Here is a 57,671-nt window from a genome sequence, read left to right as displayed (position 1 = left end):
TCAACTTGACCTTGGATTTGATCTTCTAGTGTATGTGCGTATTCTATTGTTTGATTTAAATTAATATAATCTTGAACTTCATCCTCTGGTAAATAATCCAATGTTGATGAAGGTATTGAATGTTTAACATCCAAAATACCCTTTTGTTCTTGGTTGTCATCAAAAATCCATAGTAAAGGATTTGTAAATCCAGAAATAAGAATACCTTTATTCTTTAAAACCCTTGAAATCTCATTCCATACAAGATGAACATCTTTTACAAACAAATTAGAAACAGGATTTACGACAATATCAAAATATTCATCTTCAAAATCACTAAGGTCTGACATATCTCCTTGTACTGTTTTTAAAGTTAATCCATCCCGTTCCGCTACCATTTCATCTTGTTCCAATTGCTTCTTCGATATATCAGTAACTGTTACATCTGCTCCAGCAGCAGCCAGTACTGGTGCTTGTTGCCCTCCACCTGATGCTAAACAAAGTATCTTTAATCCCTCTAATGACTTTGGAAACCAATCTCTAGGAACTGATTTTTCTGTGGTGACTGTGATTTCCCATTCACCTGATTTACTTTTTTCAATAACCTCACTACTTACAGGCTCAGTGTATCTAGAACCTTCTTCAACCTTCTTATCCCATGCATTACTGTTTTGTTGTGTAGTATCCATTATAATCATTCCTCCTAACTATCTAGTTGCATTTTAATTGTGACATTATTAACTATTTACACCCTTTTTCTATTAACCTGCCGATAGTTAATACATGGTTTTCTATATTTATTTTAACACATAAACATCCTATTTTTCTAAATATTTAAATTAATTAATTATATTGTAAAAAACGAGAATTGTTTCAGTTATAATAAAATATGAAAACAAAATAAAGGAAAAGAGGAATGATTATGCAACGAATACCTTTTGAACGCCCTACTGATCATTATGATGAACGCTTATCTTCTATTGATGAAAAAATTTGCTCTTTATTAAAAGAACGGAAAGAACTTTCGAATGGGAATCCGGGTTTCCCACCAGATGAAGCCATTTCTAATTGGGCAAAGCAGAACGGGTTATATCCCGATTATTTAAATTCATTATTCTCATCTATGATGGACGAAGATGAGTTTAAACCTCGCGTCGAACCGACTAAGTTTAAAAAACATATACCCGTTTTAAAAACTTATGCACATAAAGAAACTGTGTATACTGTAACCTTTATTCGTCAATATTCTAACGCTAGTGTAATTAATTTATATAAGGAATGGGATCCAAAAAACAATACACTTAATGAGAATAATACACATAGCCTTGTTGAATTATCGATAAATGATACATACGATTGCTGGGCAGAAGGATGGACTGGAACAGATGGACATACAAGTTACCAATTCGTCATTTCCCCTGCTCTTCCTGATAACCCGTCTGGTATTAGCTTTTTATTTACAGAACGTAGTATGCCTTTTTCGGACAAGCATGAACGGCTTGAATTTGAAATTAAGTTAGATTAGATTAAAATAACGGACATATTATACGGTTAATATGTCCGTTATTTTTTGTTCTCTAGATTCACTAAAACCCACTCAATCACGATAATTGCCGAATGAATACGTTCCTTCGTATCCCCTAAGAACACTTTATTAAGCAAATCATCAAAATTAGTCGGTCTACTAGGTAATGCTTGAATATACCTTAAAACAGATCCAGCTGAAGGTGTTGGTTTGTTATTAATAGCCCATATTCCTTCTACAATGGTCCAAGTTGATGTGTGAACTATGTATGAAGCTTTTAACTCATCATTAGCTTTCAAAGCAGACTTAATTTTAATTAGCGAACTATTTAACCAATGAGAAATGCCTTTTACTTTATCACTAGAAACAGAATAATTTTCATATGTATGTTGAGCTATTTCCTTTAACCTTTTTAACTCACTGTAACTATCAAATAAAATTTTACCTTCTAAAAAAGAATATAGTTCCATCGGATTCTTTTTAAAGTTTACTTGTATTTGATTAAAATCATCATACTTGTATTCAACTAGAATACCTTTTCTAGTTTCTGAATGAAATTTCTTCTTTTGTCCGCCCTCTAAAAGAATATAAAAGTCCAAATCGGATTCAGGATATGCATCACCTCTTGCGACAGATCCGATAAGCATTAATCCACTTATTTCATTTCTAGCTATATGTTCATTTAGAATTTTATGTACTAACTCTTTATGGTTTTCATATGTAATAAATGAAAGATTTTCTATCATTTCTATCCTCCAAGTTATCGATCTATTCTTATAAGAATAGATCGATATTTCTCAGTTTCTAAAATAAGCAAACACCTTTTAAACGATATTGAATTATATTTTTTCTCATACATTTCCATTATATACACTGCTAATTGTTACATGCCGAGCTCTATTTTATTTTCACATACTTGTAAAATGCCTAGTCAAATTGCTTACTATTAATTCTTTGTGCAATTGGGTGATCATCCTTTAGTTGCAGTAAATCCCATAAATTCCCGTATAAGTCCTTAAATACTGCAACAATTCCGTATGATTGCTCTTTCGGCTCTCTCACAAATTCTATTCCTCTTGAAATCATTTCATTATAATCTCTCCAAAAATCGTCAGTATTTAAGAAAAGAAATACTCTACCGCCTGATTGGTTACCAATAAAGGGCTCTTGCTCAGGTTTAGATGCCCTGGCTAGTAATATTGTTGTGCCGACTGAACCTGGAGGAGATACCACTACCCACCGTTTGTTTTCTTCTGGCTGATAAATATCTTCAACTAATGTGAAATTTAGTTTCTTTGTATAAAATTCTATTGCCTCATCATAGTCTTTTACTACTAATGCGATATGAACTATCGATTGAACCATTATTGTTCCTCCTAATCTTACTCACTGATCGAGTTTATATTATAACATTTCTAGTTTTAACCTGTCCGTTAATTCTTCTTACATCACAGGCGAATCATTCTCTTTATTCAATATAAATAACCATCTATCAGTAAGCAGATAGATGGTTATTTATTCGAAAGAATATAATTAAACAAATGTATTTTTACGACTGTTGATAAGCCGATTTCGATGATTTCACATAATAAACTCCGTGCTCAACCTTAATGATATGATCTGGTTTTGGCTTACCGCGGCCCGCTCTATGTCCAGCTAAGTGCTCTTCACTCGTTTCCCAGTTCTTCCATGCTTCTTCCGATTCCCAGCGAATCATAACTACAACTTCTTCGTCTCCGCGTCTTACTTTTTTAACGAGAACACTTAAGTCGATGAATCCTTCAAATTTTTCAATAATGCCTTCTCCTGTGAAACGCTCTACAACTATATTAGATGTACCTTCTTTTACTGTAAATGTCTTCGTTTCGATAAACATATATTCCACTCCCTCTTTGTAATACAAATACTAGTATTCTTCTATTATAATTGATTATGATAATTGTTTTCAATTATAAAGTTTCAAATCTTTAGAATTATGCCGACTTCTCCTCAATCGCCTCATCTAAAAATTTGAAATACGGAAGCAATATTCCTACTAAAGAAGTGACACATATAATCGAGCCAATGATAAAGTATAGTACTCTCACTCCCCACATTTCACTCAGTATTCCCCCTAATAACACACCTAATGGCATTGCCGATCGTATGAAAAATAATCGCACTGAAAATACTTTTCCTATCATATTACTTGGGACAGTTTGTTGGCATATCGTCGTGTTATGAACATTGAAAAATGCAATACATATACCAGCAATTACCTCGATTACAATCGCAATAATAATACTATTATTTAAACCTAGTGAAATGTAAGTAAGGCCCCCTACGAATAATCCTCCAAGCATAAGTAATCTACGGCTTCTATACTTCACTTTCCCAACTAATATGGAACCAACTACATAGCCAAGTGGGAATCCTGCCATAAAATAACCGTATTCAGCATACCCTGCCGATAGTTCATCTTTAATATAAGGAAGATTCGTAACCATCGTTACTCCTACTCCAAATTGAACGAATGTTAGAAAGATACCAAGCCAAACGATAACTGGTTTTGTGAAAAAATATGTAAAGCCGTGAAGAAACTCTTCTAGCCACGTTTTTCGAAGTTCTTGCTTTATCCTCTTTTCTGTAATGAAAAGTAATAATCCTCCACTTATAAATAGACAAACGCACACAAAAAAGAATGTAAGCTTCATTCCAATAAAATGAATGACGATACCACCTAATACTGGCGCTAGAAACATCATAAAACGATTCATTCCATCTATATATGCATTTGCATCTTGAAGCTGCTCTTTACTTACAATGCTCGGTGTAATCGCTTGACTGGCGGGTGTATACAGCGGCGTAATGAGCCCTACTATAATTTGAACAACGTAAATGTGCCATACTTCTACACTGTTAGTAACTAGCATTACTAAAGGCAGTAAGAAAACAGAGGCCCGCATCCATTGCGAAAAAATCATAATCCACTTTCTGCTCCATTTATCAATATATGGCCCGCTTATAAGTTGCAGTATGAGTGACGGGATAAAATATAGTAACCACATGCTACTTAATGCTGTTTTTGATCCTGTTAATTCATAAACAAGAATTGAATTACATAACGTCCCGAAAGCCCCGCCTAATTCTGAAATTGCACTGCCAATCCACATAAAAAAGAATGAACGATTTTTCAATACACTATTCACTATAGCTCACCAACTTTTCTATTAAATTCCTCCCTTTATGTACATTCCCGTTGTATATTATCTATTCAAAAATGCATCTAATTCTTTCGCTAACGACTGTACTGCTTTCTTTCTCAATACATATTTTCCGTCATGAATATCTACTAACTTTGCTGAACGTAACAATTTCAAATGATGATGTACTGTCGATTTTCCTAGTTGTAATCTTTCCGTTATTTCTTGCAATGTACGTTCTTTTTCAAACAACATTTTTACAATTCGTAATCTCGCTTCATCCCCGAGCGCCTTATGTTTATGAACTAAAAAATAACTCGGTTCATACGGATCTTCCGGATGTATACTTTCATTTGCGACCGGATAATGAAACACTTTCGTATCTTCAATATCAGCTTCTATGTTCCACGGTCTGTACGTAATTTGCGGGATAAGAAGTACGTGATGCACACTTGGCTCTGGCATATATATAACACCACCTGTAGCCCACTCGACAAACTCTTCCGGTTTCATCTTTTTATTCATTTCATTTTTCGCTTCATAATCTCGCTTTAATATAGAGAGCAGTTGCTCCTCTTCTTTCTTAATAACACCCTCATACCATCCTGTCATAACCGCGATTAAATGACCCTTTAGTTCTTGTACATCTGCATCACATATAAAGCCAATATAAGTAGAGAAAAACTGGTGATCATGTGTCAGTTCCTTTAATTCATGTATTGCAGTTACGTCTCCATTTGCTGCTAAACGTCTTTTTCCTTGATGCATTTCTCCTAAAAACGGTAAGCACACATATTTAAAATCTACTTCCGATAACGAATTGATATTGTGAACAAACTGAGATAAATCCGTAAAATCTCCATCATACAGTAACTGTAGCAACGCTTTCCACGTATTATGCTTCTCAACAAATTGTAAATGTTCTATCATTTCATGTGATAAAGATTGTCTTATTTCTTCCCATTCGCTTTGAGATTTTTCAAGCGTGTCGATTAACCTCTTATGAGTAATTGCCGCAATGCCAAGTGCGCATTCGAAAAGTATCGAATACTTCATTTGAACGTTGTATGTTTCCCTTTTTCTACTCGTCACGTGAAAGACTTCCATTTTATCCCCTCCTTATTTGCTATGCATTAAATTCTATATTCATCGAATTATACCTTCTAACTTTTTAGAATTTTAAAACTCTCTGAAACTTTATATTGCTACAAGTTTTTAAATTTAAGCTGCAGTTAATTTTCTTGTTCAACTATGAGGCAGGTTTATTGAAGAGAAAGGAGAATTTATTACGTTTATAAAAATGATTTGGAAAGCATAAGTTTATTTCTGCAATTACTACAACGGCGCCGTATTGTTCTTTTAAAAACTTCCAAACATCAATCAGATGATAAGTAGGTACGTTTCTAATTTCTCTAACACTTGTTGTTGGTCTATCTCATAGTTAAGGAGGCTATACGAATGAGTAAAAAAGAAATATTACAAAATGGAGTCAAGCAAGTTTTTTACGAAGAAGAATGGTACCCACCGATATCAGAAGCGTTAAAGAATCTTACTGCTGCACAAGCATGTTGGCACCCAGAAGGAACGGCCAGTAATACGATTTGGGAAAATGCAAACCATTTACTAATCTTTAAAGAGCGCTTACTTTCCCGCTTACATCAGGATGACACATTTGTTGCTCCACAAAATAATGATGACACTTTTGTCCAAGGTGGACCTAATGATGATGGTGCTTGGCAACAAACAGTGAAGCGAACGCTCCAAGTACATGATGCCTTACAATCTTCATTAACATCCCTTCAAGAAGCAGAACTGGATCAACCAAGTCCGTCTCTACCAGTTTGGCAACAATATATGAATATCCTATTGCACGATGCATATCATACAGGTCAAATTATACAACTTCGTAAACTCCAAGGTTCATGGCCATCTCATCGTTCATATTTATAAGCAACGATTAAAGATGATAGATAAGCATATGATTCTTCATTTAGCAAAATAAGTACAAAAAAAGCAAATGAGATTCTAACTCTCATTTGCCTTTTTGCGTGCTGGAGAAACATCCTGCAATGAATTATTAAGCTTAATTAATATTCAACAAAGAATGTTCAATGGATAAAGTAAAACTTTAATTAGGCATTTCCGGGCCATTATCTCCCGCCTAACTTCCTCGCATTCGCCGCTTATCAATTCATCTGCGCATCGTTCAATATCCCAATTATTTCACTTAACATTTCTTCTGTAAAAGCACCTGCGCTAAAGTTCACTAATGCTCGTAATGGCATATAGTTCAGCATAGCGTCCATCATTTCAGATGCATCACTATCCCCTTCAGTCATACTACCAAACGGACTGTCTTTTAATGCTTTTTCCATAAGCCCTTTTGCGATTGGTGCTAAGATTGGGTCCGTAAATATGTCCCCAAGTAACGTATTACGATGCACTGGTTTTTGAGTTATAGTCGTTGATTGAACATACATGCTATCATGTAAAACGATCTCTTTTGAAGACTTTCCTACTAAAATCTCAAATTCACCTGCTTCAACATGCCAGTCCTTTAATTCAACATTATAATAAGCAAATGATCTTTTATTTAAAGTAAAGCTAACCGTTTTTTCTTCTCCCGGTTGCAATTCTACTTTTTCAAATCCTTTTAGCTCTTTTTCAGGACGAGTCATACTGCTTTCAACATCTTTTATATAAAGCTGAACAATTTCTTTCCCTGCTCTACTACCAGTATTTTTCACGTTCATACTGATAGAAACAGTGTCCGTATCCGTTATCTCTTTCTTATTTATTGAAAGATTACTATACTCAAAATTTGTATAGCTTAATCCAAAACCAAATGGGAACAACGGTTCAATATTTTTCGCATCGTAGTAACGGTATCCGACGAACACACCTTCTTTGTATTCCACTTTGTCCCCTTCACCAGGGAAGTTTAAGTAAGAAGGATTATCGCTTAACACTTTCGGGAATGTTTCCGCTAATTTCCCGCTTGGATTCGCATCACCAAATAATATATCGGCAATCGCCCCGCCTAATGCTTGGCCACCTAAATAGCCTTCAAGTATTCCTTTTACTTTACCTATCCATGGCATTTCAATTGGAGCACCGTTACTTAAAACTACAACGATATTACTTTGAACTTCAGCGATAGCCTCAATTAATTGCACATGATTTTCTGGCATCTGTAAATGCTTTCGATCAAAGCCTTCAGATTCATAACGATCTGGAAGTCCAACGAAAAGGACCGCTGTATCTGCTCGCTCTGCTATTTTTTTTGCTTCATTAACCATGCTTTCATTTACATCATCACTGGCAATGTCATAGCCTTGGGCAAATAATATGTTCGTTTTTTCACCTGATACCGTTTCAATTTCTTCGAGAATACTTTCAAGATTTGTTGGATTAATATGGGAGCTTCCGCCACCTTGAAAACGTGGTTGCTTTGCAAATCCTCCAATTACTGCTACCGTTCCCTCTTTTTTCAGCGGAAGAATGGAAGCTTCATTTTGTAACATAACCATACTTTCACTTGCAACTTCTCTTGCAAGCTGATGATGCGCGTCCTTACTATACACAGCGTTTTCTAATTGGTTATCATAAGCTTTAAAAATAATGTAAAGAAGACGCCCTGCTGCTTGATCAAGCTTTTCTACAGCTAGCTCACCACAGTTAACTGCATCGACAATTTTCTTCTCACCAATTCCAAAGCTTGAAGGCATTTCTAACTCCAAACCGTTCGCTAAACTTGCAACACGCTCATTTACTGCACCCCAATCAGAAACGACAAAACCTTCAAATCCCCATTCATCTTTTAAAATATCATTTAACAAATAGTTATTTTCCGAAGCGTATTCACCATTCACTTTGTTGTAAGCGCTCATTACTGTCCAAGGCTGTGCTTCCTTAATAACATCTTCAAAGCTAGCAAGATAGATTTCACGCAATGTTCTTTCATCAACAATTGCATCTACAGACATTCTGCGATGCTCCTGATTATTAGCAGCGAAATGTTTTAATGACGTTCCAACCCCTTGACTTTGTACGCCTTTAACATGGTTTGCAGCCATTTGTGATGATAAATACGGGTCCTCTGAAAAATATTCAAAGTTTCTTCCGCATAGCGGCGAACGTTTTATATTTGCACCTGGTCCAAGGAGAACTCCTACATTTTCAGCCTGACATTCTTCTCCTAATGCAACTCCTACTTGTTTTATTAATTCTTTATTCCATGTACTTGCTAATCCTACTGCTGATGGGAAACAAGTCGCTGGAATACTGTTATAAATCCCTAAGTGATCTGCTCCCTCTGCCTGTTTTCTAAGGCCGTGTGGTCCATCAGTTACCATAATTGAAGGAATTCCTAATCGCTCAATCCCTTTTGTATTCCAAAAGTCTAATCCAGAACATAGACTTGCCTTTTCTTCTAATGTCATTTGTGAAATGATTTTCTTAATATCCCTTTTCATGATAGCCCTCCTAAAAAATAATTAAGTAAACGCTTTCTTAATGTCATTATAGTTATTATTTTTTAGATGTTATGGTATATTTTTTAGAATACTGGTAAAAAATTCAGCTGATTTTTAAAGAATAGAGGTTAAAATAATGAGTTTCTCCAAACTAGAGGATTTATATTATATTTGTAAACTAGTCTTTGACGTACATAAAACACCTGTCTATTTTCTTAATAACAATGGAGATTTAGTATTTGAAATCTCGTCCAATATTCAGCATAACCCTATGTATTCTTCAAAAGAGGCGATACTTAATGAAATATTTAAAGAACAGCCTCCCTTTACTTTTCCGTCATTAGAAGAGACAGCCTTTCTTGAAAATTTTTTCGCAATTAATCTGCGTTTGAACGACCGAATTAGTGGGAACATCATTGTTGGACCCGTCCTTTATTCCAGGCTATCAGAAACATCAATTAAAGGTATCGTTAATGATCTTCAACTAAAAATAGACAAAGAAGAAATGATTCGATATTATCGTTCTCTACCCGTATTAAATAATTTGAGTTTTTTAAATATAAGTTTAGTGCTTTATTACATGCTATATCAGAAACAATTGAACATAGCAGATGTTCTGCAAAAAAACATGCTTGTAAAAAAGGTGGAATTTAAAATTGAACAGCCCGAAATACATCTATCGGAGCAACGACAAAGTACATTAACTCATATCGATCCACTAGCTGAGAGGAAAATATTTGAGTGTATTAAGCAAGGGAAAAAGGATGATTTAATTAAAAATCTAAGGAGATTACCTGAATCAGGAGAGCTTGGGGTGTTATCAAAGACGAGTCACCTGCGAAGCCAAAAAAATTCTGCCATTGCAGCTATTACACTTGCAACTAGATCTGCGATAGAAGGAGGACTTTTCCCTGAAATCGCATATACTCTTAGCGATTTATTTATACAAAAACTCGAAGAAATACATAAAAATGAAGCCATTGCCCCTTTTTTGGAGAATGCTTTACTTGAGTTTGCAGAACGTGTCAAAAATGGTACAATGCAGCAACATTCCAAACCTATAAACGAATGCCAAAATTATATATTTACTCATCTTTATGGTGATATTACACTAACTATCCTTGCAGAAATAGTCACATTAAACCCTAGTTATCTATCTTCCCTTTTCAAAAAAGAAGTTGGAATTTCTCTAAATGAATATATTCAGCGTGCCAAAGTAGATGAGTCAAAGAAGTTAATGACTTATACGAGACATTCTATATCCGAAATTTCTACATTATTAAATTTTCACGACCAAAGTCATTTTACAAAGATTTTTAAAAAACATACTGGTATTTCACCTAAACAGTTTAAAAATGGATACGGTTATTAGTTTAGAAAATTTTATCATACTTCCAATAATTGTTGTCCTTCGTTCTACCAATAGATTTATTTTGTTGCTTTACATTATTAATACATATCCTTTATAAAGCGAAAAAACATTAATTTTTAGTACATAAATTGAAATAGATTAATCCCAAACATAATTTACATTCTTCATAACTTCTGATCATAATCCAAATTTGGAAGAATAGGGGCTTTTTTATATACAAATAATAAGCCTCAAGGAGTTGTTGACATGCATTTCATATTAAATATGTTAGGGATTTTCGTTGTAATATTAATCGTTTTCCTATGTTCGCCTAATAAAAGAAAAATAAAATGGAGACCAATCGTTATTCTAATAATATTGGAGCTTTTTATTACGTGGTTTATGTTAGGCACGAAATTGGGCAGTATTATCATTAATAAAATTGCGTCATTTTTCAGTTGGCTACTATCATGTGCGAATGAAGGAATTCGATTTGCATTTCCTTCAGCTATGGAAAATCAAACAGTTGATTTCTTCTTTAGCGCCTTACTTCCTATCATTTTTGTTATCACTTTCTTTGATATTCTTTCGTATTTTGGAATCTTAACTTGGATTATTGATAAAGTTGGTGCAATTATTTCAAAGATTTCTCGTTTACCAAAGTTAGAAAGCTTCTTTTCCATTCAAATGATGTTTTTAGGAAATACGGAAGCACTTGCAGTTGTTCGTGATCAATTATCTGTGTTAAAAGAAAATCGTTTGTTGACTTTTGGAATTATGAGTATGAGTAGCGTCAGCGGATCCATTCTTGGTGCTTATCTATCAATGGTTCCAGCAACATATATTTTCAGCGCTATTCCTTTAAACTGTATTAATGCATTAATCTTGGCTAATGTTTTAAATCCTGTAGAAGTTACTAAAGAAGAGGATGTTATTTATTCACCTTCAAAAAATGAAAAAAAAGATTTCTTTTCTACTATTTCAAACAGTATGTTAGTTGGGATGAATATGGTTATTGTTATTTTAGCGATGGTAATTGGGTATGTAGCATTAACAGCATGTTTAAATGGTATTTTAAGCTTTTTTGTAACAGGTTTAACAATTCAAAAAATCTTCTCTATTATCTTTAGCCCCTTTGCTTTTTTACTCGGTTTATCAGGAAAAGATGCTATGTATGTAGCTGAATTGATGGGGATAAAAATAACAACGAATGAATTTGTTGCAATGATGGATTTAAAATCAAATCTAAAATCTTTACAGCCACATACAATTGCAGTTGCAACTACATTTCTAGCTTCTTTTGCAAACTTTAGTACAGTAGGTATGATTTATGGAACTTACAATTCATTATTTGGCGGGGAAAAATCATCAATAATCGGTAAAAATGTTTGGAAGCTTCTTGTTAGCGGCATGGCTGTTTCCTTATTAAGCGCTATGCTCGTTGGGCTATTTGTATGGTAAATAATCTTTAAAATAAAAGACACTCACTATATGTTAAAGATATATAACTACAATTAAGTATTATAATTAAAAGCCTCTATCAAAAATTACTAAGTAACTTTTGATAGAGGCTCCTTTTATTTAGGTCGCTCTATATTCATCCGAAAAATTGAATACTACTTTATAGGGTTCCTTCTTTTTCCTCTCTACCGATAATGATGCGTTAACTGAATATGTATGAAATATACATGATTCCTCGTTAAACAAAAGAGACAGGTTATTTAATAAAAAATAATAGTTTGGAAATACTACCTGTCAGAAAATCAAATTAGAATCGAGGTAATAAATTGATAGCTTCATTTCGTTTATTCATTACCTTAATACTTTTAATTAGTTACCCAATGACAATCATTGCTAAAGAAATTAAGTATAATCACAACAGCACTACTATTCCAGAAATACAGAAAAAAGTTAATTTCACTATTTTATCTCCAAAAAAGATTCCAGATGATTGGACATTAGATACAAAAACATCTCCTTGGATAAGCCTACATTATATGGATAGCAAGGATACAAAGCTAATGGTTGCTATTCACTTGAGTAGGAGAATTCCATTATCTGATAAAGACTTCACCCATGCTGAACAAATTGTGATTAACGGAAATAAAGGTTATTTTTCAGCATGGGGAAATAGTGGAACACTGGACAAGAATGGAGAACTTATTACAGGTGGTTTACTCTGTTGGACACAAGCTGGAACATATGTAGAAATGCAAAGTACAAGATTACCAAAGGAAAAAATGCTAGAAATCGCAAGGTCAATGAATTAACGTTATTTACTTGTAGAGCAATAATAAGTATTGAATAAATTAAATACAATAACTTCCTATATCGAAAATTATGTAAATAAGCTGTCCATATGGGCAGCTTATTGTATTTTTGTCTTAGCTTGTTTTTTCAAAATGCGCCGATCCTCCTTTACTACGTCTACAATTTTGACAATTTACCAAGTAAAATGGCATTGTCTTTTTTAGTTTTTTGTTTTCTTCATCCACGACCTTTTACTAAGCTAAGCATTCATTTTTTAGGTAAGTTCCTTAAACTACCTTTTATTACCAATCTAAAATTATGCATAAAAAAAGGACATTAGGAACATCGTCCCTTACTGTCCTTACTCATATATAAAACTAATTGCGTGTCTTTTATCTTCGAATCTGACCATTTCCACGAATCACATATTTTGTAGAAGTTAATGCAGGTAGCCCCATTGGTCCCCTTACGTGTAGCTTTTGTGTACTAATGCCAATTTCTGCACCGAATCCGAATTCAGATCCATCTGTAAAACGAGTCGATGCATTATGGTAGAGTGCTGCGGCATCAACAGATGTGAAAAACTTACTGACGTTTTCCTCGTTCTCTGTAATAATCGCTTCGGAATGCATGGATCCATACGTATTTATATGATGAATCGCTTCTTCTGTAGTGGAAACCACTTTAACTGCCAGTGTGAGAGATAAAAACTCTGTTTCCCAATCTTCTTCTGAAGCTAATGCAATAGAAGAATCAATTGCCAATGATTTACTATCTCCACGTAGCTCCACGCCTCTTTCCTTCAAAGAAGAAAACAGCTCGCTACCAAATTGCTGCGCCCACTTCTCATGAAGTACAATCGTTTCTATTGCATTACATACAGATGGACGCTGCGTTTTTGCGTTTATAATAATATCAAATGCCATTTGTTTATCCGCTGTTTCATCAATGAAAATATGACAATTTCCCGCACCTGTTTCAAGTACTGGAACAGATGCTTCTCTCACTACAGTATCTATTAACTGCTTGCCGCCTCTTGGGATAAGAACATCTAAGTACTCATTCAATGTAAACAACTGCTTTGCACTATCTCGCGTTGTATCTTCTATGAGCTGTACACTTTCTGGAGGCAAGCTTGTTTGTTTGAGCGCTCGGTGAATAACGCTAACGATGGCTTTGTTAGAATTGATAGCAGAAGAACTACCACGTAATATGACTGCGTTTCCTGTTTTCAAACAAATTGTAGCAGCATCTACCGTTACATTCGGTCTTGCCTCGTAAATCATTCCGACAACACCAAGTGGTACACGCATTTCCTGAATAGATAATCCATTTGGTCGCTCCCATGCACTTACACATTCTCCAACAGGATCGCGTAATTCAATTAACTGCTTAATCCCCTCTGCCATATCAATAATACGCTGTTCATTGAGCATAAGACGATCAAGAAGAGAATCGGAAAATCCTTTTGCCTTCCCTTCTTCAATATCCCGTTTGTTTTCCTCTAAAATATAAGCTGTTTCTACTATCATCTGATCAGCAATCGCAGCAAGTGCTTCGTTTTTTTGATTTGTAGATTTAAGTACAAGTTCTCTAGCAATTTCTTTCGCCTTTTTCCCCTTTGCCACCACTTCATTCATTTTTATTTCCTCCTTTTAAAAAGTTAATAAGTAAAAATTCAAGACCCGTTTATCTCCACCAACTAATTGTTTCCCGCCTATGGAATTAAAGAATTTGAGCAGTGGACTCTGCCCTCGCTATTCTTAAAATGAAACCCAATGATCCCTATGGATGACTTCATAATTATGCCTTTCGCCTCTTGCTTGAATATCTTGGCTTTGCATACCTTTTAAATTCCTTAGTTCCTCTGCGCTATATGTGCATTGTCCTTTTCCTATTACGCGCCCTTGTTGCGTAATTACTTCCACAACTTCATCCACTTGGAAAAATCCAGACACACTAGTAACACCAGCAGGAAGTAAACTCTTTCCATGTTGAATGATGGCAGTGGCTGCCCCCGCATCTACTTCAATTTGTCCGCTAACAAGCGAATGCAAGGCGATCCATTGCTTGTTCATCTTAATCACTTTTTGAGGAGCATTCCCGATATATGTTCCATCACCTTTGCCCTTCATAACATCTAAAAACTTCTCCTGTCCACATCCCGTTCCGATAAATACACTCACTCCAAGAGATAGTGCCGTCTTTGCAGCATCGATTTTTGATTTCATACCGCCAGTCCCAAGTTTTGAGCCAGCATCTCCTGCAAGAGAAGCAATTTCTTCCGTTACCTCAGGAAGGAAATGATATTTTTTCGCATCCGCATTTTTCTGAGGATTTTGGTCATATAAACCGTTCACATCTGTAAAAATCATGAGCATATCTGCCGAAACAAGTCCGCTTACTAAAGCTGACAGCATATCATTATCACCGAACGTTAGCTCTTCTAAAGAAATGGAATCATTTTCATTGATTATAGGAAGAGCAGAACGGTTTAGTAGCTCTCCTAAAGTAGCGTAAGCGTTACTGTATTGTTCTTTTCTAGAAAAATCACTTCTCGTTAGTAAAAGTTGTGCAGTAACGATACCATATTTACGGAATTCCTCCGTGTATGCCTGCATTAATAAACTTTGCCCGACAGCCGCAGCAGCCTGTTTCCCTTTAATTGTCACAGGTCTGCTAGGATACCCTAGAGCAGAAAAACCTGCAGCGACTGCCCCGGATGTAATTAGTAAAACTTCATGCCCTTCCTCTTTCAATCGTGCCAATGCAGCAACGTGATCTGAAAGTTGTTCTTTAGAGATGCCTCCGTGACTATCTGCCAAGGAACTACTCCCAATCTTTACAGCAATTCGTTGTTTTTTCACTTTTGTATCCCCCAAGTCTAAAATCAAAGTTTTTTATAAATTTCACTTCTATTCATACAGCTTACAGCGGCTTCTATTCTTATCAGTGCTGCACCTAGCCTATTAAAGAGCAAAATAAAAATGACCGCTTCGCCCTTAATAAAATAAAAAGGACGAAACGGTCATTGTTCCGCGGTACCACCTTAATTGATATACATAGATATCCACTTGGCGCCTATAACGCAGGCGTACGCCTAAACTTTCATTTAAGACTCGGGGATAGGTTCGATACATTCTATACGAGGAATCTTTCAGCCGGTGAATTCCACTCTCTTTCGTAAGAAGACATATGTACTATTTCCCTTCAACGATTTTCCATTTGATTTTTTATATTATGCTATATATTTCGTTTTTGTGTCAAGAGGTATTTTGCAAAATGAATAGAGCGACAAGCTTTAAGTATGAAATTATGTACACACTTATGAATATCACCATATCTAGAAAAAGTTGATATAACTATACCTATTCTCCAACATGCTTTTAAACGTTACCAAATAGTAAATAACATAAAATATTAAATAATTGAGAATGCACTTGTTTAGTACAGAATAAAATTGATTTCTTTATTTTTTGTATTGCAAAAAAGAACGTATTCTCTTAGAATGTTTCTTTATATTGCACTTGGATGTTATTGTTATTTTAGAATAATAATTTGAAACCGATATAATTTATGATAAAAGGAGCCAGATTGAGTTATTATGAACAAACAAATTGGATTCATCGGATGCGGAAATATGGGAATGGCTATGATTGGCGGGATGATAAACAAAAATATAGTGTCTTCAAATAAAATCATTTGTTCAGATTTAAACACTACGAATTTAAAAAATGCTAGTGAAAAATATGGACTAACTATAACAACTGACAACAATGAAGTAGCTAAAAATGCTGATATTTTAATTTTATCAATTAAACCAGACCTATACGCATCAATAATTAACGAAATAAAAGAAGTGATAAAAAACGATGTTATCATCGTAACGATCGCTGCAGGGAAAAGCATTAAAAGTACTGAAGATGCTTTTGATAAAAAGTTGAAGGTTGTACGAGTAATGCCTAATACACCTGCTCTTGTTGGAGAAGGAATGTCTGCGCTATGTCCTAATGAAATGGTGACAGAAAAAGATTTAGAAGATGTATTAATCCTTTTCAATAGTTTTGGTCAAACGGAGATCGTAAGTGAAAAATTAATGGATGTTGTAACATCTGTAAGTGGTTCTTCGCCAGCATATGTATATATGATTATAGAAGCAATGGCAGATGCAGCTGTATTAGATGGTATGCCAAGAAATCAAGCATATAAATTCGCAGCTCAAGCTGTGTTAGGCTCTGCAAAAATGGTACTAGAAACAGGAATGCATCCAGGTGCATTGAAAGATATGGTTTGTTCCCCTGGCGGAACAACTATAGAAGCTGTAGCAACATTAGAGGAAAAAGGCTTACGAACAGCCATCATTTCAGCTATGCAGCGTTGTACGCAAAAGTCTGTTGAACTATCCGGTCAAACTAAAAAGTAACAACTGCAAAAAAGACCAGATTAGCTGAATACACAAATCTTTAAACAGCTTTACACTTTATGCACATGTGGTTTACATACTCCCCTGTTTCCACTATAAGATAAACGGACAAATTCATGAATAATTGAGTTTGTCCGTTTTGCATTTTATTATCTCAAAATAACTTCATAACTCTTATTGTTATTTGTTTTGCAGATTAAGATACTTTGGTATTACGTTTACATCATTTCCTGTCTATTGAAATATTCTCAGAGACGAAGCATGATATTCATTAAAAAAGTTGTGGTATCAAACGCTTCACATTGTTAACATAACATATTTACTGTCTCCTTTATTAATGCCTGTTTCCTAATCCACCTCCATTACAATTACAATTTAAATCATTTAAGTTTTCTCCATATCGTACATCTACTAGTTAAACAAAAACTCCCCTTAAATCGAAAATGATTAAGGGGAGTCAGTCATATTTGATGAAGTTATAGTTCTGATTTCACTGGAATAGAAACATTATTTTTCACTAAATTTTTAACTTCTTTAAAGCTAACAAAATTGTTGTTTTGCTCATCCCAAAGACGGAAACGGAGTGACCGCAAACTTGTAGCAAGAGTAATCGTTGGTACATTCTTTAAAGGAAGCGTATTATTGTGTGCCTCTTCTAATTTATAATTAGGTACTCTTGGACTTAAATGGTGAACATGATGAAATCCAATATTACCAGTTAAAAATTGCAAGATTTTAGGTAGTTTATAAAAAGAACTTCCTTCCACTGCCGCTTTCACATATTCCCACTCTTTATCTTCTTCAAAATAAGAATCCTCGAATGTGTGCTGTACGTAAAACAGCCAAATACCTATTGAACCTGCTATTAAGAATATGGAACCATGTACTAAAAGAAACGATTGCCATCCGAGTGTCCAGCAAAGTAACCCTACTAACGCAACGATTAAAACATTCGTCAAATAGGTATTCATGCGTTCCTTCTTTCTAGCACCTTTTCTGTTAAATCTATTTTTAAGCAGGAAAACATAAATCGGACCTAACCCAAACATAACCAATGGATTGCGATATAAACGATATGCTAAACGGAGTCTAAATGGCGCTGCCAAATATTCATTCACTGTAAGTGTCCAAATATCTCCTGTACCTCGCTTATCCAAATTACCACTTGTAGCGTGATGAACGGAATGCTCATGCCCCCATTGATCAAACGGGAATAAAGTTAAAACACCCATACATGTCCCTACTATTCTATTTACACGACGGCTTTTAAAGAAAGAATGATGGGTACAATCATGAAAAATAATGAAAACCCGTGTCATAAATCCCGCGGCTAACACAGCTGGAACTAATGCTAACCAATAAGAAACGGACAAACTTTTATAAGCAAGGTACCATAAGATAATAAATGGCACTACCGTATTGATGATTTGCCAAACACTTTTTTTTGCCGTTGGTTTTTCAAAAGGAGCAACTTGTTTTTTTAAATTTTTAGTATTTTGTAAGGTCATTTTTTCTAATTCCTTTCCTTTATGTTGCTAATTTGTATTATAACAGAAATGAATCAAAATTGTTAGTAGTAGGTATTATGTTCAGGGTATAAATTTTTTAGGGTGATAGCAAATGCACTTATTTAGTTTGGTGAAGTTCAAGCTGAGGACGGTTATATGTCATCACCTATTATGTATGCACCATCCTTTACAATGAGAGTAAGCTCATATAATGGAAGGCTTACATTTACGATCGGTTATCATACGCCGGATACATCAAAAGAAAAAGTAGACAAATTTTTAGAAAGTATGGTTAATCAACTATCGTAACTGTAATAATCATTATCAAAAATAAAAGCTCCTAACATATTAGTCATATACAATATGTTAGGAGCTTGATATTTTAAGCGTTTTTTGAATTTATGTCTTGATAACGTGCACTAAGCGATCTTGTATATAAAAAGCTGATTTCCCGTAATCTAAAGGATAATCGGGCGTTTTACTATTCAATTACTTGTAGCAGTTGAATAAATTCTAAAGGCGGGATAAGAAAGACTTAATCGTTACTTTTAACATAACATCATTTACAGAAAGAAGGAACGATTATCTTCACTATATTTCGTCAAAGGAACAATGATATATCACCATATTCACCCTACTTTTTTATTACAGGAAGTCTATTTGTTCGGCACCCTTTTTTATAAAGAGTAGTACTTTTTATTTTCATCTAAAATTTAAATTTGCTTAACAATAAAAACAAGATTATAATAAATAAAAATTTATTGTTAAACGATAAATTTCATGTTAGATTAAATAGATAATTAATAAATGAGGTGCTTTATATGAAACAAAGATCAACACTCTTTTTAAAGACAGCTATTATTCTGATTGGAATCCCTGTTCTTGCTTTGTGTATATTTTTAGTTCCTAACATAGGGAATTATGCAGCGGAATTGTATCCCGATATTGCATATATAAAATATCTTATTTTAATCAATCTGTATGCAACGGTGGTACCTTTTTATTTCGCTCTGTATCAAGCTTTTAAACTTGTAAGCTTCATTGATAAGGGTAACGCTTTCTCGAAATTATCTGTTAGAGCTTTAAAGAAGATAAAACAATGTGCAGTAACAATCAGTATTTTATATGTGGTAGGTATGCCACTCTTCTATCTTGTGGCGGAAAGAGATGATGCACCAGGTATTATTATACTTGGCATGCTCCTAATCTTTGCTTCAATGGTTATCGCAGTCTTTGCTGCCGTTCTCCAAAGACTTTTAAAAGATGCGATAGATATAAAATCAGAAAATGATTTAACGGTCTGAGGTGAATAACATGGCAATAATAATTAATATTGATGTAATGCTAGCGAAAAGAAAAATGAGCGTAACTGAACTTTCAGAGAAGGTTGGAATTACAATGGCTAACCTTTCTATATTAAAAAATGGAAAAGCAAAAGCAATTAGAATTACAACTTTAGATGCTATTTGTAAAGCATTAGAATGCCAGCCTGGGGATCTTTTAGAGTATAAACCTGAAATCTCTGATGTAGATCATGAATAAAAAGAGTACCCGCCATTAGGTACTCTTCAACAAATAAGTATGGCGCTCCAAGTTCCACCTCATATGATAACTCGTCCCACGAATTCATCATATGTTTGTCTTATTAGAATGTTCACTGGTTTAATGTGTAATTTCTATATAACAAAGAAAACATACTAAACTAAGAATAGTAGTGCAGACCAAGGCATTGGTTGCACTACTATTTTTTATATAGTAGAAGTGAAGAAAAGATCGTGGGTGCTTTTGGATTCTGAATCCGTAAAAAGCTGATCTTCTTCACTTACCTTATTTGAATCAGTTTTTAGCATGTTGGTCCTCGAGATCGTGTATAAGAAAGGGGTATCGATAAGTGTAAGGTGAAGACTTCAACTATACGTCAGGAAGAACTTTATGAGACACGTAATTGCATTTGATATCAATAACAAGCAATTGAATGCGTATGCCGATATTGCTATACGTAGCTTTCAATCAGGTAAAACTTTTTTAAAGATAAAATTAATAAACGTGGAAATAAACATTTACGAAAACTACTTTTCCTGATTATCCAAAACATGATTAACTAACGACGTTACGGGCGAAATCACATTATAGAGTACTACGATAAATTAAAAACGCAACCATATAACAAATGTCATATAGTTGCGTCCATTGCGTGTGTAAATAAGTTACTAAAGCTTCTTTTTCATCTTATTACACACGATATACACTATGATTATCGGTTAACGGCCTAACATCATAGTTTCATTCATCATATCTCCCCCTAGTAAAAAAACGAATCCATATTAGGGGTATTTAGTATGCGTTATACGTAGATACATGTGCGATATAGATTTTTGCTCAATCCATCAAAAATCTATAAATACAGGTTGACTAATCGTAAGAAAAGCACCTGTTATAGATGTTATTGCATTTAATCTTTCTTCTCTTTTACCACTAAAGAGAACACATTGTCCAAATTAATCATACGGTCTCCAAATCTGAAGAATCTAGCTTCTCTTGCTTGTATAGAGTTCTCTATAGCAGTAACGGTTACTGTCTTTTTATACTCAACTTCAAATTCGTGTTGTTTACCATCGATTGCTTCTAAGCTTATTATAAATTTTTTAATTTTCTCCACCTCCCACTATCTATCTATTCGACAAAAAAACATCATCATCCTTTTATCTAAATAAGCAAAAGCCATCACCGTAAGGTGACAGCTCAAAATGGGATGGGAGAAATATTATCGAAAGGGGGTTTCGAAATAAATCAATTTAAGGTCACTGGTATTCTAGATACGCTCAATCTTCTCCAAACCACCACATCAATAGTATGTCTACACGCCCTGTATCGGTGACTGGGAAAAGAGCAAGAATCTTTAATTCAGACTTCCACTGCCTAATCAGGTTTCTTTCTCTTGTCTTCTCTTTTATACTCCATGGAGTTTGCACTCAATTGTGCAAAGAACAAGTCCCAAAACACTTCGGCTACTTAATGTTATTTTCACCTATCTTTTACAAAACGTTTAAAGGATTTATATCAAGACGCGTATATTTCTTCTGGCACCTTGTTTGAACCAATACAAAAGACTGAGGGGAAGGTTCAGCTGTATTGGCTCAAACAATTCGCTTCATCAGCATACCTGCATAAGATATCATGTATTCTTTTACAATAAGAGTCTTAATCCAAAGAATACCTTTTGAAAAGTGCGCTTTTAGGTTTGAAAGAATAAAAATCTGAATCCCGTATATACTTTGAATACGCCAATCTGTAACAATTGATTTTCCCTCCAAAACGGAGCAGTTAGCTTTTGCTATCTGCTCTTTTGTATTGATCTAATAATAAAATTTTGTTCTTATTTCTTTTTCACACCATATACTTCTAACCTAGACGTTTCGCTCATAGAGTTACCTCCTATCTTAAAGAGCACCGTGAGTAAGTGCTCTTTTTTAGTTTCCCCTTTTCTAAAAAATGAAATTTCCATACCGTTTCTCGAAAAAAAAATTCAAATATCCAAACTTCTAAACATTACGTATAAATAGTATATTAGTATTAATACGAAGATATTTACCAACTAATTTTTATGTCCTAGTCTTATACCATACTAGGGCATATTTATTTTTAAGAATTTAATACTCTCTTCTTTTAAAATAACGTTTTTTTCAAATGATGACCCTATTTTTTGGACAAATTTACCAGTATTTTTACCAAAAAATTCATGATATTGTTAATTAGTCGAGTACGTCATTACTTGACGATTACCCTTAGGAGCCCCGCAGACATACGGGGTTTCTTTTATTTAAATAAGAATTTTGTTTTAAATGTCTTCCCCTTCAACATCCCAGCTACCCACAATCCATTTACCAACTTAAATTGATTCCTTTTATTCTTAAGCTTTGTTTTCTTTCATAAAAAAAAAAGCTTGTCTCTTTACTCCAAGTAAGCTGTTAATAAACGCTTGTCTCAATCTTTTATATATTTTTTTCATATCTTATATCATGTAAATTAATAACTGCCCCTGTAAAGTAGGTGAAATATTTGAGTAGATATAAAAAAGAACCACATATACCTTTTCAATGTTTAATCCCATTACCTGAAAGTGGACCAACTGGAAATACTGGTCTTGAATCGGCATTTAGGGCCATTAAAACTACTGATCAGTCCATATCCGCAAATGCCCTTTCGATAATTACATTTGAAACCATAGAATTTGATTTAAATAACGAATATGATAGGACGTCAACTTTCTCACCACAACAAGATGGTGTATATTTAATTATTGCTGCTGTAACTTTTGAACCAACAGATATATCAGTAAATTATGTAACTCAAGCATTAATATCCGTTAATAATAGTTTTATAGCTGGTAGCGATAATTTTATGGGTGGAAATTCTGGTTTTCTAAATGCTGTAAACCCCTCTACTATCGTCCAATTGCAAGCAGGAGATGTAGTCAGAATCTCTGCTAGTAGCAGTGTAGCTGGTCAATTCCTTGCCGTTTTATCTCATTTTGAAGCGACTAGATTACCATCTCCAGCATCAAATCCTAGTTCTCCAATTACTATTTCATCCTCAAAAATAAATAAACAAACTTTTGATAAAAAACTCTAGATTTATATGTGAACATTATTACCTTAATAAAATATTGTGAGTATAGATACCAAACTAAGATTGGTATCTTCCAAAACACATCTTGTTTCTCACAGAAAACCTCAAAGTAATTCACACATATAATCACATAAGAAAACGCTGTTATTAATTCATGATTTATATGGCAAATAGAAGATATAAAAGGTTCTTATTAGGTTGAATGAATTTCTGGTTCTGCACATACGTTTCCCTTGAAAGAATTAATCCACTATAGTTTTTTGATAAGACATAGAATAAAACCTCTACTTTTCGAGTAAAAAGTAGAGGTTTTATTCAAACTAATTATAATGAAAGCTCTCTATCAATAACCACTTTAAAAAATTTGGAGTAATGCGACAAAGACTACGCCGCTATTACATTGTTACATATTATGTATTATTAAATTCGCCCTCTCCTTCGGCGATTCCTTTTCCAAATAATAATCCTCAGCCTTCCAATACCTATTTTGAAACTTTGAAAGGTTCCTCTGCGTTTCTACACTTTCACGTAAAAACCTTGTTTGTCTTGAACAATCCAAATACACCATATAATGAAAGAACTCTCTCCATTCTATTCGCTGAAGAAAGACTCCTTCAACAACAATTACACCTACTAAAGGAATCTGTATTTCTTTCAGTTCACATGAGTTTGTTTCATCATGATAGAAAGGTAATTCTAATTTAATATCGTTTTGTAACTTTTGAAAAAGGTTTCGCTGCAACCAATCGATATCCCATTGAAGGTTATAGTACTCATACCACTCTGCAAATCCAGTATGATATCGCTTATTACACTCGGTAATGTGATCATCAATATGAAAAATATGAAACGGGATTCCACTTTCCTTCATATCTTCTTCCAACTCTTTAACTAATGTTGTTTTACCCGAACGACTTAGGCCATCTATACCTAAAACAAATCGCTCATCTTTATGTTCTTTAATCACTTTCATTATTTCACTTGTGCTCATTACTTTTGCCAATCTTCTTTTAATAATGAATAAACGACCGTGTCATGAGCAACATCATTTTGAATCATATATTTCCGAAGTAATCCTTCTTCTTGAAACCCTGCTTTTTTTAATAAATTACGGGAAGCTTCATTTTCTATATATACGACAGCTGCAATTCTTATTAAGTGCAACGTTTCAAATCCGTAAGCTAACATTGCTTGCAGTGCTTCGGTTGCGTATCCTTGTCCCCAATGTGTATCATCTAGCTCATAACCAATTTCAGCTCGTTTATGATGCTTGTTGATTAAATGAAATCCACACGTACCAATTAATTGATCCGTTCCTTTCTTCTCTATTCCCCAGCGAAATACGCTTCCCTCTTCATTACGCTTTCTAAACGTTTGAATTGTCGTTTTCGCTTGCTCAATATTCTCGAAAGCATCCATCCCAAAATAACGAATAACGGATTCTTTTGAAAAATAATGGAACATCGCTTCTGCATCTAATAGTGTAAGTTCTCTTAATAGTAAACGTTCTGTTTCTAATTTTGGAAACCCCATCCTCTTTTTCTCCTTCTATTCTAATGAACTACAAATTTCAATATAATTACCGTCTGGATCGGCAATGTAAGCAATTGTTTGTCCCCACGGTTTTACGATTGGCTCAACTAGAACTTTCACCCCTTGTTCTTTTAATTTCTCAATCGTTTCCTTTACATCCTCTACAACAAACCCTAACTCAAAATGAGAAGATTGTAGTACACCTTCTGTAAGAGGTAGTCCCGTTAACTCCTTAACATCCTCTCGTGTATTCATCGCTAAAATTGTTGCTCCTGTTTCAAATTCAATATATGTACCGTGCTCTGCTCTTATTGGCAATCTTAAAATTTCTTTATAAAACTGAAGACATTGCTCAAACTTTTCTACATATAAAATAATGTATTTCATTTTTAAGTTCATAATTATTCCCCCTTAACCTTCACCTCTAAAAATTCGACAAATGTTTTTAAAAACCTTGCACCTTATTGAGATGGGCACAAAAAAATGAGGCCGATTTCTCGGCCCCCCAGCTTATTGGCATAAAACAGGAGATTTGGTTTGGACATAACCAGTTCTTACATTTATTATATTTTATTTTTTCTGAATTTTAAATATAATAAACACCTATTTATATTGAGAAAGTTTTTTTACTTGCATAAAATCATACCGCTTAAGAAATGCTACAAATGGAGGTGTATACATATGGAACCAATGCTATGTCCAAGCTGTAAAACGAACCGAACGCGCTTTAATATTCTTGAGCAACAAGTAAAACCAGTAAAATTAAATCCGCAAACTGGTCAAGTAGAAGAAGAATACACAAATGAAACGATGAACGCTTTTCATATGGCTTATCAAGGACCTACTTACCGCGTTCAATGTGCTGTATGCGGGCTTGTTGAAAATCCAGAACAATTTATTAAACCTGCGCAAAATCAGTCTTTCTCTTAAACATTTTCCCTACCCCCTATCAATTTTCTATAGGGGGTTTTTCCGTTTTACGTAGGCAAGGTCGACAATTGCTGTTTAATCAAAGGTTCCTAATTCATCTACATGTCTACTATTCATACACCGTCATATATTTTTCTTTTCCACACAAATATAGCGGCCCAATAGAATCAAAGAACAGCTAAGCCTTGCGACCCAAAGTAAGGAAAATTTGATGAAGCAACAACCTGCAACCTTACTAGACTACCATCACTTTGAATATTAAATACTGACACTGTGCCCTGATTTCCATTAAGGGTGTAAAAATGTCGTCCATCTTTACTCACTCCAACATCCATCGGAAGACCCGGTGCTGTCCCCGGCGGTGTACTAGTAATATGCCTTACTACTGACAGTACTCCATTGGGGGCGATTTGGTAGGTGGAGATGGTGCCACTTAAAGTGTTCGTAGTGTAGGCAAAACGTTCATCCTTCGTTGTTATAACCCAACAGGCAGTTTTATATCCGTTTTGTACAGAGCCGCTGATTACGTGAAGAGTACCGTCATTGCTCAATGAATAAGATGACAACGCATTTGAAACTGCTTCTGTAACTAAGAGAATTCCGGACGCTAGAAAGTAAGCACCCAATGGGCCTTTACCGTAAGAATCATTAACAATTGGTCCTGTAACCGTACCATCTTTATTTACATGGAAGACACTGAGATGGTTTGATGTAAGCTCGGAGACAACAATTTTACTACCATCCAGGGTGAAGAAAACTTGTGCGGGCTGAGCATTAAAGGTACTGAGAGCATGAGTGGATCCTGGAATAGGTGTAAGGTTTCCCTTATCATCTATGTGAAATCCAGTAATATTTGATGCAAAATTGTTTGCAGCATTACCTACATTGGAGACATAGAGAAGATTATCATACACACCAATGCTATTGGGCTGAGCACCTCCTGATGGCTTTACATCCACGAAAATCGGTACCCCGTTATCTGCTATGATAAAACTACTGATACTATGACTGCCTGCGTTAACTGCAAATAGGAAACGACCATCACGGGACAAAGTCAGAGAACCTTGTGATGCTAGAGGATCTATACCATCGTTTGCCGTTTCTGTAGAAACTTCCTTTATGCCAGTACCTCTTCCGTAAGTTCGGTAAGAACCCACAAAGGTGAGCATTCCATTCGTATCCATATGAAAAGCAACAATGTGATTCATTACTTCATTATTAGTCATCATGTATACCATACTCGCACGAGCACGAAAATAATTGTTCCTTCTCTGCATTTTATGACTCTCCTCCCTTCATAATTTTATATGGTTCTTTTTCCATTTAAATTCCCATGCAAATGGAAATTGATTTAGAAATATCTCTTACTCATCTCGTAGTTTCTTTAAGTGAAAACCTTATTCACTTCCATATTATATTTTCAACTCCACACTCTTTTAGTAATATTTACATAAGAGAGGTGAAATAAATGATTTTAAATAAAAAGTTAATGATTCCATCTACATTTCTACTATTAACTTGTCACATAGGTATTTTTTACTTTTGGATTTTCGATTGGAAGAAGATAACAACTCCTTACGGTCTAGCTATATGGATTGTTTCTACTGTTTGCGGCTTTTTACTTTATTACCACTTTAAACATCAAAACTCTAATAAAATAGTATTAATCAGTAGTTCATTATTATTAATCGTTTCTTCATCATTTATGATTTTTTTAGGTATTATTACTAGTATTATCTTTGTAACTGTTAGTTCTATGCCTTAAATATACAGTCTTTTATTATGTAAAAAAGAGTGAACAAAATAAAATTACATAGAAATGAAAGAAGATGATTCCCGTATAATATCTACGAAATCATCTTCTTTTAAAATCCACTCTTTATTATAATATTTCGCTTTTCAATTTCTTAATTTTCCAAGAGATCCTTATAAAGAAATAAACATACATACAACTAACAAGCCCCATCATAACTTTCGCCCACATTGGCACTATTGATTCTGTTGAATTTAAAAACGTGTTAAACATTAACGGTAACATAGCTATTGAAATAAATGCAAAAAATTGTAATAACTCCTTCATTTTTTGCACCTTCGTGTCCTTCTCTGAATATATGTCAGGTAACTCATTTTCCTCTTCTACTTCTTTACAAAAATAATTCCATCTTGTAAAACTCGTTACGCGTTTCCAACCAGACATTTCATATATTTCGAAGTACTCTTGTTGTTTTTCTTTTGAATCTCTATAAACCAATCTAAAATCCGCTTTATATATTACATCTTTCGGCTCGGTTTTCTTAAACGTATACATCATATTATATTTTTGTAACGCCCAGCCTTGCTGATGCATCTTTCGTAAAAAAACTTCTTCTTTTTCTAAATTCCATGCCGTAAAAAATTTAAATACCTTCTTTGTCTCCATCTTCCATTCACTCCCCTAATATACTGTTTCCATTTCTTACAGATCTCTGCAACCTGTTATACTCTAGCTCTAACACTTCTCTACCAAATGGTGTTAACTCGTAGCACTTCTTTCTGTCTGTAGAGGCAACTTCAACAATTAACTTTTCTTTTAGTAATTTCGTCGTATTCCCGTATAAAGTACCAGGACCGAGCTTTACTTCCCCATTTGTCATCTCTTCTACCATTTGCATAATTCCATAACCATGCATTGGCTTTACAAGTGACAACAATATGTAATATGTCGCCTCAGTTAATGGAATGTATTTTTGCGCTTTCGCATTCATTATAACTACCTCCGATACATCGCTTACTGATATATCGACTAGCGATACATCGTATAACGATATTGTATAATCATATTCCAAAATATGCAAGTGTAATATTAAAATTAAATATCTATTTCTTCGGATTAAAAAATCATACCAATTTTCTGAATAATTTGTTAAAATATAGAAATATCCACTTTTATTTTGAAAGGAATGATACATATGATAAATAAATTAAAAGAAAACATAGGATCTGTTTTTGTCGGTAAGGAAAATGTAATTGATTTACTCCTCGTTTCACTGCTTGCTGATGGACATGTACTGCTTGAAGACGTACCTGGTACCGGAAAAACATTACTAGCAAAAACAATTTCTAAAAGCATTGGTGGTAATTTTTCTCGCGTTCAATTTACCCCTGATGTACTTCCGAGTGATGTAACAGGTATTGAATATTTCAATCCAAAAACTAGTGAATTCGAATTAAGACTTGGACCAGTTATGACAAATATACTACTTGCAGATGAAATTAACCGCGCGATGCCGAGAACACAATCTAGTTTGTTAGAAGCGATGGAAGAACGACAAGTAACGCTTGAAAAGCAGTCTACTCCTCTTCCGAAACCGTTCTTTGTTATTGCGACGCAAAACCCGATTGAATCACAAGGAACTTTCCCTCTTCCAGATGCACAACTTGATCGCTTTTTAATGACGATTTCAATTGGTTATCCGTCTCCTGAAGATGAATTAAAAATGATGCGCCGTTTTCGTAACAATGCACCGTTAGAAAGCGTCACATCTGTCATTTCTTTAGAAGACATTTTAGAAGCACAGAAACAAGTGAAAGAAATTTTCGTATCAGAACCGTTAGAACATTACATTATTAAGCTTGCTCACGCTACAAGAAATCATGATTACATTGCTAACGGTGTAAGCCCGCGTGCTACATTAGCTTTAGTACGTGCGGTTCAAGCACTAGCCTTTTTACGCGGCAGAGAATACTGCACACCTGAAGATATACAATTTTTAGTTCCTTCCGTTTGGAATCACCGTATCGTCTTATCGATGGAAGGAGCTTTACGTACGACAAAAAATGAATTAATGCAAAGGATTTTAAAAGAAGTTGACGTACCTGTGGAGATTGAACAAGCGTGAATGGACAGCGCGTTGTAACTGTACCTTTATTTTTCCAACTCCATATTATTCAATTAACTGTGCCAGGCGCTATACTATTTACGTTTTTTCTGCCGCAACGAATTATTATGTTTCTCTTTTTCTTCTACTATTTATTTGCGATTTTCATTTATAAATATGTCGCTTACATAGAGAAAAGATTTCAAGTTATAAATGAAAAACAAACAACTCGGCTTTTCCCTGATGAATCTGGACAGTTTTTTATTCATTTAAAAAATGGTGCAAATATACCACTCGTTAACGGCATTTGTTATTTTCATTTAAATTCATCTCTTATACCGCATAAAGATCAAGGGATTGAACAAATATCGAAAACGTTATTTTCTTTCCCATTTTCACAACCTGCTCATTCAGCACAAAAATGGGATTTAACATTAACCGCAACGAAGCGTGGTGTGTTTCAAATTGAACAGCTCGAATGTGTTTTAAAAGATCCTTTTCATCTTTTAACTGTACATTTACCTGTTTTCGATAAGTTAAAGACTGAAATTATTGTGTACCCTTCTCCTAAAGAGGTGGCCGGTTTACAAGAACTTCAGCAACTATTAACAGGTTCGTATCGAACGAATTTCTCTTTTTACAATGATGAAACATCCATTATCGGTGTTAAACGATATGAACGTGAATCTTTCCGCTCTATTCATTGGAAAGCATCTGCTAAAATGCAGGCGTTACAAGCGAAGCAATATGAACCTGTAAAAAATTATAGTTGGACGATTTGTCTTTCTTTAGCTGCTGATCGTGGGTTTGGTTGGAAAGAAAATGTAGAAGACCTTATTTCATTTACAACGTACATTTGTCAATTCGCAACGAAGCATCAAATTCCGTTTGAGTTATTTATTAGTGTTTTAGCAGAAGGTGGCCCTTTGCTTTTACCATTAAACGAAGGACAAACACATTACGCCAAAGCGTTAGAAGAATTAGCACGTATTTCAGATGATAGTACGCTACTTCCGAAACAAGGATTTCTTCACTATGTAACGAGAAAAAGGGAACGCTCATCTACAATGATATACATTGGTTTGCAGAAAAAGGAGCTCCCTCTTCTATCTCAGCCTACGTTCCTCATTAATAATGAAGGGATGGTGGAAAAGCTTGAAAACTTGGCTCTATCACGTTAATGACTTTATTCTGCTCCTCCTTCTTTCATTATTAACGGAAAGAGATGAACTCATTGGTATTGCTATATTTTTAGTGACCGGTTATGTAGGAGTATTTCTTATTCATAAATTTATGAAGAAAAAAACAACAGGTTTTGTACTACTGTTAGTTATTCAAATAATCGGTTGTTCTTTATTTCTACCTTTCTCTATTTTAGGCACAATATTATTACCACTGTTTTTCTTTATCGTACACTCTGTTGGACCGGGATATCCAGTACAAAAATCGTTAGGCGGTATTGTATGGTTTGTCGTTTCAGCTATATTTTATGCCCCCTTTCCGCCATTGTGGAAATTGTTACTATTAACTTTACACATTATGATTACATTTTGGTTAACAGGTTCCAATCGTAATCAACAGCTATTACGTTTCACTTCTATTATTACGATTGGAATAATTAGCGCTTTACTTATTCCGGTATTTCCTTATATTCGGCTTCTTTTTTCCTATATCATACAAGTAGTTGCCTTAGGATTTGGTTATGCTTTAAATCCATTGTTCTCGGCAGCTGCATTAAAAGATACAGACGACTTTTGGTCGAATAAAGGAAATTTAAAAGATCCTCAAATTAAAGAGGAACTGGGGCAGCGTCCTTTTGATCCAACTCTCATAAATAGCATTACAATATTGGTCTGTACAGCCATCGCTATTTACGTCGTTTGGAAAATAGTAAAAAAACGAAAACATTTAAGTTTACCAAATATGCCTGTCTTTGAATCTACAATCATTACTGATAAAAAAGGCATTAGCCAAAAACGCTTCAAACGAAATAAACCACCACATAACGAAATTCGAAAAGAAATTTTCAAACTCGAGAGTAAGCTATCTCCTCCTTTAAACCGAGAACGAGGAGAAACTGTTGAAGCTTGGCTAGAGAGAATTAATGATGAAGAAGAGGTAAATATTCAGAGTCATATTATTATAGACGCGTATAATGCAGTGCGTTATTCAAATGGTGAAAACACTGTACTTCTGCATGAATTTAAGGAAGAGGTTTATAAGCTTTATGCGTATCAGAAGAGTTTGGAGAAGAAGAGAAAATGATGTATACAAAAAGACTCCTATTAAACTAGGAGTCTTTTTGTGTAAAAGTCCACGTTGCTTTTCACAAATTATGCTTTTTTTCCTGCTTCAATTTCTAAAGATTCTTCATGCCACCAAAGTGTTTCTTCAGGATCCTCTTTAGCAATTTGATGTGCTTCTTTTTTCGATTCTACAGTAGGGTAAGAACCTTTTAGTGCACGTCCTGATGTTGTGACAAACAGTACACTAAACACAATTAATCCAATTACACTTACACCAGTTAAATAAAATGCTGGTGCCAGTGGATTACCAGTAGCATGAACTAAGTATGAACATACAAGCGGCGTTGTACCACCGAATATAGATACAGAAATATTAAAGGAGATAGAAAGCGCACGATAACGTACATCGGTGAAAAAGAGTGCTGGTAATAACGAAGGCAATGTTCCTTCATAAACACTAAGGAAGAAACCTAAAATGAAAATACCCGCAAACATGGCTACAATATGTCCGTTACCAATTAATAAAAATGCTGGAATTGAACATAATGCTAAACCAAGTAAACCAATTTGCACTACGCGTTTATTACCTACTTTATCACTTAATTTACCGAAATAAAGTGCCAGTGGAATCATAAGTGCCATCGTAATTGAAATAATTAATAAGCCAGTTGTTTCTTTGACTTTTAGTACTTGTGTTAAATAAGAAGGAATATACGAAAGGATCATATAGTTTGTAATGTTAAAGAAGGCAACAATTACTGTGCTTAATAAGAAGTCTTTTTTGTGATATTTTAATATATCCATAAATGAAAATTGTTCGTTGTCTTCAGATTCCTCTTGTGCTTTTTCCATCTCTTGAAAGATTGGAGATTCATCTAAATGACGTCGTAAATATAAACCGACCAAACCAATTGGTGCAGCAATTAAGAAAGGAATACGCCATCCCCAGCTGAGCATTTGCTCATCTGTTAATAATAACGTTAAAATGGTAACAATTACCGAGGCAGCAATGTAACCTGAGAGTGTTCCAATTTCAAGACCACTACCGAGTATACCACGCTTTTTATCTGGAGAAGATTCTGCGATATAAACCATTGCACCTGAATATTCGCCGCCTGTAGAGAAGCCTTGAATCATTCGAGCAATTAAAAGTAGTATTGGTGCCCATACACCAATTTGTTCATAGGTTGGTAGTAATGCGATGAATAATGTAGAAAGTGCCATTAAAATAATAGTTGTACTTAAAACAATCTTTCGGCCGTATTTATCTCCTATTCTACCAAAGAAAATACCTCCGATTGGTCGAACGAGAAAGGCCGCCGCAAATGTACCAAATGTTAGTACAAGTTGCAAACCACTATTATCCACACCTGAGAAGAATAATTGACTTAAAATTACCGCTAAATACGCGTATAATCCAAAGTCAAACCACTCCATTGCATTCCCAATGCCAGTAGCAATAACTGCTTTTTTCGCTTGTTTAGAATTGACAATATTAACGTCTTGAGGTTCAAAATTTAAATCATTATTTTGTTGCATATAGTAAAACAGCTCCTTATTTAATTTAACTTCTTTAAGCACACCTTCTCTTACTAGAATAAATTCAATACGAAGCACTTAAGGAAAAGCAACGTCTCCTTATCTGTTATTATTGTTTCACATAATTAATTATTTGTCCAATGAGATGCTTCCTATGTTAAGTAATTTACTATTTTAAAAAGCTGAATAAGGCGCTATACGAGTACCTTTTTCAGCTTTTTATTTTAATACGTAAATTTATTTTTTTCACCCCTATTTTCTTCTTATTTGAATTAAAAATAAGGTACTTTTTTATAAAGTTTTTTAAACACTCGCTATAGCTGATAAGCTATGAATACAGGAGATAAACTCATAAATAAATGCATCAATTTCTTCTTTAGTAATTATATATGGAGGAAGTAAACGGATGATGTTCCCTTGTGTAACATCAACTAACATTCCTTTCTCCATTAGCTCCACCTGTAATTTCTTAACATTTTCATTCTTATCATTCAAACTAATTCCAAACATCATTCCAGCATGACGTACTTCCTGAATATAATAAGAATTTTCTTTCTGAATTTCTTGCAATTTATCATTTAGATAGTGTGATGTTTCATACGCTTCTTGCATTAAACCATCGTCAATCAATGTATTTAAAACCGTTAACCCTAAAGCCGTTCCCATTGAAGAATGAGCAAACGTTGTGCCGTGATCTCCTGGTGCAAATACATCACATAACTTTTCACCTACAATGATTCCGCCAAGCGGTATCCCGCCTCCTGCTCCCTTACCAATTTGAATAATATCCGGTGTAATATTGAAATTTTGATAAGCAAATAGTTTACCAGTTCTCCCCATACCACTTTGAACTTCATCAACGATAAGAATAACATTATATTTATCACATAAGTTTTGAACACCATGTAAATATTCACCCGATAAAGGGTATATCCCCCCGCTACCTAATACAGGCTCTAGCATAATCGCAATTGGATTTTCTTTAACAATTGTTTCTTCTAATTGCTCTATATTCTCGCGCTCTACTTCATATACAGGAATCGATGTTTTAGGGAAATTTTGATATACACTTTCTTGTCTCGTAAAATGAAGTGCCCCTAACGTACGCCCGTGGAAGCTATTCTTCAGCACTACGATTCCTTCACGTTCCTCATGCGTATTCGCTCTATATTTATCAATTAATTTCAACGTTGTTTCTGTCGCTTCCGTACCAGAGTTTGTAAAAAAGACTTTTCCATTTTTTAAAGAGCAATCAACTAATTTCTTTGCATACTCAATCGCAACTGGGTTTAAAAAATGAAATGGGAGATGCAGAGATTTCGTAACTTGTTCCATTGTCGTTTGCACGATTTTCGGGTGATTATACCCTAATACGTTCACTCCGACACCAGAAAATAAATCTACATACTCTTTACCATCCACATCATAAAGCTTGCACCCTTCTCCTCTTTCTATTGCAACCTTCGTACGACAATACGTAGGCATCATATATTCTTTATCTAATTGAAACCAATCCGACATTTTAAATTCCTCCTAGTTATTTTCCCTGTTTATTTATGTTCATTCTCTATAAAGTCATATATAAATTCATTTTTAAGATTGTAATTTTAATAGTAATTTTCTTCCCGATATTCATTTTTCCATAATTTCTTCTATTTCAACAGGTCCACTACATACACGTTTTTTTCATCTAGCGGTCTGTTACTATTTTGAACTTTGCGTGTCATACATAATCAAGGCTATAAAATCATATTTAGTAACAATGGAAAAAAAGATTTGGAGGCTATATCGATGGATGAAAACTATGATAAACAGGGACAATCTTTACTAGGAAAAGGCTTTAATGAAAATGGAGAACGTAATGAACAAGCTAAACTTCACTCTCAAACAGTTGGTTCACGTGGACCTATTTTAAAGCAAGATAATGTACTGCACGAGGCGTTACAAGAATTTATTCACGAAAAAATTTTAGAAAGACCTGTTCATGCAAAAGGATTTGGTGCATTCGGTTATTTTCAAACGATATATCCGATGTCTGAACATACAAAACTAAGCTTTTTACAAAATTCAAATGAGAAAGTTCCTGTTATGGTTCGATTTTCATTAGCTGTTAGTACGAAAGGAACACCTGATACTTCTAGAAATGTACGGGGTTTTGCTACAAAATTTTATACAAAAGAAGGCGTATTTGATCTTTTATGTAATCACCTTCCTGTCTTTTCTGTTCGTGATCCGATGCGTTTCCCTGAAACTATTAATGCGTTATTGCCTTCACCTAAAAATAACTTAATAGACCCTGATAGATTTTGGGATTTTGTTGCTAGAGCACCCGAATCCATTCATTTTGTTGTCCGTTTATACTCTGATGCTGGTACGGTAAAAAGTCTTCGCCACATCCCAGGACATAGTGTAAATACATATGTTTGGAGAAATGCTCAAGGTTATCGAAAGTATGTAAAGTATCATTGGTATCCATTTGAAGGTGTACAATTCATTACTAGTGAGGAAGCAAATAAACTGGCCGCCGAAAATCCTGATTATAGCGGGAAAGATTTATACGATACAATTGAGGCTGGTAAAGCAGTGGAATATGGTTTATATGTCCAGCTCATGGATCCTAAAGATGAAACACACCTTTCTTATGACCCTTTAGATGATACAAAAGTATGGGATGAAAAGGAGTATCCTCTTATACCAGTAGGCAAAATGATATTAAATAAAAATCCTGAAAACTATAAAGAACAAGTAGAAAAGGTCGCTTTCTCCCCTTCTAATTTACTAGACGGTGCAGAACTATCAGATGATAAAATGCTACAAGGTCGTGCTAACATTTATAGTGATTCTCAAAGAAGAAGAATTGGACCTGAATTTCGTAAAATAGCGATCAACCAACAGCAAAATTGGACACCTGCTAATCAAGCAACTAGCGGTGACGGAAGATACGTTGAAGGAAAGCTTGAAAGAACTTCTATAACTAAGCAAGACGATTTTGTGCAGCCTGGTGAATTTTATGAAAAGTTAACACAAATAGAGAAAGAACACCTTGCTGAAAATTTAGCTAGTGATTTGAACGTTATATCCGATGATATTAGGAAGATAGTTTTGGGGTATTTCGATCAAGTATCAACTGATTTGAAAACAAGCATTGGGACAAAAATGAAAGAGCATTAAGAAGATTAAAACATGCTTTACGAATGAGAATTCAAATCTATATTAATTATTTTCTTGTCAAAATCCAATGAGGTTATATAATTTAAAAATATAAAACCAATATACCCCTGTTCTAATTATAGAACAGGGGTATATTGAAGTAGTTTAATGTTTAACATTAAATACTTTATTTAACTAAAAAATGCGATAAGTAGCCTTTCAAAACAAACTATAGTAAATTATTTTACTTGCACTGTATAATTCCCTGTTCCACCGCCATACTTATATACACTTAAGTAATATTTCCCTGGCTTCGCATTATAATTTCCAAGCAATTTGTTTCCATCACGTTTAGTTGCATAAGCTACATAATTATTTAGATCTGATTCAGAATATAATACCCAGTTCATTCCAAGGTTTTGTTCGTTCGTAACAGAAATCTGTAAATCTTTTTGATCCTTTACATCGATAACAAATTTATCCCCCTGATCTTGATCGCTTAAGTTTCCTCTTAATAAAGTGTTCAAAGATAGTGGATTCGCTGTATCAAATGAATTATTCGGTTCTTTTTCTACAGCCGTACCTTCTTCCGTATTCACTCCGCTAAATACAATATCATATTCAAATTGTCCAGCATTATTAACACGGTAATTTACAAAATAAGCAGTCAATGTTTTATATCCAGTCCACTCTTTTCCTGAAAGACGTTTCAACATATCATTTGTTGCTTGATTCATCACTTTCCAGTCCTCAATTTCTCCTTTTGCCGCACTTCCTGTATATGTCCCCTGTAGTGTAAATGTATTAAAGAATTGTGATTTATTTTTTGTTACCTTCACATCTTTTAACTTTGCTTCATTTGTGATATCTGATGTAACATCCGAAATCGATTTTGGATCATGCTGCGCTAAGTACTCATCTGATACTTGTGGAATTGTATACTTATCGCGATTATCAATAAGCATTTGCATATAAGATTGATAGTCTTCATTTAATTTATTATCTTTGCTTAATGTAGAACGATATGCGTCGTAACTTGAAACATCATTTGCACGAATTAAATCATGCACTTTATCGAACATTTCAGGACGGTTATTATACATATATGATTGCAATGCAAACGAATAGTTATAAAAATCCCACGTTCCATATTTCGCATTTAATGTTTGTGCTGCTGTATAACGTTTTGCAGGATCATAAGATAATCCACCAATTATACTTTTTCGTGGTACTACACTATCTAATCGCGTTGAACCTGCAAAAAACTCTGCATTCCCTTCTTCAAACCATGTTAAACGTTCATTTTGATACATTTCCCCTTGGCCCCATAATCCCTGAACCTCGTATCTTCCCTGTAAGTAGTGTGTAAATTCATGGCGGAACAATTCTTCCAAACTATAAATACTTTGCTCTGGTGTACGTTCATATGTAAAGAAAGTTCCCGTTCCTTCAATGTACATTCCACCATTATTCGTTTCATATCCATACAATTGACGGTTAAATTGATATTCATCTGGACTATTATAAATAACCATCGTTAACACATCATCAACATGTCCACTTTCAAGTGGTTTATCACTACCAACTGTACGATAAAATTGAGAGCGTACTTCTTTTGCCGCCCAGTATAGACGTTTAATTTTCTCTTCGCTAACTTTATCCCCTGTTTTAAAGACAATAGCTCCATCATCAAACGTATACGTTTTCGGTAAATATTTCTTTTTACCCTCTTCTCGAATTTGATCTAAACTTATTGTTTTTCCGTTCGCATCTACTCCTCCGTAATTTGTAGTAATTTGTTCTGCTGCAACAAAATATTGCTCCCCTAAATGTGGATAAATCCGCATCGCTTCTGTAACAACTTGCTGGCCTTTTGTTGGTGTACTATAAAGCTTGCCTAATCGACCAGCATAGTAAATTCCATTATTAATTAACCATCCGTTTTTATTTGTTACAGTACCAATTAGTGCAAAACGATTTACTTCATTAATAAAGTTATCAATATTGCGATACCACATCGTATCTTTTGGCTCTTTTCCAGTCGTGTACATATCCGTCTGAATATCAAAGTCAATTCCCTTCATCAACTCATAAATAGCGTCTCCTTTCGTTCGGTCTTCAATGAAAGTTGCAAGATTATCGTTATATTGTTTAAAAATTTCACCTGCATATAAAACCGTTTCAACATCAGCCGATGCATTTCCAATTAATTTCCCATATGATGAAATAACTTTATTTTGTTCTGATGTACCAAGTTTGAAATTCGGATTTTTTGCAATTGTTTTTAAAGCCGGTAAACATTTATCATGGTAGCTACGCTCATTTAGTTTGCTTAATTCATCATGGTAAAAACCTAAATAAAATGCTGCACGTAGAGCTTCTACTAACGTTTCAATCCCTTTTGAATCATCTTTCGTATAAGTTTGACCTTGTTCTGCTAGTTTATTAATGATTGCTTGCATTCGGCTATCATCTTGATAGAACTTGAGACTATCACTATTAAACTGAAATAACTCCGGGATTTGATACCATTTAATCGTCACAAGAAGATCAGTTAATTGTTTGTTACTTAATTGATTTAACTCAGCCATCGAATACTTTTTTTCTTCAGCTAACGGTTTAACATCCTCGTTTGGTGCTAGCGGACGCTGCGATAAATCCGATAACTTTAACCGTTTTGTAAAAGATGCATTTTCTTGTACTGTTGAAGAGTGCGCCAACTCATCAACAGATTTCTGTATTCCTACCGGCTCCATTTGTAATACGCTCTTCACATTTTTCTCTTTTGTCTCTGCTTGAATTTGCAAACCATTACATGATATTGTCACTAGTCCCACACCAAGAATCAGCTTAGAAATTTTCGAATATTTAACCATACCATTGCCCCCTAATAACTTTAAAGAAAATTCAGAATATTAAAACCAGAAAATACTTATTTGTATGTATTTACAGTTCCGCTATAAATACAAGTATGATCAATGATGCAATAGTAGCTTGTTTTATACTATTACGAATACAGATTCCTTACATACAATTCCCCTTCCTTACATTTAATACAAGCAAAAACTGTGCCAATGCTATTTCTTATGAATAGCCAACATTCTTTTATTAATACTGTAGAATAAAATATACATAGATGTTTCAGCAATGTATAAATATTTTGACACAAACTCCTCTTTTTACGATGAAGGATTCGTTGGAAATTATTTTTGCATTAGCCAGCAAATAGTTTTCAACTAACCCCATTCAAAAAGGTAAATAAACATATTACAAAAGGATAATATGTTTACTTACCTTTTTCTATTTTATATAGATAACAGGCTATCGGTTGATAAAAACAACATTAATTAGCATTTTGTTACATCAGTTCATATTATGATACTCATTTCTCTTTTTCACATTGTAACGGCTTGTATTCCACGATTTTCCCTTGCTTCTTTTTCGTTTCAGTAACAATCCATTCCCCTTTTTCAAGATTTAGGCGTTTCATTACATTAGTATCGTCTATTTCTTTATAAAGTAAAAATGCTTCTTGCGCCTTCACAAATAATCTAGGCTCTCCCCTATATCCACCACTATCATAAACTTTAGTTAGCGAATTATAATAAGAATCATTTTCCCTTCCGCCATACATCAAATGCGCAGCCTCTAGGTCTCTTTTACTAATTTCCCAAAAACTATTTTCATCAATCTTTAAATCAAATGTAGATATAATGTCATTCATAATGTTTTTCACATACTTTTCATCACGAATTTTACTTTCTTCCAGACAATCTGAAGATAACCCTGGTGCATTTGACTGAGAATGTACCACATGCTGTATAGATACGCACAAAATAAATACACTTAAAACATACAATAGTTTTTTCATATTTAAGTATCACCTCAAATGATTTAGATACTATATTATTTGTTTTTGAGGTGATTCTATTCTTATACTGAAAATAATAAATCCCCTATAAAATTGATTTTTATAAGGGATTTATATTTAACATTTAATCGGCGTAGCAAGTACCTTACCACTTTTCACATCATATAAACCAACTGGTGTCACTCTAATGAAAGGTAGATGAGTCGCTGAAAAGAATAGTATTGTGAAAGCTGGATCGTTAAAAGAATAACCTCGCTCTTGCAGTAATTTCACCATCTTTTTCTCTTTATGTATTAATGCGCTCATTTTTAAATCGGACATAATCCCGAGCAATGGTAATGCAATTTCGTGTAACACTTCATTTCTTTCCGCTATTACCATACCGCCACCTAGCTCTTTTACTCTATGAAAAGCTGTAAGCATATCTTCTTTCCTTTTTCCAATAAGAATGATGTCACCTGTACCGGAATAAGAGCTAGCAAGACCTCCTAATCCATTCGCAAAACCTTTCACAACTGTATTCACTCGCCAAGTGCCATCACGAGCAATCATCATAAGGAAACATTCATCATGCTCAATAGAAAGTTCTTCACCGTTTAAGTCGATTTCAGTTACATATGGTTTTGAAATAACATCATTTAATAATTTTATACCTGTTGTTTCAGAAAAAATCATATCTTCTTTCTTTAAAGACCAGTCTAATGATAATGGAGTTACTTTGAATTTACTCCAGTCTATATGTAATGATGCATTTTTGTTTATTCGGTCACGCTTCATCCATTTCCCCTTTGCAATTACACTTATTGGAATCGGATTTTCTTTACTTTCCAAAATATTAATATTTGCAATTCTTCCTGTCGCGATCGCGCCGTGTAAATGCTCCATATTATAATAACGAGCAATATTATAACTTGCCATATGATAAGCATCTATTACTGGAACTCCTTGTTTTATCGCGGTAGAAATCATAACATTCGTCATTCCGTTTTCATAAAATGACGGATGTGAACCATCTGTTGTGAACATGAATCTATCAAATTGCTTGACACCTAATTCCAGCAATTCTTTCAGTAAAACTTCTAAATCTGGACGGATAGAAGAGTTTCTAAGAGTAACGGTGTAACCTTGCATAAGGCGTGTTAATGCTTCCTGTCCTGTCATCGCTTCATGATCGCAATCAGCACCTAGTAACTTTAACTTCGCTAACGTTGATTCAGACGCACCGGGAAAATGACCTTCTACTTTTTTCTGTAACCGCTTTGTTTCCTGCACCCAATTTAACATTTCATCATCGCCATGTAATAGTTTCGGCCATGCTGTTAACTCGCCGCCCTGAAGAACATCTTCATGCTTCAGCCATCCCATTATTTCTTCACTATTAAATAAAGATTCCCCATTCTGTAGTTCAGTCTGTCCATCGAAACGACACCACCAATACATACTTGCTGGAATCTTTTTAAATTCATCTAATAAACGAAACGCTACTTCCCGTTGTAATGTGAAAAACAAAGTTAAATTATCATTAATGAAAGTTGTTGTACCAAATTGCATCGCATGATTTGCTAAAGTTTCAGGATTATATAATTGATATGGATGTGCATGCGGTTCTATGTAACTAGGAACTACATACTTTCCATCACAATCAATGACTTCACATTCGTGTAGTTGCTCTGGTAGTTTTTCTCCTACATATATAATGCGGTCATCATAGATCCAAATATTTGCTTGCACCCACTCGCGCATATAGGAATTTAAATATGTTGCATTCTTGAATAAAATGTGCGGGCTTCTTGTGCCATCTATTACTTCAACATGTTCTCGTAATTGTGTGTTACTCCATCTAAACTGATTTTGTCCCAATGTATTTCACTCCACATCAATTTACTTTTATTTATTAAAACAAAAATAATTAACTAACTAAAGTATTATCCAGTCCTAACTCCCCTGTATATCCCCTATACTCTTTATTATATGGAATGATTACAAAAATAACAATTTTCGAAATTTATAATATATCTCTTTGATCCAAAATAAAAAAGATGTCATGCAACTGACATCTTTTTTATACTAGACTATAAGATTGAATTACACTTGTATCCGTATTTATGTTCTACATATACTTGATTGCTGCCATACCATGAATGCTAATACTGTCCTTATTTGCAAAATTAAAAAGCATCTCTTTTATTTACAACTAAAGCCGGATTCCATTCGCTTTCTTTTCATCTATTTCTTAAATTCAACTTGCATCATTTTATTAAACTGTGTTAAAACATCAATCGCACCTAAAGAGTTAATACTGACAGCCAATGTATGTTTGCCTCCAATTACTCCGCCAACAAAAGTTGTAAATCCAGGAATCGACCCTCCATGACCCCAAATTGAAACACCATTTGAAAGTTTCGTCTCATAGATCCCAAGACCATATCCATCACCAAGACCTTTTCCTTCTATAGGAACTGTAGTAAGCATTTCTTTTAGCTCGCGTTCTTTCAGTAACTTACCACCGAGTAAAGATGCAAAGAACGTATTTAAATCGTCCGCATTTGAAATCATATCTCCAGCTGCATTAGCTAAACTCGGATTATAATACGTCATGTCTTTCAATTCACTTGTTTCATCAATTTTCATATACCCTCGGGCATGATTCTTACCTGGAATTACGGGTGAATTCCCTGGTAAAAACGTATTTGACAGATCCAAAGGCTCAATAATTCGCTTTTCAATTTCTTCCGCATAACTATTTCCAGTTATTTTTTCAATAAGCATTCCCAATATGACGTATCCTGTGTTTGAATACAACCATCCCTTACCTGGTGAAAAATCTGGGGGTAGAGAAAGTCCTATTTTCACTATTTCTTCTGCTGTATACGTTTTTTTCGAATTCATAATATCAGCGTCTTTTGACTTTAAGTATTCAGCTATACCACTCGTATGATTCAAAAGTTGACGTATCGTAATTTGATTGCCATCATACCCATTTCCTTGAATGAGACCCGGTAGCCACTTTTCAATTGGATCGTCAAGTTGCACGCGATTTTCTCCTACTAATTGAAGAACAGTCGTAGCGGTAAAAGTCTTCGTCACACTCCCAATCCGAAAACGATAATCCGATTTCATTGTTTTCTTTGTATTTAAATCCGCGACGCCAGCAGTATAACTACTAATCTTTCCATTGTTAGACGTCTTCGCTAATATTCCTGGTGTTCCAAGCTGTATTGTTTCCTGCATTACTTTTTTCCAACTATTCCGGTTCTTTTGATCATGTGCTTCTGACGAACTAGAAATATTTTGGGCTGACTCTGCTTTCACAGTAAAACCTGGTGTGAATAGAGTAGTACCCGCTAATAAAACTGCTAAACTTGCTAACTTAATTGAATTACATTTTTTCATAAGGCTCCCTCTCCTCTATTAATATCGGATTAATTCAAGTTATACTTTAATCCTATATGATAAAACTCTCTTTTTTCTTATCCATTCCTTACGAAATACTTACGTTCAAATTTTGATACGATAAACTGAGAAAGAGCTATGCATGAAAATAAAAAGGGCATATAAAATAAGGACAGCCACTTAACTGCCCTTATTTTCATTTCACCTCATCTTTATTATTTTTAAGATGATTCATTAATTGTGTTCGTTTCAAAGGTACATATATGTTTGTTCCAGTAACATATCTTTTTCCCAATCGAATTATCTTATAAATTTAAGGAGTTCATATTAAGATTAACAATAAAAAAAGAACGTGTTTTCAATTTATCAAAACACGTTCTCTTACTTAAAACCCTATATCAACTTTTTATTCCATTCACTTCTTTAAACTACTAATCTTTATTCAGTTTTACCATCCTGCACTAGCATTCATACCATTTCCAAGAATAGTAAGAAATAGTGGCCACAATACTGGTCCTAACGTAAGAAGTAAACTTAGAAGTATAAGTAATCTATATACCCCGGGGAAATTTTGATCTTTACGATTTACAAATACTAAAATAACTAATAATATTATGGTCGTTAAAAATAAAAGTAGAATTAGCAGCCAATACCAAACCATTAAACTGAGACTCCATGGTGTTAATAGCTCGTGTATTATACCAAATATGATTCCTAATACTCCAAAACTAAAGGTAGTAACTGTTGATTTTATAAGCACTATATTTAATGTTTTTTCGTATGTATTTTTACAATATAAATCTATTAAAGTGTATAAAGATAAATATGCCATTAATACACCTATCCAAGACAATAACCAGTCTCCGCCTCCTCTAAATAACATGAACAGCAACCAACACATCCCTACTGCAGAAAAAGCAAAGGAAATAAGTATGCTTTTCAATACCGGTTTCATTATATTTTCACACCCTTAAAAATAAATTATAAGTTTTTACTAAACTCATGTAATTTTTTATTAACATGCTACCCGTTAATCGTTTAGCTCTAATGTATCCTTTTTTCATTCTATATTAATAAAACAAAGATACACTCATGAACAATTAAAGAAGCAATACTCTACAAAGAGTTCCATATAGCTTGTATATTCTTTTTCCATTGGTAGAGATATTAAAAAATTAAGTATACATTAACATGCAATTAAATATAAGTAAATAAAAAAGATGACCTCAGCATACGCCAAAGTCATCTTCTATAACCATATTATTTTACTAACGTTCCATTATAAGCTTTTATATCAAGCGGAGCATTTAAAAACTGTGATGCTTTACTAACGAAAGATGTGAAGTGTTCACTCGTATTATGACTCGCAACTGCTGCTTCATCTTTCCATACTTCTACCATCGTATAAACACTTTCTTTTTCAGTATCTTTATATAAATCGTAAGATACATTTCCACTTTCTTCTCTTGAACCATGAAGTAGTGGCTGAATTTCTTCTAAAAATGATTGTTGTTTTGCTGGATCTACTTGAAATATTGCGTGAATAATAATCATGGTGTTTCCCCTCTCATATCTCACTTATTTCTGTTTTGTTATAAAATTACTTCCACTCAGCAACTTTTTCAATTGGAAGACGTACTGATGGATAACCACTGTCAGCAGCTTTTCCGATTGAAATTAACATAACTGGTACGTGACGCTCTTTGTCTAATCCGAAAGCTTCTGCGATTTGGTCTTTTTCAAATCCACCAATTGGGCAAGTATCATAGCCGTGAGCACGTGCTGCTAACATAAATTGCATCGCTACAAGACCACCGTCAATTAGTACAGTATCTTTCATTACTTCTGGTGTAACCATTGAGAAGTAACCTGAAAGTTTTTTCATTTGATCTTCTTTTACTTCAGCTGGCATAAGTCCGCGCTCTACTGCTGTACCGTAAATTTCTTCTGCGTTATCAAAGTTGTTTAAGTCACCAAATACAGCAATCATCGCTGAAGATGTTTCTACTTGAGATTGATTGAATTTCGCAAGTGGAGCCAGTGTTGCTTTTGCTTCGTCACTTTCAATAACAAGGAATCTCCATGGTTGCATGTTTACTGAAGATGGTGCAAGTGTTGCTTCTGTAAGAATTTCTGTCATTTCTTCTTTGCTAATTTTTACTGAAGGATCGTACTTACGAATTGAACGACGTCCTGTTAAAATTTCGTTAAAATCATTTGTTTTTACTGAGTTAGTCATAGTTGTATTCTCCCTTTTTTAAAGTTCTTTTATATTTTCTTGAATGCGGTCTAACATCGTTAAAAGATTGTCGCGTTCTTCTTCACTTAATCCTTTAAATGCTGAAGTAGCGAAACGCTCTTTTTCCTCTTGATACACTTGAATTTTATTTCGCCCCTCTTCTGTAAGAGAAACTAACGTAATTCTGTTATCATCTGGATTTTTACGTCTTGTAATCATTCCGTTTGCTTCCAGCTGTTTTAAATGCCTCGTAATCGCGGCATTATCAATATTCACTTCTTGCTGAAGTGCTTTTTGACTAATTTCATCTACTTCATATAACTGAAGTATAAGCTCTAGTCTAGATTGACTCATACCCGTACACCCTTCAAACTTCGAACTTACTTCTTTATTTAGAAAGTGTAATTTATATAAAATTATTGCTTCTTTTGAGCATGAACTTGTCAAATTACCCCTCCTTTACATGCAAAACAAAAATATTTGATGCATCAATAGTTGATATGTCAATTAATATAATCTATATCGATTTAGAATGCAAGCATTTTGTTTTCATTTTTATTTTTTCCAAATTAAGGCGCTTTGTCGCGTTACAAAAAATGTAAATTACATTATAATAGTAATAATTCAAATGACTGGAGAGTGATTGTAATGCGGCAATACACAAATAGAAATGAGGATATGAAAATGGAAAATGAAATGAGGATATTTATATATGACAACAATAAATATAGGGATTGTCGCGCACGTAGATGCTGGCAAGACGAGTTTGACTGAGCGTATTCTTTATGAAACGAATGTGATTAAAGAAGTTGGCCGAGTAGATAGTGGCAATACGCAAACTGACTCAATGGAATTAGAAAGACAACGCGGAATTACGATTAAAGCATCTGTCGTTTCTTTCTTTATTGATGATTTAAAAGTAAATGTTATTGATACACCTGGACATGCTGATTTTATCGCTGAAGTGGAGCGATCATTCCGCGTTTTAGACGGTGCGATTTTAGTTATCTCTGCCGTTGAAGGTGTGCAAGCACAAACGAAGATTTTAATGCGGACATTACAGAAATTAAACATACCTACTATATTATTTGTTAATAAAATAGACCGTAGTGGCGCAAATACTGAAAAAGTTGTGAAACAAATAAAAGAGCTTCTTTCAAATGAAGCATCCCCCTTCTACTCTGTAGAAAACGAAGGTACAAAGGAAGTACGGATTATTGAATATAAATCCTATGACGATTGTATTGAACGATTAGCACCATTTAACGAATCATTGCTTGAGTCATATGTAAATAACGAAATAATACCGGATGCACTATTAAGAAAAGAACTCGAAAAGCAAATACAGCAAGCAAATGTGTTTCCTATCTTTTTTGGTTCAGCAATGACAGGTATAGGAGTAACTGAATTACTTAAAAATATTTCAGCCTTAATTCCAGCTACTAAATCGGCACAAGATGAAACATTATCCGGTGTTGTTTTTAAAATTGAACGTGAATCTTCTGGCGAAAAGATTGCTTACGTAAGACTATTTTCTGGTCGTTTACACGTTAGAAAATATGTTGATATTCAGCGTAGTGAGTCTCTACCACATAAGGAAAAGATTAAAAAAATGTGCATATTTCATAATGGAAATGCAGTTCAAGCCTCTACTGTTCATAGTGGAGAGTTTTGCAAAGTATGGGGACTTACGAATATCAAAATTGGTGATATTATCGGTAAGCGGACGGATTATATAAAAGATATTCACTTTGCCGAACCGCAAATGGAAGCTGCTATTGAAGCAGTACCAAAAGAACGAATTCATGATCTATACGCTGCACTTATGGATCTATGTGAAGAAGATCCGCTCATTAAAGTGTGGAAAGATGATATTCATAATGAACTATATATTCGCCTTTTCGGGGAAGTACAAAAAGAAGTAATTGAAACAACACTTTTTGAGAAATATAATTTGCAGGTTACTTTCTCAAATACGCGGGTTGTATGTATTGAGAAACCAATTGGCATTGGGAATTCTGCTGAATTAATGGGAGAAAAAACGAATCCATTTTACGCGACAATCGGCTTCAAAGTTGAACGTGGTGAACTGAATTCTGGCATAACATATAAGTTAGGTGTTGAGCTTGGATCATTGCCTTTAGCATTTCATAAAGCGATTGAAGATACTGTATTTCAAACGTTAAAACAAGGTTTGTACGGATGGGAAGTTACGGACATTATCGTCACGTTAACACATACTGGTTATGCAAGCCCTGTTACAACAGCAAGTGACTTTAGAAATTTAACACCACTCGTTTTAATGGATGCTTTAAAGCACGCTGAAACATGTGCATTTGAACCAGTAAACGAGTTCGAATTAACTGTACCGGAGCACGCAATTAGTACCGCAATGTATAAGCTTGCTGCTATTCCAGCAACTTTTGCAGAGCCTACGTTGCATAATGATTCTTACCATTTAACAGGATCATTACCTGTTGCAAAAATAGAGGATTTTAAACGAATGCTCCATTCATTTACTGAAGGAGAAGGTATCTTTATAACAAAGCCAACTGGTTTCACAAAGCTGACGGCTCCCTTCCCTACTCGAAAACGTGTTGACTTTAATCCGCTAAATCGGAAAGATTATTTACTTCATGTGTTGAAGGCTTATTAAATAAAAAAGAGGTGCAAATTGCACCTCTTTTTGCATGTATTGAAACTTAAATTAATTTGTCCTAACAACTTCTTTAAGTTTTTCTATTACTTTCGCTATAGCTTCAATTGAATTTTCCGTTTCAAATCCCCCAATATTTACAGAATGATTTGCGTTCTTCACAACCTCGATTTTTAAATTCGATTGATCTAATTGCTCAATTTGACCTGCATTGTATTGATGATCTTTATCTCCAATTACTAAAAGCCCGTCGTGACGACTATGTAAGATCGAATCAAAAATCGAATCAAACGTCAATAAAGGTGTAAGTAATATCATTTTTGACTGTAAGTATTCTTCTCTCTTCATTAAATCATTCGCAATCGGGATTGTTCCGAGTGATTTTCCTAAAAACATCGAATCGTTGTATTGTCCATTTCTTAGCACTTCATTAATGATAGGATTAATATCATCCACCATTACTTTCGTTACTTCTTCCATTGGTTTTTCCATTAATTGTCCATCGTAGGAATAATGAATATGTACTACATCTATTTTATTTTCAAGCATAAGCATCGTTGCATAATAAAATAACGGCTTGTCATAATTGTAGCCTGAACCTGAGAACATAAAACAAATTGTATTAGAACCTTTTTCGATATGTGTGTAACGAATGACTTTATCATCTATATGTATCTCTTTTTTAGTCCCCTTCACCGTTTTCCCCTCCAAGCACGCTTACTTTTGTAACACGATATGTTCTGTATGAACTGATACATCCTTTACTTTATCTTTTATAAACGCTGGCTGTAAGTTATATGCATCTAACTCTTCTACCGGCACCCACTTAAATAAATATTTTCTACCTTCTTCTTCAAGAATATATTGATCCGCCCCATTTGCAGGTAATTCATGCAATTCTACTTCATAATAAAAACTAATCTCATGAAACTTTCGCTCAGAAAGTGTAAAGAAGTTTTCTACTGACCATATTAATCTCTTCACTTCAATAGGTACGCCTAGTTCTTCTGCAAGCTCTCGTTTTAACGCATCTTCACTATTTTCTAGCATTTTCACTCTTCCGCCTGGTACGTACCAATACTCTTCACCTTCATCTTGAAGGATAAGTATTTTATTATCATATTTACAAATTGCTCCGACTCGGTAATTAAAACATGTTTCTTCTACTTTAAACGTAAGATCCATCCTGAATGCCCCCTATATATTATTTAAATATCAAATCATTACAAAACTATTATGTATGTGCTGTACAAATAAGATTACTAAATTTTTCTATTGCATTCAATGATTTTCGAACTTTCCGAAAACTACACTTACCTTTTCGTCATTACAGGTATTTATACATATGTTACAATCACAATGCATACTAGAAAAGCAATATGGGGGTACGAATGGAAACGTTATTAATCCAGCAAACTGAGAAATCAAATAAGTTTTGGAAAATCGTTGTGAAAGATAGAGACTACGTTGTGTTTTACGGAAAAATTGGCACAGCTGGTAGTGTGAAAGCGAAAGAATTTGAAACAGAAGAAGAATGCATAAAAGAAGCTAACAAACTAATCGCTTCCAAACGAAAAAAAGGATATACCGACCCTATTCTAGGGGAAGATTACATAAAAGAAAAAACGATAACAGAAGAAGAATTTTGGGAGATAATCGCTCGTGTAAAAACGAAAGGCGAAGACCAAGAAGAACAAATAGAATGGCTCACTTCTCACCTTGCTAAACGTACAGTACATGAAATTGTAGCTTTTGACACACATATGCACCATATTTTAAAAGCTTCCTATACGTCTCACTTATGGGCGGCTGCTTATATAATTATGGGCGGTTGTTCGGATGATAGCTTTGATTATTTCCGTGGATGGTTATTATATCAAGGAAAGGAGACTTACGAAGCATGTATTGAAGATCCTGAACGGTTAATTCCTGTATTAGAAAATTTGAGTGAGTATGATGTTCCAGAAATTGAAGAACTTACGCTATACTTCGGTCAAGAAGTATATATGGAGAAGACTGGGGATGAAGATGATACATACTTTACACTATACCATGTCTTATCAAATGAAGCATTTGAGGAAGTTGCTATCGAGTTAGACTGGGATGAAGATGACGAAGAAGGTTTGAAAAAGATGTTTCCTAAGTTATGGGAAATATACGGGGAAGATCCGATTGAGTGGTAGACTAATATTAGGACTCTGTTTAACCAATAGACAGAGTCCTTTTTTTCATAGGATTCTTATTTAACCTCTCTTTATTTCATACCACTTATCTAACAGCACCTTTTCTCTTTCAATTGAAATACCTGCCTTTAATTCCCTATGTTTCGTTTCTTTCATCCACTCATACACGTCTGTAACAGTATCTTCTAAACTTCTAAAAGTAAGACCCTCTTTAACTGCGCTCTCTATATTAATAGAGAATCCACCTTTCCACGGATCTGTTTCACCTTCTAATGAAAAAGTTTCGGGAAGCCATAATGGCATTTCCGTCCATGGCTGTACTTTATTCTCATTCATAAATGATTCATCGATCCAAACGAATTCAGCATCGCTATTCGTTACCTTTTTACACGTATTTAATAGTTCTTCCATCGTCAATTCATAATTCGGACCCGTTACATTAAATGTACCTACTTTATTGTTTTCTGCCATGTTTAGCCCAAAGCTTGCGACATCTTTTATATCAACGAACTGTACTGGATGGTCTTTTCTTCCAGGCACTAACACTTCTCCTCCCTTTTCTACACGCTGAACCCAATATGGAAGTCGATCTGTATAATCAAACATTCCTGAAAGAAGTCCTGCTCTTACATGTAAAACACGCCCCGGCCAATACTTCTCTGCTTCTTTTTCACATAATACTTTCAGCGCACCGTAATACTCATAAGGAGAAACTTCACCATTCTCTACAGCTTTCACCTTATCACTTGGTGGTTCAGGTAGTAATTTATAATCTTCTTTTATGTGATGCGGGATCCAATCTTTATATACGGAAAGGCTTGAGATGAATGTATAGTGCTTTATATTATCTTTAAGTACTTCTCCTACATTCCTAATGTGATGAGGAGAAAATCCACATGTATCTATGACCATATCCCATTTTTGATTTTCTAAACTTGAAACATCATCATTTCTATCACCAATTAACTGCTCTACGTCAGGAAAAATTTCTTTATTTGTTCCACGGTTGAATAATGTAACTTCATGCCCTCTATTCAAAGCCTCTTCTACGAAAGCCCTTCCTAAAAAACGTGTACCGCCCAGTATTAGAATCTTCATTCTTTTTCCCCCATTCAATCAAGCGCATGATTAAAAACCGTTTCTTTTGTTTAACGATTTTCCCTTGTAAAAAGTTACGGGTATTTTTCATTTTTTTCTATAGTTAATATAACGTCATCCAAATTTGCAACTTGTGACATAACTTTTTATCGAATTCGACAGTAATGAAGACGATAAAGAGGGGTTGAAAAATATTTCAACTAAGTCATAGTGATAAGTACACATCTACGAAAATACTTATTTATACGAGCAATGCTCCTGTCAATTTGGCAGGAGCATTGTTTTTTCAACCTCTATTTACTTTTATATACTTGAATTGAAATGATCGAAATTAAACTGAGCAACCCCATAAATAAACAAGTCGCGCCTAGAATTGTATAAGAATTTCCGTATCCTTGTAATAAAGCTAAATACGTACTTGTATCCATATGACCGCCCTGCTCTGCAACAGATTCACTTGTTGCCTTACTCCCCATTTCTGGTGCATTTATTAGTACATACACACCGATAATAGCTACTAAAGCTGAAATGATTTCTACAACATTAGACTTTGTCATCATACCCTCACCTTTCAAACAACGTCTTTTATCCATCTAGTGAAATCTCTTTCTATCTCTTACTTATATATAATAGCAAAAAACATGGTATAAAATTCCAATTAATAACATATTTTGAACTAAATTTAATTATTTGACTGTACACTAGAAAGAATATATTTCGTAATTAGCCCCCATCTATCCTTCGCTTCCGGTATAATCTCAGATGCAATCGCCACCACCAATTCCTTCTCCGGAATACAACAAATCATATTCCCACCATCACCCATGGCACAGTATGAAAAGACCCCATCTTCTTCTCGTAACCACCATAAGTAACCGTATTGATTTGAATTCATCGCTATTGATTCTTGTACCCACGATTTTGAAAGAATTTCCTTTCCATTATGAATACCTTCATTCAAATACATCTGTCCAAACTTAGCCATATCTCTAGCTGCTAACGTAAGTCCCCATCCGCCAGTTGAAATACCATTTGGATCGTGAACCCATCCCTTTACATCTTTTCCGAATAAGTCATCGAATCCAAATGCTTTCATATTGTAGTTTGGAATTTCTCTTATGCCGATAGGCTGGAATAGATATTCGTTCGCAAACTCACGAGCACTTTTCCCTGTTACACTCGTAATAATTGCTGATAGTACATGTGCGCCTGCCGATGAATATTTAAAAGGTCCAATTTCTCCACCTTTTCCTGCCCTATTTAACGTATACTTCACCCAGTCCATTTGTGTACATAGTTCTTCTAACGGTTCCTGCCAGTCTATATAAGGATATGGAGCTGTCATTGTAAGTAGATGCCGAACTGTTACTTCAGATGCCTTAAGATTATATTCAGGAAAAAACTCTATTACTTTTTGATTAACACTTTTGATATATCCTTTATCTATACATATCCCAATTAACGCAGAGATTATCGTTTTTGTGACCGATGCTACATGACATGCATCATCTGGACCGTAACCATTATAATAATTTTCAAAAGTAACATTACCCTTTTGTACAACTAATACACCATTTATATTTTTATAGTTTTCTTTTATAATCCAATCTAACTGTTCAGCAGTTTTCATCGTTCTTCCCCCTTAATCTATGATTAAAAAGGTTCGATAGGTACATATATATCGACTATATGTTTATTTTCCGGGTGCTGCCTTGGATCATTTCTATATACTTCGAAAGGATACGAATCTCTCGGTTTATATCCGCTATTTGGCAACCATTCACCGTACAAGAAATTCCATGCTCCTTTATATTCATCTTGGAATATTTCAAAATGACCTACCGCATACTTGCCTGAAGGTATTACCATTATTCCAATGTCGCTCGTTTCTACTGCGGACTCATCTGGAATTGTTATACATAGACTTGTTCTTAAATGATAGTCCTCAGTAAATTCATGATGATCGTGGTAAATGGTTAATACTTTCGTATCCTCAAATACATGATAGTTTTCCTCCGCTGCGTAATGAAATAATTTCTCTATCATTTTTGAAAAAACTAGCGTTAACTCTTCATATGTACCGATATGTCTTATGTATGCGACGTGTATATCGTCCGCTGTTACAATTTCAACATTTCCTCGAACCTTCTTACATTCATTGTATTGAGAAGTTCCGCTTACGTCTTTGCAATTCTTGCTATTGTTATTTCTATAGTGAGACGGACTTACTCCGTAATAACTTTTAAATGTCCGGGAGAAAACTGCTGAATCTGTGAACCCGAAGTAATACGCAATGTCTGTAATCGTCATATCTGTACGATAAGTAAGAAGGTGTGTTGCCCTCTCTAATTTCAAACGATTCACATACCGAGATAACGGCTCATCCATCATCCCTTTAAAAATTCTATGAAAATGAAATTTTGAAAAGCCTGCTACATTAGCTAAATCTTCAATTGAAAGTGAATCATTTATATGTGATTCTATATAGTCTTGTACTTTATAAACACGTCGTACATACTCATTTCTACTTTGAGAACTCTCCATATTTATCACTCCTCACAACAAAAAAGCTAACTTTACGTCAGCCTACTTTACACATTTTTTAAAAATAAAACTCTACTCCCGCCGTTCCCATCATAATTTGTATGTACGGATACACCATCTATCTCATCATCCCCAGCTTCAATTTTAAAACCAATTTCTTGATGAAATCGTATCGACTTTTTATTAACTGATGACGTTATCGCTTTTACAACTTTACGGTTATTTGCACGAGCGCTATCGAAGAAATAAGAATATAACGTCGATGCGATTCCTTTTCGTCTAAACTTCGGATTTACACCGATAAAATGAACGTACGCTTCATCTTTATGAGTTTGTGAAAAGAAACCACATAGAAAACCTAACGTTTCGCCATCTTCTTCAATGATAAAACTCGTTTCTTGAAAATGGACGAAAAACAATTTTGGCAACATACTAGCCATGTCTCTTCCGCCCCACCAATCATTTAATACAGAATGAATCTTTACATAATCTTCCCCTTGAATGTTTCTTACTCGCATGTATTTCTCCCTCTCACTCACTTCATTTTTTCATATATTTTAATAACCGTTTCGACTAACAGAATGAATACCCAAATACCTGAAAATACAAGAACAGACTGGAATATCGATCCAATTACCATAACACCAACTGCACCTGTTATTGAAAATGATATTCCACCAAGCCCTGGATCCTGTATAAGTGCTCCAGCAGAAAAAGCAGTTATAATAGATACTATTAAATAAATAACACTCATTATTTTTAATATTTTTATAGAAAGATACGAAGTTTGTTCTTTCTCCACTTGTGATAATTCGATTTCCCCACTCGCAATTCCTTTTTGCAGACAATCTTCGCATAAAAATTCTTCATTAATTTTTTTACCACCATGTATTGTCCCTGTTATTTCTTTACACCTTGAACATTTTCGATTTATCATTTTGTTATCACTCCAATCAACTATGATTATCTTAATATAATTCGACATTTACCTTATTATCCCTTTTATGTATTTTATAGAGAAAGGTCGTGTTTTATGATTTCGAAACTCACATTTGGTTATAAAAAACCTACTGTTCAGTATGTATTACGGCCAAGCTGTTATGCGGTTATTTTTGATCCAACTACTTCAAACATAGCTATCATTCAAAATGGAGAACGTTATTTTTTACCAGGTGGCGGTATGGAAGGTAATGAAACAAAAGAAAAATGTTTGCACCGTGAATTACTCGAGGAATTAGGATGGACAATTGAAATCGAACAGTATATCGGTAATGCAGCGCGATATTTTTATGCGGAAAAGGAAGATACATATTATTTAAACGATGGGTTCTTTTACATTGCGAACATAGTACATAAACAAACTGAAACCTCTGAAGAAGATCATATTTTAAAGTGGATGTCTCCCTCGCTTGCTATAGAGCTTTTAATTCATGATCATCAAAGGTGGGCTGTTGAACAAGCTCTTTTACTACTAAACAAAAAATGATCTCCTTCTACATGAAAGAGATCATTTTCACTATTAACTTACTTTTTTCAAATTGAGAGCCGGCTTTTTGATTCCGCCTTTTTTTACAACATATAAACCGATAAAGATAATAAGACCGCCAACTAGTTGCATCATGTTTATTTGCTCTCCAATAGTTACAGCCGCAAAGATAACTGCGAACAATGGTACGAGATACATATAAACCATTACTTTCGTTGAGCCGATTTTACTAATACCGACATACCACATTGCAAGTCCGAAGATTGTCGCAAAGACGATTGAATATGCTAGTGATCCCCAGCTTGGCATATCTACTGGCCACGTTAATGTATTTACGTTGAATAAACAGTATATAACGAGAGGTACAATTCCAATTAAAGTAGACCATGATGTGACTCTCATTGCGGAGTATTTTGTGATAAGTGGTTGCGCTAAAATGGGATACCATCCCCACGCAATTGCTGCGACTAATCCAATTACATTTCCGAGCCACGCATACTCGTATGTAGCTCCCCCCGTATGCCCTGTTAATAAAACGAATGCTGCACCAATAAACGCTACTATTGAACCAATTTGCACTTTCATCGAAAAACGTTCTTGTTTGTGCAATACTGCTAATATCCCTGTAAATATAGGTGACATCGCAATTAATAATGAGGCGTTCGTTGCTGAAGTATATTTCACAGATAGCATAAACATCGTTTGATACATTGTCGTTCCAACGATACCGACTGCTAGTAATCGTAACCAATCTTTTCTTTCAATACGTAATGAGCGTTCCATTAAAAATGTAATAAGTAATAATACCGGTGATGCTACTAAAAATCGTAAACTATTAAATTGAATGGATGACATATATGCCACGCCATACTTTCCAATTGTATAATTTGCTCCCCATACTAATGCTACTGATACTAGGAGCCATTCCATTTGCCATCGTTTCATCCGAATCTCCCCTTCCCTATTTAGCATAGTAAAATTGGCTGGATATAACACCGTCCAATTGGCTGTTTTTTTACCCAGCCAATTTGTTATACTTAATGTATATAAGATTTGCGGAGGCGTTTGTATGGAATGGAAGCTAGATAACGACAGTAAAATCCCAATTTATCAGCAAGTAGTTGACTTTATTGAGAAACGTATTACATACGGAGAACTTCCTCCAGGAAGCTTCCTCCCTTCAGAACGGAAATTAGCTACACAGTTAAATGTAAACCGAAGTACGGTAACGACTGCTTATAATGAACTACGTGCTATGGGAATTGTAGAAAGTACGACCGGTAAAGGTACACGTGTAAGTACACATATGTGGGGTGTTTCTCCAACATTAACGCCGAATTGGAGAAATTTCGTAGAAGGTGGTACTTTCTTACCAAACTTACCGTTACTTCGCCATATTCGGGCAGAAGTACAACAAAATGAGAACATTATAGATTTTGCAAATGGAGAGCTCGGTTGTAATCTCTATCCTCACGATCAACTACAAACGATTTTGCAAGAACAACCGTTAACGCAGTCATTAAGTTACGATCATCCGCAAGGCTATCTCCCACTAAGACAAGCGGTAGTGAAATATATGAAGGAATATTTAAAAGTTGAAGCGACTGAACAATCCATTATGATT

Annotated in this window: 54 protein-coding genes, 3 pseudogenes and 1 other annotated feature (2 of these 58 running past the window's edge); of the genes and pseudogenes, 21 read left to right on the top strand and 36 right to left on the bottom strand. The window is 34.5% G+C overall.

Annotated elements, in window-relative coordinates; all coding sequences use genetic code 11:
- Positions 1-668: the 5' portion of a class I SAM-dependent methyltransferase gene (locus NSS74_RS09020; RefSeq protein WP_016101165.1), read on the bottom strand. The gene continues 115 nt to the left of window position 1, outside the view; 668 of the gene's 783 nt are visible here — the first part of the coding sequence; its start codon is at positions 666-668; the stop codon falls past the left edge of the window.
- Between the two features lie 233 nt (positions 669-901).
- Between NSS74_RS09020 and NSS74_RS09015 the strand changes: the two genes are divergently transcribed.
- Positions 902-1,504: a chorismate mutase gene (locus NSS74_RS09015; RefSeq protein ID WP_176280968.1), complete on the top strand. Its 603-nt coding sequence runs from the start codon at positions 902-904 to the stop codon at positions 1,502-1,504.
- Between the two features lie 38 nt (positions 1,505-1,542).
- On the opposite strand, the gene NSS74_RS09010 is transcribed toward NSS74_RS09015, so the two are convergent.
- From NSS74_RS09010 to NSS74_RS08990, 5 genes are all read right to left on the bottom strand, one after another.
- Positions 1,543-2,250, bottom strand: a complete 708-nt coding sequence (locus tag NSS74_RS09010) for a nucleotidyltransferase family protein (RefSeq protein WP_060750441.1) — start codon at positions 2,248-2,250, stop codon at positions 1,543-1,545.
- A 181-nt stretch (positions 2,251-2,431) separates the two neighbouring features.
- Positions 2,432-2,869: a VOC family protein gene (locus NSS74_RS09005; RefSeq protein WP_078176498.1), complete on the bottom strand. Its 438-nt coding sequence runs from the start codon at positions 2,867-2,869 to the stop codon at positions 2,432-2,434.
- A gap of 184 nt (positions 2,870-3,053) precedes the next feature.
- Positions 3,054-3,380: a heme-degrading monooxygenase HmoA gene (gene hmoA / locus NSS74_RS09000; RefSeq protein ID WP_000469495.1), complete on the bottom strand. Its 327-nt coding sequence runs from the start codon at positions 3,378-3,380 to the stop codon at positions 3,054-3,056.
- Positions 3,381-3,477: 97 nt separating this feature from the next.
- Entirely contained in the window at positions 3,478-4,692 is a 1,215-nt protein-coding gene (locus NSS74_RS08995) for an MFS transporter (RefSeq protein WP_340813431.1), read from the bottom strand.
- Between the two features lie 57 nt (positions 4,693-4,749).
- Positions 4,750-5,793 carry an ArsR/SmtB family transcription factor gene (locus NSS74_RS08990; RefSeq protein ID WP_340813430.1) on the bottom strand — a complete coding sequence of 348 codons (1,044 nt, stop codon included), beginning with the start codon at positions 5,791-5,793 and terminating at the stop codon, positions 4,750-4,752.
- Between the two features lie 351 nt (positions 5,794-6,144).
- On the opposite strand from NSS74_RS08990, the gene NSS74_RS08985 reads away from it, so the two are divergent.
- Complete coding sequence (locus NSS74_RS08985) at positions 6,145-6,636, top strand: DinB family protein (protein ID WP_113709971.1); 492 nt, start codon at positions 6,145-6,147, stop codon at positions 6,634-6,636.
- A gap of 236 nt (positions 6,637-6,872) precedes the next feature.
- On the opposite strand, the gene NSS74_RS08980 is transcribed toward NSS74_RS08985, so the two are convergent.
- Positions 6,873-9,161, bottom strand: coding sequence for a glycoside hydrolase family 3 C-terminal domain-containing protein (locus tag NSS74_RS08980; protein ID WP_340813429.1), 2,289 nt, complete (start codon positions 9,159-9,161; stop codon positions 6,873-6,875).
- A 136-nt stretch (positions 9,162-9,297) separates the two neighbouring features.
- Between NSS74_RS08980 and NSS74_RS08975 the strand changes: the two genes are divergently transcribed.
- The 3 genes from NSS74_RS08975 (at position 9,298) to NSS74_RS08965 (ending at position 12,782) form a co-directional block, all read left to right on the top strand.
- The gene (locus NSS74_RS08975) at positions 9,298-10,533 is read left to right on the top strand and encodes a helix-turn-helix domain-containing protein (RefSeq protein ID WP_340813428.1); all 1,236 of its coding nucleotides are present in this window, start codon (positions 9,298-9,300) and stop codon (positions 10,531-10,533) included.
- A gap of 246 nt (positions 10,534-10,779) precedes the next feature.
- The gene (locus NSS74_RS08970) at positions 10,780-11,973 is read left to right on the top strand and encodes a NupC/NupG family nucleoside CNT transporter (RefSeq protein WP_113735796.1); all 1,194 of its coding nucleotides are present in this window, start codon (positions 10,780-10,782) and stop codon (positions 11,971-11,973) included.
- Between the two features lie 326 nt (positions 11,974-12,299).
- Positions 12,300-12,782, top strand: a complete 483-nt coding sequence (locus NSS74_RS08965) for a DUF4367 domain-containing protein (RefSeq protein WP_002142282.1) — start codon at positions 12,300-12,302, stop codon at positions 12,780-12,782.
- A 372-nt stretch (positions 12,783-13,154) separates the two neighbouring features.
- Here the strand turns inward: NSS74_RS08965 and NSS74_RS08960 are convergent, their stop codons facing one another.
- Positions 13,155-14,402, bottom strand: coding sequence for a glutamate-5-semialdehyde dehydrogenase (locus tag NSS74_RS08960; protein ID WP_340813427.1), 1,248 nt, complete (start codon positions 14,400-14,402; stop codon positions 13,155-13,157).
- Between the two features lie 123 nt (positions 14,403-14,525).
- The gene (gene proB, locus NSS74_RS08955; protein WP_002142284.1) at positions 14,526-15,629 is read right to left on the bottom strand and encodes a glutamate 5-kinase; all 1,104 of its coding nucleotides are present in this window, start codon (positions 15,627-15,629) and stop codon (positions 14,526-14,528) included.
- A gap of 145 nt (positions 15,630-15,774) precedes the next feature.
- Positions 15,775-15,985 (bottom strand) — a binding site (T-box leader).
- 381 nt (positions 15,986-16,366) lie between these two features.
- Here proB and proC point away from each other — a divergent pair.
- Positions 16,367-17,185, top strand: a complete 819-nt coding sequence (gene proC, locus NSS74_RS08950) for a pyrroline-5-carboxylate reductase (RefSeq protein ID WP_002142285.1) — start codon at positions 16,367-16,369, stop codon at positions 17,183-17,185.
- A 476-nt stretch (positions 17,186-17,661) separates the two neighbouring features.
- On the opposite strand, the gene NSS74_RS08945 is transcribed toward proC, so the two are convergent.
- Positions 17,662-18,693, bottom strand: coding sequence for a fatty acid desaturase (locus tag NSS74_RS08945; RefSeq protein WP_340813425.1), 1,032 nt, complete (start codon positions 18,691-18,693; stop codon positions 17,662-17,664).
- Positions 18,694-18,819: 126 nt separating this feature from the next.
- Here NSS74_RS08945 and NSS74_RS08940 point away from each other — a divergent pair.
- From NSS74_RS08940 to NSS74_RS08925, 4 genes and pseudogenes are all read left to right on the top strand, one after another.
- A pseudogene (locus NSS74_RS08940) lies at positions 18,820-19,002 on the top strand (hypothetical protein); the annotation flags it as partial.
- Positions 19,003-19,514: 512 nt separating this feature from the next.
- The gene (locus tag NSS74_RS08935) at positions 19,515-19,997 is read left to right on the top strand and encodes a DUF2975 domain-containing protein (RefSeq protein WP_002127922.1); all 483 of its coding nucleotides are present in this window, start codon (positions 19,515-19,517) and stop codon (positions 19,995-19,997) included.
- Positions 19,998-20,007: 10 nt separating this feature from the next.
- Entirely contained in the window at positions 20,008-20,235 is a 228-nt protein-coding gene (locus NSS74_RS08930) for a helix-turn-helix domain-containing protein (protein WP_002142286.1), read from the top strand.
- A gap of 417 nt (positions 20,236-20,652) precedes the next feature.
- Positions 20,653-20,966 (top strand): annotated as a pseudogene (locus NSS74_RS08925) (transposase); the annotation flags it as partial.
- A 179-nt stretch (positions 20,967-21,145) separates the two neighbouring features.
- Here NSS74_RS08925 and NSS74_RS08920 read toward each other — a convergent pair.
- Positions 21,146-21,343 carry a hypothetical protein gene (locus NSS74_RS08920; RefSeq protein WP_033716458.1) on the bottom strand — a complete coding sequence of 66 codons (198 nt, stop codon included), beginning with the start codon at positions 21,341-21,343 and terminating at the stop codon, positions 21,146-21,148.
- A 1,409-nt stretch (positions 21,344-22,752) separates the two neighbouring features.
- Between NSS74_RS08920 and NSS74_RS08915 the strand changes: the two genes are divergently transcribed.
- The gene (locus tag NSS74_RS08915) at positions 22,753-23,325 is read left to right on the top strand and encodes a hypothetical protein (RefSeq protein WP_002142288.1); all 573 of its coding nucleotides are present in this window, start codon (positions 22,753-22,755) and stop codon (positions 23,323-23,325) included.
- A 400-nt stretch (positions 23,326-23,725) separates the two neighbouring features.
- On the opposite strand, the gene NSS74_RS08910 is transcribed toward NSS74_RS08915, so the two are convergent.
- Genes NSS74_RS08910 through NSS74_RS08900 form a run of 3 tightly spaced genes read right to left on the bottom strand, consistent with a single transcriptional unit; the run spans position 23,726 to position 25,254 of the window.
- Complete coding sequence (locus tag NSS74_RS08910; RefSeq protein ID WP_002142289.1) at positions 23,726-24,313, bottom strand: kinase; 588 nt, start codon at positions 24,311-24,313, stop codon at positions 23,726-23,728.
- The gene (locus NSS74_RS08905) at positions 24,313-24,855 is read right to left on the bottom strand and encodes a GNAT family N-acetyltransferase (RefSeq protein WP_002142290.1); all 543 of its coding nucleotides are present in this window, start codon (positions 24,853-24,855) and stop codon (positions 24,313-24,315) included. The genes NSS74_RS08910 and NSS74_RS08905 overlap by 1 nt, the downstream gene beginning before the upstream one ends.
- Before the next feature lie 15 nt (positions 24,856-24,870).
- Positions 24,871-25,254 carry a VOC family protein gene (locus NSS74_RS08900; RefSeq protein ID WP_002084828.1) on the bottom strand — a complete coding sequence of 128 codons (384 nt, stop codon included), beginning with the start codon at positions 25,252-25,254 and terminating at the stop codon, positions 24,871-24,873.
- Positions 25,255-25,536: 282 nt separating this feature from the next.
- On the opposite strand from NSS74_RS08900, the gene NSS74_RS08895 reads away from it, so the two are divergent.
- A complete protein-coding gene (locus tag NSS74_RS08895) occupies positions 25,537-25,785 on the top strand; it encodes a hypothetical protein (RefSeq protein ID WP_000433610.1) in 249 nt (82 codons plus the stop codon).
- Between the two features lie 167 nt (positions 25,786-25,952).
- On the opposite strand, the gene NSS74_RS08890 is transcribed toward NSS74_RS08895, so the two are convergent.
- Positions 25,953-27,062 carry a lactonase family protein gene (locus NSS74_RS08890; RefSeq protein ID WP_002142292.1) on the bottom strand — a complete coding sequence of 370 codons (1,110 nt, stop codon included), beginning with the start codon at positions 27,060-27,062 and terminating at the stop codon, positions 25,953-25,955.
- A gap of 191 nt (positions 27,063-27,253) precedes the next feature.
- Here NSS74_RS08890 and NSS74_RS08885 point away from each other — a divergent pair, with 191 nt between their 5' ends.
- Positions 27,254-27,550 (top strand): hypothetical protein, encoded by a 297-nt coding sequence (locus NSS74_RS08885; protein WP_012261179.1) that lies wholly within the window; start codon positions 27,254-27,256, stop codon positions 27,548-27,550.
- A 117-nt stretch (positions 27,551-27,667) separates the two neighbouring features.
- Here NSS74_RS08885 and NSS74_RS08880 read toward each other — a convergent pair whose 3' ends face one another.
- Positions 27,668-28,204, bottom strand: a complete 537-nt coding sequence (locus NSS74_RS08880; RefSeq protein ID WP_002137004.1) for a DUF2812 domain-containing protein — start codon at positions 28,202-28,204, stop codon at positions 27,668-27,670.
- A gap of 7 nt (positions 28,205-28,211) precedes the next feature.
- Positions 28,212-28,529: a PadR family transcriptional regulator gene (locus NSS74_RS08875; protein ID WP_000991891.1), complete on the bottom strand. Its 318-nt coding sequence runs from the start codon at positions 28,527-28,529 to the stop codon at positions 28,212-28,214.
- Positions 28,530-28,733: 204 nt separating this feature from the next.
- Between NSS74_RS08875 and NSS74_RS08870 the strand changes: the two genes are divergently transcribed.
- From NSS74_RS08870 to NSS74_RS08860, 3 genes are read left to right on the top strand one after another with little or no spacing between them, the layout of a single operon-like run.
- Positions 28,734-29,663: an AAA family ATPase gene (locus tag NSS74_RS08870; RefSeq protein ID WP_012261180.1), complete on the top strand. Its 930-nt coding sequence runs from the start codon at positions 28,734-28,736 to the stop codon at positions 29,661-29,663.
- The gene (locus NSS74_RS08865) at positions 29,660-30,823 is read left to right on the top strand and encodes a DUF58 domain-containing protein (protein WP_012261181.1); all 1,164 of its coding nucleotides are present in this window, start codon (positions 29,660-29,662) and stop codon (positions 30,821-30,823) included. The genes NSS74_RS08870 and NSS74_RS08865 overlap by 4 nt, the downstream gene beginning before the upstream one ends.
- Complete coding sequence (locus NSS74_RS08860; protein ID WP_012261182.1) at positions 30,798-31,907, top strand: DUF4018 domain-containing protein; 1,110 nt, start codon at positions 30,798-30,800, stop codon at positions 31,905-31,907. Before NSS74_RS08865 ends, NSS74_RS08860 begins: the two co-directional genes overlap by 26 nt.
- A gap of 68 nt (positions 31,908-31,975) precedes the next feature.
- Here the strand turns inward: NSS74_RS08860 and NSS74_RS08855 are convergent, their stop codons facing one another.
- Together NSS74_RS08855 and NSS74_RS08850 are read right to left on the bottom strand one after the other, a co-directional pair.
- A complete protein-coding gene (locus tag NSS74_RS08855) occupies positions 31,976-33,427 on the bottom strand; it encodes an MFS transporter (RefSeq protein ID WP_012261183.1) in 1,452 nt (483 codons plus the stop codon).
- Between the two features lie 303 nt (positions 33,428-33,730).
- Entirely contained in the window at positions 33,731-34,948 is a 1,218-nt protein-coding gene (locus NSS74_RS08850) for an aspartate aminotransferase family protein (RefSeq protein WP_002190021.1), read from the bottom strand.
- Between the two features lie 270 nt (positions 34,949-35,218).
- On the opposite strand from NSS74_RS08850, the gene NSS74_RS08845 reads away from it, so the two are divergent.
- Entirely contained in the window at positions 35,219-36,598 is a 1,380-nt protein-coding gene (locus NSS74_RS08845; protein ID WP_012261184.1) for a catalase, read from the top strand.
- 218 nt (positions 36,599-36,816) lie between these two features.
- Here the strand turns inward: NSS74_RS08845 and colA are convergent, their stop codons facing one another.
- The 8 genes and pseudogenes from colA to NSS74_RS08805 all read right to left on the bottom strand — a co-directional run bounded on the left by colA (position 36,817) and on the right by NSS74_RS08805 (position 46,527).
- Positions 36,817-39,453: a collagenase ColA gene (gene colA, locus NSS74_RS08840; protein WP_012261185.1), complete on the bottom strand. Its 2,637-nt coding sequence runs from the start codon at positions 39,451-39,453 to the stop codon at positions 36,817-36,819.
- A 487-nt stretch (positions 39,454-39,940) separates the two neighbouring features.
- A pseudogene (locus NSS74_RS08835) lies at positions 39,941-40,448 on the bottom strand (hypothetical protein).
- 117 nt (positions 40,449-40,565) lie between these two features.
- Positions 40,566-42,308, bottom strand: coding sequence for an adenine deaminase C-terminal domain-containing protein (locus tag NSS74_RS08830; protein WP_012261187.1), 1,743 nt, complete (start codon positions 42,306-42,308; stop codon positions 40,566-40,568).
- Between the two features lie 366 nt (positions 42,309-42,674).
- On the bottom strand, positions 42,675-43,841 hold the full coding sequence (locus tag NSS74_RS08825; RefSeq protein ID WP_012261188.1) for a serine hydrolase domain-containing protein: 1,167 nt from the start codon (positions 43,839-43,841) through the stop codon (positions 42,675-42,677).
- Between the two features lie 448 nt (positions 43,842-44,289).
- Positions 44,290-44,796, bottom strand: coding sequence for a DUF3902 family protein (locus tag NSS74_RS08820; RefSeq protein ID WP_002142305.1), 507 nt, complete (start codon positions 44,794-44,796; stop codon positions 44,290-44,292).
- A 305-nt stretch (positions 44,797-45,101) separates the two neighbouring features.
- Positions 45,102-45,395 (bottom strand): putative quinol monooxygenase, encoded by a 294-nt coding sequence (locus NSS74_RS08815; RefSeq protein WP_002142306.1) that lies wholly within the window; start codon positions 45,393-45,395, stop codon positions 45,102-45,104.
- 46 nt (positions 45,396-45,441) lie between these two features.
- On the bottom strand, positions 45,442-46,080 hold the full coding sequence (locus tag NSS74_RS08810) for a nitroreductase family protein (protein WP_000185377.1): 639 nt from the start codon (positions 46,078-46,080) through the stop codon (positions 45,442-45,444).
- Between the two features lie 18 nt (positions 46,081-46,098).
- Positions 46,099-46,527 (bottom strand): MarR family winged helix-turn-helix transcriptional regulator, encoded by a 429-nt coding sequence (locus NSS74_RS08805; protein ID WP_000204168.1) that lies wholly within the window; start codon positions 46,525-46,527, stop codon positions 46,099-46,101.
- Between the two features lie 265 nt (positions 46,528-46,792).
- On the opposite strand from NSS74_RS08805, the gene tet reads away from it, so the two are divergent.
- Positions 46,793-48,736 (top strand): tetracycline resistance ribosomal protection protein, encoded by a 1,944-nt coding sequence (gene tet, locus NSS74_RS08800; RefSeq protein ID WP_340813419.1) that lies wholly within the window; start codon positions 46,793-46,795, stop codon positions 48,734-48,736.
- 51 nt (positions 48,737-48,787) lie between these two features.
- Here tet and NSS74_RS08795 read toward each other — a convergent pair whose 3' ends face one another.
- Both NSS74_RS08795 and NSS74_RS08790 read right to left on the bottom strand, forming a co-directional pair.
- Positions 48,788-49,432 (bottom strand): alpha/beta hydrolase, encoded by a 645-nt coding sequence (locus NSS74_RS08795; RefSeq protein ID WP_088009400.1) that lies wholly within the window; start codon positions 49,430-49,432, stop codon positions 48,788-48,790.
- A gap of 21 nt (positions 49,433-49,453) precedes the next feature.
- Positions 49,454-49,921 carry an NUDIX hydrolase gene (locus tag NSS74_RS08790; RefSeq protein WP_088009398.1) on the bottom strand — a complete coding sequence of 156 codons (468 nt, stop codon included), beginning with the start codon at positions 49,919-49,921 and terminating at the stop codon, positions 49,454-49,456.
- A 206-nt stretch (positions 49,922-50,127) separates the two neighbouring features.
- Here NSS74_RS08790 and NSS74_RS08785 point away from each other — a divergent pair, with 206 nt between their 5' ends.
- Positions 50,128-50,919, top strand: coding sequence for a DUF4240 domain-containing protein (locus NSS74_RS08785; RefSeq protein ID WP_340813418.1), 792 nt, complete (start codon positions 50,128-50,130; stop codon positions 50,917-50,919).
- Between the two features lie 60 nt (positions 50,920-50,979).
- Here NSS74_RS08785 and NSS74_RS08780 read toward each other — a convergent pair whose 3' ends face one another.
- The 6 genes from NSS74_RS08780 to NSS74_RS08755 all read right to left on the bottom strand — a co-directional run bounded on the left by NSS74_RS08780 (position 50,980) and on the right by NSS74_RS08755 (position 55,498).
- Positions 50,980-52,017 (bottom strand): SDR family oxidoreductase, encoded by a 1,038-nt coding sequence (locus NSS74_RS08780; protein ID WP_340813417.1) that lies wholly within the window; start codon positions 52,015-52,017, stop codon positions 50,980-50,982.
- 293 nt (positions 52,018-52,310) lie between these two features.
- A complete protein-coding gene (locus tag NSS74_RS08775; protein ID WP_000361375.1) occupies positions 52,311-52,610 on the bottom strand; it encodes a hypothetical protein in 300 nt (99 codons plus the stop codon).
- An 89-nt stretch (positions 52,611-52,699) separates the two neighbouring features.
- Entirely contained in the window at positions 52,700-53,647 is a 948-nt protein-coding gene (locus tag NSS74_RS08770; RefSeq protein ID WP_002142315.1) for a serine hydrolase domain-containing protein, read from the bottom strand.
- A 23-nt stretch (positions 53,648-53,670) separates the two neighbouring features.
- Positions 53,671-54,561: an AraC family transcriptional regulator gene (locus NSS74_RS08765; RefSeq protein ID WP_002142317.1), complete on the bottom strand. Its 891-nt coding sequence runs from the start codon at positions 54,559-54,561 to the stop codon at positions 53,671-53,673.
- Positions 54,562-54,608: 47 nt separating this feature from the next.
- Positions 54,609-55,079, bottom strand: coding sequence for a GNAT family N-acetyltransferase (locus NSS74_RS08760; protein WP_002142318.1), 471 nt, complete (start codon positions 55,077-55,079; stop codon positions 54,609-54,611).
- A gap of 17 nt (positions 55,080-55,096) precedes the next feature.
- The gene (locus tag NSS74_RS08755; protein WP_002142322.1) at positions 55,097-55,498 is read right to left on the bottom strand and encodes a DUF3980 domain-containing protein; all 402 of its coding nucleotides are present in this window, start codon (positions 55,496-55,498) and stop codon (positions 55,097-55,099) included.
- 96 nt (positions 55,499-55,594) lie between these two features.
- On the opposite strand from NSS74_RS08755, the gene NSS74_RS08750 reads away from it, so the two are divergent.
- Positions 55,595-56,047, top strand: coding sequence for an NUDIX hydrolase (locus NSS74_RS08750; protein ID WP_002142323.1), 453 nt, complete (start codon positions 55,595-55,597; stop codon positions 56,045-56,047).
- A gap of 33 nt (positions 56,048-56,080) precedes the next feature.
- Here the strand turns inward: NSS74_RS08750 and NSS74_RS08745 are convergent, their stop codons facing one another.
- Positions 56,081-56,992, bottom strand: coding sequence for a DMT family transporter (locus NSS74_RS08745; protein ID WP_340813415.1), 912 nt, complete (start codon positions 56,990-56,992; stop codon positions 56,081-56,083).
- Between the two features lie 124 nt (positions 56,993-57,116).
- On the opposite strand from NSS74_RS08745, the gene pdxR reads away from it, so the two are divergent.
- Positions 57,117-57,671 carry the start of a MocR-like pyridoxine biosynthesis transcription factor PdxR gene (gene pdxR, locus NSS74_RS08740; protein WP_002142326.1) on the top strand. It continues 888 nt past the right edge of the window, so the window shows 555 of its 1,443 coding nt (coding positions 1-555); its start codon is at positions 57,117-57,119; the stop codon falls past the right edge of the window.

It is taken from the genome of Bacillus sp. FSL E2-8868 (assembly GCF_038005505.1).
Classification (GTDB): domain Bacteria; phylum Bacillota; class Bacilli; order Bacillales; family Bacillaceae_G; genus Bacillus_A; species Bacillus_A mycoides.
Note: the sequence above shows the minus strand (reverse complement) of the source record. Positions and strands in the feature narration are given on the sequence as shown.

Excerpts from the sequence above, each read along its gene's own strand:
- NSS74_RS08790 (WP_088009398.1), bottom strand. The coding sequence starts at position 49,921 with ATGGATCTTACGTTTAAAGTAGAAGAAACATGTTTTAATTACCGAGTC.
- NSS74_RS08785 (WP_340813418.1), top strand. The coding sequence starts at position 50,128 with ATGGAAACGTTATTAATCCAGCAAACTGAGAAATCAAATAAGTTTTGG.
- NSS74_RS08905 (WP_002142290.1), bottom strand. The coding sequence starts at position 24,855 with ATGGGGTTTCCAAAATTAGAAACAGAACGTTTACTATTAAGAGAACTT.
- NSS74_RS08985 (WP_113709971.1), top strand. The coding sequence starts at position 6,145 with ATGAGTAAAAAAGAAATATTACAAAATGGAGTCAAGCAAGTTTTTTAC.
- NSS74_RS08945 (WP_340813425.1), bottom strand. The coding sequence starts at position 18,693 with ATGACCTTACAAAATACTAAAAATTTAAAAAAACAAGTTGCTCCTTTT.
- NSS74_RS08895 (WP_000433610.1), top strand. The coding sequence starts at position 25,537 with ATGGAACCAATGCTATGTCCAAGCTGTAAAACGAACCGAACGCGCTTT.
- NSS74_RS08885 (WP_012261179.1), top strand. The coding sequence starts at position 27,254 with ATGATTTTAAATAAAAAGTTAATGATTCCATCTACATTTCTACTATTA.
- NSS74_RS08930 (WP_002142286.1), top strand. The coding sequence starts at position 20,008 with ATGGCAATAATAATTAATATTGATGTAATGCTAGCGAAAAGAAAAATG.
- NSS74_RS08745 (WP_340813415.1), bottom strand. The coding sequence starts at position 56,992 with ATGAAACGATGGCAAATGGAATGGCTCCTAGTATCAGTAGCATTAGTA.
- NSS74_RS08765 (WP_002142317.1), bottom strand. The coding sequence starts at position 54,561 with ATGGAGAGTTCTCAAAGTAGAAATGAGTATGTACGACGTGTTTATAAA.
- NSS74_RS08900 (WP_002084828.1), bottom strand. The coding sequence starts at position 25,254 with ATGAACTTAAAAATGAAATACATTATTTTATATGTAGAAAAGTTTGAG.
- NSS74_RS08890 (WP_002142292.1), bottom strand. The coding sequence starts at position 27,062 with ATGCAGAGAAGGAACAATTATTTTCGTGCTCGTGCGAGTATGGTATAC.
- NSS74_RS08880 (WP_002137004.1), bottom strand. The coding sequence starts at position 28,204 with ATGGAGACAAAGAAGGTATTTAAATTTTTTACGGCATGGAATTTAGAA.
- NSS74_RS08990 (WP_340813430.1), bottom strand. The coding sequence starts at position 5,793 with ATGGAAGTCTTTCACGTGACGAGTAGAAAAAGGGAAACATACAACGTT.
- NSS74_RS09010 (WP_060750441.1), bottom strand. The coding sequence starts at position 2,250 with ATGATAGAAAATCTTTCATTTATTACATATGAAAACCATAAAGAGTTA.
- NSS74_RS08820 (WP_002142305.1), bottom strand. The coding sequence starts at position 44,796 with ATGAAACCGGTATTGAAAAGCATACTTATTTCCTTTGCTTTTTCTGCA.
- NSS74_RS08850 (WP_002190021.1), bottom strand. The coding sequence starts at position 34,948 with ATGTCGGATTGGTTTCAATTAGATAAAGAATATATGATGCCTACGTAT.
- hmoA (WP_000469495.1), bottom strand. The coding sequence starts at position 3,380 with ATGTTTATCGAAACGAAGACATTTACAGTAAAAGAAGGTACATCTAAT.
- NSS74_RS08810 (WP_000185377.1), bottom strand. The coding sequence starts at position 46,080 with ATGACTAACTCAGTAAAAACAAATGATTTTAACGAAATTTTAACAGGA.
- NSS74_RS08970 (WP_113735796.1), top strand. The coding sequence starts at position 10,780 with ATGCATTTCATATTAAATATGTTAGGGATTTTCGTTGTAATATTAATC.
- tet (WP_340813419.1), top strand. The coding sequence starts at position 46,793 with ATGACAACAATAAATATAGGGATTGTCGCGCACGTAGATGCTGGCAAG.
- NSS74_RS08775 (WP_000361375.1), bottom strand. The coding sequence starts at position 52,610 with ATGGATAAAAGACGTTGTTTGAAAGGTGAGGGTATGATGACAAAGTCT.
- NSS74_RS08975 (WP_340813428.1), top strand. The coding sequence starts at position 9,298 with ATGAGTTTCTCCAAACTAGAGGATTTATATTATATTTGTAAACTAGTC.
- NSS74_RS08755 (WP_002142322.1), bottom strand. The coding sequence starts at position 55,498 with ATGATAAATCGAAAATGTTCAAGGTGTAAAGAAATAACAGGGACAATA.
- NSS74_RS08760 (WP_002142318.1), bottom strand. The coding sequence starts at position 55,079 with ATGCGAGTAAGAAACATTCAAGGGGAAGATTATGTAAAGATTCATTCT.
- proC (WP_002142285.1), top strand. The coding sequence starts at position 16,367 with ATGAACAAACAAATTGGATTCATCGGATGCGGAAATATGGGAATGGCT.
- NSS74_RS09015 (WP_176280968.1), top strand. The coding sequence starts at position 902 with ATGCAACGAATACCTTTTGAACGCCCTACTGATCATTATGATGAACGC.
- NSS74_RS08825 (WP_012261188.1), bottom strand. The coding sequence starts at position 43,841 with ATGAAAAAATGTAATTCAATTAAGTTAGCAAGTTTAGCAGTTTTATTA.
- NSS74_RS08870 (WP_012261180.1), top strand. The coding sequence starts at position 28,734 with ATGATAAATAAATTAAAAGAAAACATAGGATCTGTTTTTGTCGGTAAG.
- NSS74_RS08935 (WP_002127922.1), top strand. The coding sequence starts at position 19,515 with ATGAAACAAAGATCAACACTCTTTTTAAAGACAGCTATTATTCTGATT.
- NSS74_RS08815 (WP_002142306.1), bottom strand. The coding sequence starts at position 45,395 with ATGATTATTATTCACGCAATATTTCAAGTAGATCCAGCAAAACAACAA.
- NSS74_RS08875 (WP_000991891.1), bottom strand. The coding sequence starts at position 28,529 with ATGAATGCGAAAGCGCAAAAATACATTCCATTAACTGAGGCGACATAT.
- NSS74_RS08980 (WP_340813429.1), bottom strand. The coding sequence starts at position 9,161 with ATGAAAAGGGATATTAAGAAAATCATTTCACAAATGACATTAGAAGAA.
- colA (WP_012261185.1), bottom strand. The coding sequence starts at position 39,453 with ATGGTTAAATATTCGAAAATTTCTAAGCTGATTCTTGGTGTGGGACTA.
- NSS74_RS09005 (WP_078176498.1), bottom strand. The coding sequence starts at position 2,869 with ATGGTTCAATCGATAGTTCATATCGCATTAGTAGTAAAAGACTATGAT.
- NSS74_RS08910 (WP_002142289.1), bottom strand. The coding sequence starts at position 24,313 with ATGAGCACAAGTGAAATAATGAAAGTGATTAAAGAACATAAAGATGAG.
- NSS74_RS08855 (WP_012261183.1), bottom strand. The coding sequence starts at position 33,427 with ATGCAACAAAATAATGATTTAAATTTTGAACCTCAAGACGTTAATATT.
- NSS74_RS08780 (WP_340813417.1), bottom strand. The coding sequence starts at position 52,017 with ATGAAGATTCTAATACTGGGCGGTACACGTTTTTTAGGAAGGGCTTTC.
- NSS74_RS08770 (WP_002142315.1), bottom strand. The coding sequence starts at position 53,647 with ATGAAAACTGCTGAACAGTTAGATTGGATTATAAAAGAAAACTATAAA.
- NSS74_RS08845 (WP_012261184.1), top strand. The coding sequence starts at position 35,219 with ATGGATGAAAACTATGATAAACAGGGACAATCTTTACTAGGAAAAGGC.
- NSS74_RS08960 (WP_340813427.1), bottom strand. The coding sequence starts at position 14,402 with ATGAATGAAGTGGTGGCAAAGGGGAAAAAGGCGAAAGAAATTGCTAGA.
- NSS74_RS08750 (WP_002142323.1), top strand. The coding sequence starts at position 55,595 with ATGATTTCGAAACTCACATTTGGTTATAAAAAACCTACTGTTCAGTAT.